This is a genomic window from Adhaeribacter swui (assembly GCF_014217805.1).
Classification (GTDB): Bacteria; Bacteroidota; Bacteroidia; order Cytophagales; family Hymenobacteraceae; genus Adhaeribacter; species Adhaeribacter swui.
This window is the reverse complement of the sequence record NZ_CP055156.1, coordinates 1,614,800-1,672,470: the sequence shown is the minus strand read 5'-3', so window position 1 is coordinate 1,672,470 and position 57,671 is coordinate 1,614,800. Positions and strand designations below refer to the sequence as shown.

45 protein-coding genes and 1 tRNA gene (2 of these 46 running past the window's edge) are annotated in these 57,671 nt (G+C 42.0%); 18 read left to right on the top strand and 28 right to left on the bottom strand.

The features are described 5' to 3' along the window. From HUW51_RS07695 to HUW51_RS07680, 4 genes are all read left to right on the top strand, one after another. Positions 1-1,263, top strand: partial view of an ABC transporter permease gene (locus HUW51_RS07695; RefSeq protein ID WP_185273392.1) — the 3' portion only. 1,110 nt of this gene lie to the left of the window's left edge; the window shows 1,263 of its 2,373 coding nt (coding positions 1,111-2,373); the start codon falls outside the window, past its left edge; the stop codon is at positions 1,261-1,263. A 149-nt stretch (positions 1,264-1,412) separates the two neighbouring features. After that, a complete protein-coding gene (locus HUW51_RS07690) occupies positions 1,413-2,147 on the top strand; it encodes a head GIN domain-containing protein (protein WP_185273391.1) in 735 nt (244 codons plus the stop codon). Between the two features lie 967 nt (positions 2,148-3,114). Continuing rightward, a complete protein-coding gene (locus tag HUW51_RS07685) occupies positions 3,115-3,630 on the top strand; it encodes a GAF domain-containing protein (RefSeq protein ID WP_185273390.1) in 516 nt (171 codons plus the stop codon). 167 nt (positions 3,631-3,797) lie between these two features. Continuing rightward, positions 3,798-4,052 carry a hypothetical protein gene (locus HUW51_RS07680; protein WP_185273389.1) on the top strand — a complete coding sequence of 85 codons (255 nt, stop codon included), beginning with the start codon at positions 3,798-3,800 and terminating at the stop codon, positions 4,050-4,052. A 179-nt stretch (positions 4,053-4,231) separates the two neighbouring features. Here HUW51_RS07680 and HUW51_RS07675 read toward each other — a convergent pair whose 3' ends face one another. The 6 genes from HUW51_RS07675 to rbfA all read right to left on the bottom strand — a co-directional run bounded on the left by HUW51_RS07675 (position 4,232) and on the right by rbfA (position 12,818). Beyond that, positions 4,232-5,077 (bottom strand): aminotransferase class IV, encoded by an 846-nt coding sequence (locus tag HUW51_RS07675; protein ID WP_185273388.1) that lies wholly within the window; start codon positions 5,075-5,077, stop codon positions 4,232-4,234. Further along, the gene (locus HUW51_RS07670; RefSeq protein ID WP_185273387.1) at positions 5,061-6,203 is read right to left on the bottom strand and encodes a DmpA family aminopeptidase; all 1,143 of its coding nucleotides are present in this window, start codon (positions 6,201-6,203) and stop codon (positions 5,061-5,063) included. The genes HUW51_RS07675 and HUW51_RS07670 overlap by 17 nt, the downstream gene beginning before the upstream one ends. Before the next feature lie 310 nt (positions 6,204-6,513). Beyond that, positions 6,514-9,474: a DEAD/DEAH box helicase gene (locus HUW51_RS07665; RefSeq protein WP_185273386.1), complete on the bottom strand. Its 2,961-nt coding sequence runs from the start codon at positions 9,472-9,474 to the stop codon at positions 6,514-6,516. 508 nt (positions 9,475-9,982) lie between these two features. Continuing rightward, on the bottom strand, positions 9,983-11,206 hold the full coding sequence (locus HUW51_RS07660; protein ID WP_185273385.1) for an ABC transporter permease: 1,224 nt from the start codon (positions 11,204-11,206) through the stop codon (positions 9,983-9,985). A 347-nt stretch (positions 11,207-11,553) separates the two neighbouring features. After that, positions 11,554-12,363 carry a class I SAM-dependent methyltransferase gene (locus HUW51_RS07655; protein ID WP_185273384.1) on the bottom strand — a complete coding sequence of 270 codons (810 nt, stop codon included), beginning with the start codon at positions 12,361-12,363 and terminating at the stop codon, positions 11,554-11,556. Between the two features lie 59 nt (positions 12,364-12,422). Then, positions 12,423-12,818 (bottom strand): 30S ribosome-binding factor RbfA, encoded by a 396-nt coding sequence (gene rbfA / locus HUW51_RS07650; RefSeq protein WP_185273383.1) that lies wholly within the window; start codon positions 12,816-12,818, stop codon positions 12,423-12,425. A gap of 246 nt (positions 12,819-13,064) precedes the next feature. Here rbfA and HUW51_RS07645 point away from each other — a divergent pair, with 246 nt between their 5' ends. After that, a complete protein-coding gene (locus tag HUW51_RS07645; RefSeq protein ID WP_185273382.1) occupies positions 13,065-14,474 on the top strand; it encodes a hypothetical protein in 1,410 nt (469 codons plus the stop codon). A gap of 129 nt (positions 14,475-14,603) precedes the next feature. Here the strand turns inward: HUW51_RS07645 and rpiB are convergent, their stop codons facing one another. The 10 genes from rpiB to HUW51_RS07595 form a co-directional block, all read right to left on the bottom strand. Beyond that, entirely contained in the window at positions 14,604-15,038 is a 435-nt protein-coding gene (gene rpiB / locus HUW51_RS07640; protein ID WP_185273381.1) for a ribose 5-phosphate isomerase B, read from the bottom strand. 105 nt (positions 15,039-15,143) lie between these two features. Then, positions 15,144-15,947 (bottom strand): twin-arginine translocase subunit TatC, encoded by an 804-nt coding sequence (gene tatC, locus HUW51_RS07635; protein ID WP_185274463.1) that lies wholly within the window; start codon positions 15,945-15,947, stop codon positions 15,144-15,146. Between the two features lie 61 nt (positions 15,948-16,008). Beyond that, positions 16,009-17,283, bottom strand: a complete 1,275-nt coding sequence (glyA, locus tag HUW51_RS07630; RefSeq protein WP_185273380.1) for a serine hydroxymethyltransferase — start codon at positions 17,281-17,283, stop codon at positions 16,009-16,011. 224 nt (positions 17,284-17,507) lie between these two features. Beyond that, positions 17,508-21,323, bottom strand: coding sequence for a beta strand repeat-containing protein (locus HUW51_RS07625; protein WP_185273379.1), 3,816 nt, complete (start codon positions 21,321-21,323; stop codon positions 17,508-17,510). A gap of 479 nt (positions 21,324-21,802) precedes the next feature. Next, the gene (locus HUW51_RS07620) at positions 21,803-25,348 is read right to left on the bottom strand and encodes a beta strand repeat-containing protein (RefSeq protein WP_185273378.1); all 3,546 of its coding nucleotides are present in this window, start codon (positions 25,346-25,348) and stop codon (positions 21,803-21,805) included. Between the two features lie 492 nt (positions 25,349-25,840). Then, positions 25,841-27,004: an AIR synthase related protein gene (locus HUW51_RS07615; RefSeq protein WP_185273377.1), complete on the bottom strand. Its 1,164-nt coding sequence runs from the start codon at positions 27,002-27,004 to the stop codon at positions 25,841-25,843. Between the two features lie 275 nt (positions 27,005-27,279). Beyond that, positions 27,280-29,193, bottom strand: coding sequence for an OmpA family protein (locus HUW51_RS07610; RefSeq protein WP_185273376.1), 1,914 nt, complete (start codon positions 29,191-29,193; stop codon positions 27,280-27,282). Positions 29,194-29,374: 181 nt separating this feature from the next. Next, a complete protein-coding gene (locus HUW51_RS07605; protein ID WP_185273375.1) occupies positions 29,375-29,860 on the bottom strand; it encodes a hypothetical protein in 486 nt (161 codons plus the stop codon). A 293-nt stretch (positions 29,861-30,153) separates the two neighbouring features. Then, positions 30,154-30,927, bottom strand: a complete 774-nt coding sequence (locus tag HUW51_RS07600) for a (Fe-S)-binding protein (protein ID WP_185274462.1) — start codon at positions 30,925-30,927, stop codon at positions 30,154-30,156. A gap of 263 nt (positions 30,928-31,190) precedes the next feature. Then, a complete protein-coding gene (locus HUW51_RS07595; protein ID WP_185273374.1) occupies positions 31,191-32,546 on the bottom strand; it encodes a (Fe-S)-binding protein in 1,356 nt (451 codons plus the stop codon). 140 nt (positions 32,547-32,686) lie between these two features. Between HUW51_RS07595 and HUW51_RS07590 the strand changes: the two genes are divergently transcribed. Both HUW51_RS07590 and HUW51_RS07585 read left to right on the top strand, forming a co-directional pair. Beyond that, positions 32,687-32,762, top strand: a tRNA-Phe gene (locus HUW51_RS07590). A 442-nt stretch (positions 32,763-33,204) separates the two neighbouring features. Next, positions 33,205-33,663 (top strand): DoxX family protein, encoded by a 459-nt coding sequence (locus HUW51_RS07585; RefSeq protein WP_185273373.1) that lies wholly within the window; start codon positions 33,205-33,207, stop codon positions 33,661-33,663. A gap of 33 nt (positions 33,664-33,696) precedes the next feature. Here HUW51_RS07585 and HUW51_RS07580 read toward each other — a convergent pair whose 3' ends face one another. Continuing rightward, positions 33,697-34,656 (bottom strand): bestrophin family protein, encoded by a 960-nt coding sequence (locus tag HUW51_RS07580; protein ID WP_228466963.1) that lies wholly within the window; start codon positions 34,654-34,656, stop codon positions 33,697-33,699. A gap of 73 nt (positions 34,657-34,729) precedes the next feature. On the opposite strand from HUW51_RS07580, the gene HUW51_RS07575 reads away from it, so the two are divergent. Then, on the top strand, positions 34,730-36,619 hold the full coding sequence (locus HUW51_RS07575) for a chloride channel protein (protein WP_185273372.1): 1,890 nt from the start codon (positions 34,730-34,732) through the stop codon (positions 36,617-36,619). Between the two features lie 60 nt (positions 36,620-36,679). Here HUW51_RS07575 and HUW51_RS07570 read toward each other — a convergent pair whose 3' ends face one another. From HUW51_RS07570 to HUW51_RS07560, 3 genes are all read right to left on the bottom strand, one after another. After that, complete coding sequence (locus tag HUW51_RS07570; RefSeq protein ID WP_185273371.1) at positions 36,680-37,261, bottom strand: HPP family protein; 582 nt, start codon at positions 37,259-37,261, stop codon at positions 36,680-36,682. 308 nt (positions 37,262-37,569) lie between these two features. Then, entirely contained in the window at positions 37,570-39,207 is a 1,638-nt protein-coding gene (locus HUW51_RS07565; RefSeq protein ID WP_185273370.1) for a catalase, read from the bottom strand. Between the two features lie 226 nt (positions 39,208-39,433). Then, positions 39,434-40,528, bottom strand: a complete 1,095-nt coding sequence (locus HUW51_RS07560; protein WP_185273369.1) for a J domain-containing protein — start codon at positions 40,526-40,528, stop codon at positions 39,434-39,436. 159 nt (positions 40,529-40,687) lie between these two features. Here HUW51_RS07560 and HUW51_RS07555 point away from each other — a divergent pair, with 159 nt between their 5' ends. Genes HUW51_RS07555 through HUW51_RS07545 form a run of 3 tightly spaced genes read left to right on the top strand, consistent with a single transcriptional unit; the run spans position 40,688 to position 42,397 of the window. Next, on the top strand, positions 40,688-41,062 hold the full coding sequence (locus HUW51_RS07555) for a phage holin family protein (RefSeq protein WP_185273368.1): 375 nt from the start codon (positions 40,688-40,690) through the stop codon (positions 41,060-41,062). Continuing rightward, positions 41,059-41,649, top strand: a complete 591-nt coding sequence (locus HUW51_RS07550) for a hypothetical protein (protein ID WP_185273367.1) — start codon at positions 41,059-41,061, stop codon at positions 41,647-41,649. Before HUW51_RS07555 ends, HUW51_RS07550 begins: the two co-directional genes overlap by 4 nt. Continuing rightward, entirely contained in the window at positions 41,639-42,397 is a 759-nt protein-coding gene (locus tag HUW51_RS07545; protein ID WP_185273366.1) for a geranylgeranylglyceryl/heptaprenylglyceryl phosphate synthase, read from the top strand. The genes HUW51_RS07550 and HUW51_RS07545 overlap by 11 nt, the downstream gene beginning before the upstream one ends. 78 nt (positions 42,398-42,475) lie before the next feature. On the opposite strand, the gene HUW51_RS07540 is transcribed toward HUW51_RS07545, so the two are convergent. The 7 genes from HUW51_RS07540 to panC form a co-directional block, all read right to left on the bottom strand. Further along, positions 42,476-43,399 (bottom strand): AraC family transcriptional regulator, encoded by a 924-nt coding sequence (locus HUW51_RS07540; RefSeq protein WP_185273365.1) that lies wholly within the window; start codon positions 43,397-43,399, stop codon positions 42,476-42,478. 157 nt (positions 43,400-43,556) lie between these two features. Continuing rightward, positions 43,557-44,696: an acyl-CoA dehydrogenase gene (locus HUW51_RS07535; protein ID WP_185273364.1), complete on the bottom strand. Its 1,140-nt coding sequence runs from the start codon at positions 44,694-44,696 to the stop codon at positions 43,557-43,559. A gap of 390 nt (positions 44,697-45,086) precedes the next feature. After that, positions 45,087-45,767: a zinc metallopeptidase gene (locus HUW51_RS07530; protein WP_185273363.1), complete on the bottom strand. Its 681-nt coding sequence runs from the start codon at positions 45,765-45,767 to the stop codon at positions 45,087-45,089. A 6-nt stretch (positions 45,768-45,773) separates the two neighbouring features. Continuing rightward, positions 45,774-46,268, bottom strand: a complete 495-nt coding sequence (gene rfaE2, locus HUW51_RS07525) for a D-glycero-beta-D-manno-heptose 1-phosphate adenylyltransferase (RefSeq protein WP_185273362.1) — start codon at positions 46,266-46,268, stop codon at positions 45,774-45,776. Beyond that, positions 46,249-47,304 carry a lysylphosphatidylglycerol synthase transmembrane domain-containing protein gene (locus tag HUW51_RS07520; RefSeq protein WP_185273361.1) on the bottom strand — a complete coding sequence of 352 codons (1,056 nt, stop codon included), beginning with the start codon at positions 47,302-47,304 and terminating at the stop codon, positions 46,249-46,251. Before HUW51_RS07520 ends, rfaE2 begins: the two co-directional genes overlap by 20 nt. A 16-nt stretch (positions 47,305-47,320) precedes the next feature. Further along, positions 47,321-47,668 (bottom strand): aspartate 1-decarboxylase, encoded by a 348-nt coding sequence (gene panD, locus HUW51_RS07515; protein ID WP_185273360.1) that lies wholly within the window; start codon positions 47,666-47,668, stop codon positions 47,321-47,323. A 109-nt stretch (positions 47,669-47,777) separates the two neighbouring features. Beyond that, positions 47,778-48,626, bottom strand: coding sequence for a pantoate--beta-alanine ligase (gene panC, locus HUW51_RS07510; protein WP_185273359.1), 849 nt, complete (start codon positions 48,624-48,626; stop codon positions 47,778-47,780). A gap of 141 nt (positions 48,627-48,767) precedes the next feature. Here panC and HUW51_RS07505 point away from each other — a divergent pair, with 141 nt between their 5' ends. The 4 genes from HUW51_RS07505 to HUW51_RS07490 all read left to right on the top strand — a co-directional run bounded on the left by HUW51_RS07505 (position 48,768) and on the right by HUW51_RS07490 (position 53,482). Next, positions 48,768-49,586 carry a glycogen/starch synthase gene (locus HUW51_RS07505; RefSeq protein WP_185273358.1) on the top strand — a complete coding sequence of 273 codons (819 nt, stop codon included), beginning with the start codon at positions 48,768-48,770 and terminating at the stop codon, positions 49,584-49,586. Beyond that, entirely contained in the window at positions 49,570-50,976 is a 1,407-nt protein-coding gene (locus tag HUW51_RS07500) for a DUF4270 family protein (protein ID WP_185273357.1), read from the top strand. Before HUW51_RS07505 ends, HUW51_RS07500 begins: the two co-directional genes overlap by 17 nt. 51 nt (positions 50,977-51,027) lie before the next feature. Continuing rightward, positions 51,028-52,863 (top strand): glutamine--fructose-6-phosphate transaminase (isomerizing), encoded by a 1,836-nt coding sequence (glmS, locus tag HUW51_RS07495; protein WP_185273356.1) that lies wholly within the window; start codon positions 51,028-51,030, stop codon positions 52,861-52,863. A 232-nt stretch (positions 52,864-53,095) separates the two neighbouring features. After that, positions 53,096-53,482, top strand: coding sequence for a RidA family protein (locus HUW51_RS07490; RefSeq protein ID WP_185273355.1), 387 nt, complete (start codon positions 53,096-53,098; stop codon positions 53,480-53,482). Between the two features lie 43 nt (positions 53,483-53,525). Here the strand turns inward: HUW51_RS07490 and HUW51_RS07485 are convergent, their stop codons facing one another. After that, positions 53,526-54,488, bottom strand: a complete 963-nt coding sequence (locus HUW51_RS07485) for a YihY/virulence factor BrkB family protein (RefSeq protein ID WP_185273354.1) — start codon at positions 54,486-54,488, stop codon at positions 53,526-53,528. 224 nt (positions 54,489-54,712) lie between these two features. Here HUW51_RS07485 and gltX point away from each other — a divergent pair, with 224 nt between their 5' ends. The 3 genes from gltX to HUW51_RS07470 form a co-directional block, all read left to right on the top strand. Further along, positions 54,713-56,251, top strand: coding sequence for a glutamate--tRNA ligase (gene gltX, locus HUW51_RS07480; RefSeq protein WP_185273353.1), 1,539 nt, complete (start codon positions 54,713-54,715; stop codon positions 56,249-56,251). A 267-nt stretch (positions 56,252-56,518) separates the two neighbouring features. Then, positions 56,519-56,833, top strand: a complete 315-nt coding sequence (locus HUW51_RS07475; RefSeq protein WP_185273352.1) for a hypothetical protein — start codon at positions 56,519-56,521, stop codon at positions 56,831-56,833. Positions 56,834-56,908: 75 nt separating this feature from the next. Then, positions 56,909-57,671 carry the 5' portion of a TIGR00266 family protein gene (locus tag HUW51_RS07470; RefSeq protein ID WP_185273351.1) on the top strand. It continues 2 nt past the right edge of the window, so 763 of the gene's 765 nt are visible here — the first part of the coding sequence; the start codon lies at positions 56,909-56,911; the stop codon is cut by the window's right edge — 1 of its three bases falls inside, at position 57,671.

The following is a 57,671-nucleotide window of genomic DNA, read 5'->3' as shown; positions in this document are numbered from 1 at the left end:
CTTCCGCTGCTAAATGTCAGCTTCTGGGGCATTACTCTTGGTGGGGTATTACTTACGGCCCTGCTGGCCGGTAGTCGGCCTGCTTTTTATTTCTCGTCTTTTAATCCGGTAAAAGTTTTAAAAGGTTCGCTGCACGCGGGTAAAGCCGCCGCCCTGCCTCGCAAAATACTGGTAGTTTTGCAGTTTAGTTGCTCCATTACTTTAATTATAAGTACCATTATCATTTACCGGCAAATTCAACATGCTAAAGACCGGCCTACCGGTTTTAGTTTAAACCGGTTAATGGTAACCGAAAGTAACAGCGACCTGAGTAAGAATTATCTGGTACTGAAAAACGAACTACAACAACAAGGCATCGTTTCCAATATAACGCAGGCTTCCAGTTCGGCTACCGGCATTTACTGGCACTCCGACGTGGACCAATGGCCCGGTAAACACGCCGGCGAAACCGTAGAAATGGGAGTAATTATGGTAGCAGATGATTATTTTAAAACCCTCGGCATTCAGGTGGTACAAGGCCGGGATTTTAGCGGCAAATCTGATACTATGAGTGTAATATTTAACGAGGCAGCTATTAAACGCTTGCGCCTAAACGATCCGATTAATCAAACCATAACCTTTAACGGTCAGCAAGTGCGCATTGTGGGCGTAACTAAAGATGCTTTAATGGAATCGCCGTTTGCCTCCGCAGAACCTACTATGTTTCGGTATAGCGCTTATCCGCAGCCTTTTATTACGTACCGATTGGCTCCGGGTATTTCTACGCAGGATGCTATTGTTAAACTAACGGCTTTGTTTAATAAATACAGCCCGGCTTTTCCGTTTGATTACCAATTTGCCGACCAGTCGTATGCCCGCAAGTTTAACCTGGAAATCCTGATTGGGAAGTTAGCCGGGGTGTTTGCCAGTTTAGCTATTTTTATTTCGTGCTTAGGGTTATTTGGCTTAGCGGCCTTTATTGCGGAGCAACGCACGAAAGAAATCGGCATCCGCAAAGTGTTGGGCGCTTCGGTTTGGCAAGTGTGGTTGTTGCTTTCCAAAGATTTTATGCTGCTGGTAGTAGTAAGCTGCGTAATTGCGTCGCCGTTGGCGCTGTACTTCTTGCAGAACTGGTTGCAAAAGTATACTTACCGCATTGATATCGGGGTTGGTGTATTTATTCTGGCAGGGGTGTTGGCCTTATTCATCACGCTGCTTACCATTAGCTTTCAAGCCATTAAAGCCGCTGTAGCTAACCCGGTTAAAAGCTTGCGCAGCGAGTAGTCCGGACCTTGATTCGGAGGATTTAAGGATTACCTGGATGAAGGATTAAATATGACGGCCTTTGAATAAACAAACTTTGGAATACAACTTCAAGGCAATCCTTTAATCCTATAAATCACGGTTCGAACAATTTTTAAAAAATAATCATTATGAAAAAAGCATTAATGCCTTTTGCCTGTTTTCTGTTGCTGTTCTCGCTCGGGCGTGTAGAAGCCGCGCCTTTAAAAGAATTAGCCACTAGCACTACTACCTTTCAGAACACGCAAACCCGGCCTGTAGACTCGTTTTCCGGGGTAGCTTCGGCAGTGCCGTTTAACGTGGTGGTAACCATTGGCCCCAAAGAAAGTTTGCGCTTAGAAGGCGATAGCGAGCTGCTCGACAAAATTGAAACGCCCGTGAAAGATGGGGTTTTACACATTAAAATGAAGAAAGGAAGTGAACAGTGGTTTGGGAGTTCTAAAAAAGTAAACATTTACATTACGGCTCCCAGCCTAAACAAATTAGCGGTGAGTGGCGCCGGCAATATGGAGGTAAAAGGCACCGTAAAAGGCGAACGGGTGACTACAGAAGTCAGCGGTTCCGGCCATTTAGCCGCGACGGTAGCTGCTGCTAGTTTATCATCTTCCATTAGCGGTTCCGGAGGAATGGAATTGGAAGGTAAATCGGACGACGTGCACCTGGATATTAGTGGATCCGGCAGGTTTGAAGGCAAAGATTTAAACACCCAAACGGCTAAAATTTCCGTGAGCGGCTCGGGTAAAGCTTCTATTCAAGCTGAGGAAACGTTAGATGCCACCTTAAGCGGCTCCGGAAAAGTTACTTATTCCGGTAACGCCAAGGTAAATGTGGTAAAAAGCGGTTCCGGCTCGGTTACGAAAATTTAAACTTGAACGTGCGTTTGAGCGCAGTGTATAAATTATTAATAAATGAGCTATCCTGATTTACTTCCGTCGTCCTAGCAAAACTTTAAAATTTTTAAAATGATGCGGTTTTGCACCTTTGTTAGGTAATCACCTTTGTTCCGTAATTTCAAAAACTACCAGCCATTCTGCCGGATGATAGTTCGTAGTTTTTACTTTATAAAGCTATATTTCTCCTTAAAGTATTTATTATTTTCAATCGTATTAAAAAGCTACAATAGGTTTTGCAAAACAGTAAGCGTATTTCTTTAAAGCCTTTGATATTTAACTAAAAAGAAGAACGTCCTCGCGAGCCGGTCGAGGAATCTAACGGATACTGCAAGTAACGGTATTATTTAGTTTCTTCGATAGGCTCAAAATAACCATTAGTATTTGTTTAATATAGAAAGCCTCTGGTTATCAAAAAATGGGAATCCTGCTATGCAGCAAGCAGTAGCTAAAAGCAAAGACACCAGTTTGGCTCTAGAGCGCCTTGTAGACTTCCGGTGCCGGAGGCATTCCGCAGCGGAGCGAGGAAAGGGGAAAAAGTAATTACCGCATCTCCTCCCCTGTTTTTAGGGGAGGAGATGCGGAGGGGTAAACGAGGCCAGCCGGCCAGGAGGCAAAACTTGAAGGTAACAAGTTGAATAGCACTGCAGCATGGAGACTGGAATCGGCTCTAAAGAAATACATTAAATTATGCTATAAAACTACTTTTCCTATTGGGGAATATTCCTGTTTACAAAGCTTTGTATTAAAACGATATAAATGAATTAGTTAATTAACCCCAATCATTCCGCTATCTCTAGCATTTCTAAATTAATGTCTATTCTAATTCTTCATTAATTTATAACAAAGCAGAAGTTTTGCTGTTGCTAACAACACACTACTTGAAAGCTGTTAGCAGATACCTGTTGCCGCTGATAGGCTTCACCAGGTATTTTATAAATTTATGAACCGTACTTTTGACCAACCTCTTATTCCGGCGAATGAGTCCGAGCGCCTACGGGCCTTACGCCGCATCACCAGCACCAACCAGTACCAGGAAAATGGCACTTTTAAACACGTGGCTGCCATGGCCGCACGTATGTTTGAGGTACCCATAGCCTTGGTAAACTTAGTAGAAGAACATCAGGTAATCACGATGGCGGGCGTTGGGCAAGCCGTGGGCACGGAGGTTCCGAGGGAAATTAGTTTATGCTCGCTTTCTATTCTGGATGATCAGGTTACTTTTTTTAAAGATGCTAAAAACGAGCCCTGTTTACTCGCTAACCCCATGGTACACGGCGAATTTGGGTTACAGTTTTATGCGGCGGCGCCGTTAAAAACCAAGCTCGGGATTAATATTGGCGCGCTTTGCATTGTAGATAAAACTCCCCGCACCTTTTCGGAAATAGACCAACGCATTCTGGAGAATCTGGCCACCATTGTGATGGATGAGTTAGAAAAAGTTGCAGGCACCGAATAAAATAATTAAACCAATTAGGCATCCGTATTCGTACGTAGGTATAAGCAATTAAATAATAGTAAAAGCACGGATAGTTGCGTATTACTACTATTAACCAAAAATAACTTTTTACTAAAACTTCAACGAAACACCATTGCATGTAATTGAATTAAATTCAGATTATACCCATGATTCTTCAACTTAAACCAACCATATTGGTCGAAACTCCGCTGGGAACCGGACAGGCCATTTTTATTATTGATTACGGCATGCATCAAAATACCTGCTGGGTAGTGGCTTTGCAAACTGACGGGGTAATTAAGCACTTTGATTGCAACGATGTAATTTTATCTACTAACTATACCTATGGCATGAACTTGCGGAAAAATACGTTTGCTCAAAAGCCCTCCAAAGAAATAAAATCAGTTGATACCGCAGCTTAAAGCAATTTTACAAGTCTACTTTGAAACAAACAGCGGCTCGCGGTATGAGATTTTAACAATAAAGCAAAGCGTTACGCCTGCAGTTGAGTAGCCGTAAATTGTTATGTAAAGGGTGACCTACTTACCTAAAAAAGATAAATTTTAAAAATTTGTATTTTAGCGGCCAGCACAACCTAAGACTAGCTGGCCGATTGATTTTCCAAATCTGCTAAATCCTGTAGTAGATCCATGGTTACCGGGCCGGGTTTGCCGGTGCCGATCATCTGGTCGTTTACCTGCACAATGGGGATAATGCGTTTGGTGGTGCTAGTTAAAAAGGCTTCTTTGGCTTGGACCAGGTCGGTGAGGGTTACAGTGCCGGCTTCGGTGGGGTATTTTTTGGTGGCTAGTTCCAATACATTTTTCCGGGTAATGCCTTTTAGTACGTCTTGCCCCGGGGTGCGTACCTGGTTATCTTGGGTTACAATAAAAAAATTACAGCGCGGAAACTCCGTGATTACCCCGTTGTGGTGGTATAAAACATCGGTGGCATTCTGCGCTTTTACCTCTTTCATCAGCCGGATGCCGGTGGTATAATTTATGGTTTTGGCTTGGGCCAGCTCCCGTACAAACTCATGGGTGATAATTTTAATGCCTTGCTGCACTACTTCCGCAGGTGGCAAGCTAACCGGTTGCTGCGTGATAATCAGGTTAGGAGCAGCCGGAGTGTAACCATCTTCAGAATAACCACCCGTCAAAACCATTTTAATGCCCGATTCCGGTATCTGGTTTTTATCCATTAACTCATACAGCACTTTTTTAAGCGCATCCGGCGCGAAAGGCACGGGCAAATCCATGAGCCGGGCCGACTCATAAAAGCGCGCCAGGTAATCTTCCAGAAACAAAGGCACGTTGTTTTGAATTTTAAAAAAATCGAAGATGCCGTAGCCGCGCTGCACCGCCAAATCGCTGATGTGCAAAAAAGCATCTTGCTGTAAAATTATTTCGTCGTGGTGGTAAACGTACAGGTTAGGGCTGGAGGGCATGATGTTTTTTTAAAATTTTTAAAGTTTGATCAATTGGTAAAGCCGGAATACGGTGTTGGTCGCGCCCGGTTAAGGTTTCGGCTTTAAAAAGGGAATTCAGGATAGCTTCTTCGGTGGCCTCGATGGTAGCCTGAAACAAGGGTGTTACCTCGTCGTTGCGCAGTAAAGTTACGGTTTGCGTTTTTTCCGGCGCATTGTGCGGCACGCGCAAATTAGGGTTAGTAGAAAATGCAATCACGTAATCGCCGCTGCCATTGGCGGCAATGCCGCCGGTTTTACCTAAGCCCAGCATAGCCCGTTTCGCAATGCGTTCCAGGTTGCGGGCATCTACGGGCGCATCGGTAGCTACTACCATCATGCATGAGCCATCGGCCTTGGCTTTCATTTGCTCGGTCAGGTAATTTTTTAATTCTTCGCCCACGGGTGCGCCGTTTATCTGCAGTACGCCACCAAAATTAGTTTGCACCAATATACCTACGGTATAGCCGCCTTGCTCCGGTTTAACCTGCCGCGAAGCCGTACCAATGCCGCCTTTAAAACCAAAACAAACCGTACCGGTACCGGCGCCCACGTTCCCTTCGGCCACTGGACCTGCTTTGGCTTGTTGAATCGCTTGCAAAGCGTGCGTCTCCGTTACGTGCCGACCGCGAATGTCGTTAAGGTAGCCATCGTTGGTTTCGCCTACCAGCCCGTTTACCGATTGTACCTTTTCGTTGCCAGGCAATTGCAAAGTATAACTAATTAAGGCGTTCATGGCGTTAGCCACGTTTAAGGTATTGGTGAGTAGGATTGGGGTTTCCAGGTTGCCTAGTTCCTGCACTTGCGTACTGCCGGCCAATTTGCCAAAACCATTGCCCACGTATACCGCCGCCGGCACTTTCTCTTGAAACAAATTACTCGCGTGCGGCACAATGGCCGTTACTCCCGTCCGGACGTTTTCGCCGGTAGTTAAAGTTACGTGCCCTACTTTTACGCCGGGCACGTCGGTAATAGCGTTGTTTTTACCGGTGGGCAAAATGCCAATCTTCAGGCCATACTCGCGGGCTCGTTTCCGTTCCTGCGCTTGTACCGTACCTACCAGCACCAGGAGTAGTAGCAGACAACATATTTTTGATACCGGTACCATAACCCGTTCTTGTAATAATATCTACTGCTAATTAGTAAAATTTAAATAAATATCAACTCTTAATGAATAAGTTTTAAAAATTAGTTCGTTCGGGTAAAAAGTTAAATTTGTTTTCTGTATTAATTAGGCGATTAAAGGGTGGCAAAAGTATATAAAGGATATTGCGGTGGTAAAAGGATCTTTAAGTTTAGGGTAGAAGCGCTTCATGTACATTCTAACCACCATGCGCTATAATAACAATAAAAAAAATATGCACGAAAAAGCCCGATAGATTTAAAAGTCCATCGGGCTTTCTGTTTTTTAAATTTTGTTAAGCCAGGAGATTCTCGATATCGTCTTTCGTTAGGCTTTTGATGATGGTTTCGTCCGTAGATATCAAGTCGGTTACCAGTTGGATTTTCTTGTTCTGGAGTGCTAATATTTTTTCTTCCACAGTGTTTTTGGTGATAAACTTATAGGTGAACACCTTGTTTTGCTGACCAATGCGATGGGCACGGTCTACGGCCTGAGCTTCAATAGCGGGGTTCCACCACGGGTCCAGGATAAACACGTAATCGGCGGCCGTTAAATTTAACCCGACGCCACCCGCTTTAAGCGAAATCAAAAATACCTTAATATTCTCGTCTGTCTGGAAGCGCTCTACTTGCTTGTGGCGGTCTTTAGTGTTGCCATCGAGGTACGTATAAGGAATTTGTTTATCGTTCAGGGCAGCCCTAACAATATCTAAATGCTTTACAAACTGACTAAAAATTAAAACTTTGTGCCCTTCGGCTACTACGCTGCGCGTCATCCGGATTACTTCTTTCATCTTGCCCGAGTCGCCTTCGTAGTTCGCGTCGGCCATGCGGGGGTGATTGGCAATCTGGCGCAGTTTCATTAAACCTTGCAAGAGCATAAACTGGGTGTTTACGCTGCCGGTTTCCTCAATATTTTTTAAAATTTTATTGCGGTAAAACGATTTGGTTTCTTCGTAAGCGTGTTCTTGCTCCTCGGTCATTTTGCAATAAGTAGTATGCTCAATTTTCTCGGGCAACTCCGTAGCCACCTGCGATTTGTGCCGACGCAGAATAAACGGTTTTATTAAAGCATGTAGCTTCTTGGTTTTTTCTTCGTTTTTTTCTTTTTCGATGGGCCGCAAAAACTCATTTTTAAAAAAGTTCTGATTTCCCAACAAGCCCGGATTAATAAACGACATCTGCGACCATAAATCCATGGTGCTGTTCTCGACGGGCGTACCCGTTAAAATAAGCCGGTGCTTTGATTTTAGATTGCGGACGGCCAACGAAGTATTGGAGCTTGGATTTTTAATCGCCTGCGATTCGTCCAGAATAATAAAATCAAAATAATAATTTTTGAGCAATTCAATATCCAGGCGCACAATGCCGTACGATGTTAAAATAACATCGTAGTGCTTAAACAAAGACGCCGTTTTTTCGCGATACGTGCCGGTATAATTTAATACGCGCAAGCCCGGCGTAAATTTCTGCGCTTCGTACAGCCAATTGTAAATAAGGGAAGTAGGCATCACCAGCAAAGAGGCACTCTGGGCACCTGCTTCTTTCTGGTATTGCAGCATGGCTAAGGTCTGGATGGTTTTGCCTAAGCCCATATCATCGGCAAGGCAGCCGCCAAACTTATAATCCCGGATAAAATGCAACCAGTTATAACCCGCTTTCTGGTAAGGCCGCAGTTCGCCTTTAAAACCGGCGGGCAAAGGCTTATCTTCAATGGTTTCGAATTCCCGGAGTTTTTCTAGTTTGCGGGTCATGGTTACTACGGCCAGGTTCCCGTTTTGCAGCTCGTTTACTAAAGTTAAGTGGTGCTTGCGCAGCTTTAACTCGCCTTCGCCTTCCGAAAAAGCAAACAACTCAATGTACTGGGTAAACCATTCTTCCGGAATAATCGCAATTTGCCCGTTGGGTAATTGATACTCGTTGTTTTTGGTAAGAATATGGTTTTTTAGCTTAATAAAGGGCACTTCAAACTCGCCAAACTTTACTACCCCGTAAATATCAAACCAATCGGCATTTTCGCGGATGCCTACACTCACGCTTACTTCGCCGATAAAATAATTTTTGGCGGCGGTATTGGCTTGTTTAATCGTGAACCCCATTTGCTCGAGTTCCTGCACGTGGCTGTTTAACCACGAAAAAGCATTGGCTTTTTCCAACACAGCCTTGCCATTTTTAACTTCCAATTCCCGTTTCGAGAGCTCCCGGATAAACTCTTTCTCGTGGTCGATGTCGCGGATGAGCCGGTGAAAAATATACGAATCCTGAGTTTTTTCTACGTTTACGCTTATTCTTTTGGCTTCCTGGTTGTTGTTTATCGTGTGCGAACCATATTGAAAACTCAGATTAAATAATATTTTGTTGGAGCGGTTTGGCGCACTACTAGTGGTTGTACCGTTGAATTTAGTGCCTAATCGGTTGGTAGGCGTACCAAATAGTTGCGGCGTAGTATCTACGTCGGTTAACTCGGTAAAAGTTAAAAAAGGGTTTGGGTTATACTTTTCCGATTTAATATCGAAGCCTTTGGCGTACACATCAAAAGATTCAACCAAGGGCGCGACAAATTTCTGGTAATAAGTTTCTTCTACTTTACGTGGAATAACAATAAACTTTTTGCTCAGGAAAGGCTGTAGTTTTTTGCCATCTACTTCTTTCTGGAAAGAATAAAGCACGTCGTCGAGCAAGAGCCAGGCCGGTTCGTTGCAGATTAACGTCGCATTCCGGTTCTGAAACTCCAGTTTTTCGTTCTGGTATTTTATAGTCGGGAAATAATGCGTATTGTCTTCGTTGCGCCGGAAATGAAACAAAATGCTGGCTTTTTGAGGCGCTACCGAAATCCTCTTCCAGGTAGGCTCGCCATCTTTGCCCATAATAAATACTTGTTTGCCCCCGAGCAATTCTAAAATTTTCGCCATCCGGTGTTGCACGTACGCATCAATGGCCTCTTGCGTAGCTTTGTCGCCTTTTTCCGGATCGTAGGTTTTTAAAAAAAAGTCAGCTACCGAAAGTTTTTTGGTAGAGAATTTTTTTAAAATCGCATCCTGCTGAATTTGATCCGTGAGGCCAATTAATTTAAAATCAGTAGCATCCAGCCGGGCGGCAAACTCATCGGCATTTTTAGTGGCTACGTTCTGGTGTTGCAACGTTAACTGCCCCTTAGAATTAACCTGCACCACAAACGACTCAAATAAATAGCCCAGGTACTCGTGCTCAAACAACGAGTAAACAATTTGAAACGGCTGCGTAGTGTATACTTTCATAACAAGGGGTAAAGATGCAATGTGAATATTGGTATTCTTGTCTAATAAAACAACAATTTTGTTAAATATTTTTTAAAAAATAAGAGAATTGCTTATGGTATTTTTTACAAAAAGTGGATTGTGTTGATAATTGATAATAGCTGCCAGTAAATAGCCTGTATATAAACTTATTGATTATTAATGGTTTATGTAAATGGCTAGTGTAGTAACCAGCAGCTGGTTTGAGCAGAAAAGCAAAATAAATATTGTTAAAACTTTTACTCTGTGATAAGTATTTTGTTTCTGCTTTTTTGAAGGCAGGTATGAATAAATAGGTGTTTTTTTAAATTTTATGTATTATGATTATCAGAAGATATAAAATCAGAGCATCTATTTTGTTTCATAGCTGCATTTCTGGGAATACCCATTAATTTTTAAAGCTAGCCATTATTTAATGTAATAAACCCAAAGGATAAAATATTCTGGGTGAAGAACCAGATGGAATAAACAGAATGGAAGCAGGAAGGTTTTAAATATTATCGCGCACATCGGTGGCGGCAGCGGTGCGGGCGGGCCGGATAGAAACCAGTAAAGTAATAATAAAGATAGCGATTCCCGTAAAGAGAAAATCCTGAATCTGCATTTTTACCGGATACGCTTCTACCAAGGCAGTAGCCATGTTCATAGGAACCAAGCCAAAAGTTTGCTGAATCCAGCAGACTAACAGGCCAACTGCTAAGCCAATAAAAGCTCCCACAAAAGCTACAATTGCCCCTTCGGCCAAAAATATATTCCGGATAATCTGGGGCGTTGCGCCCATAGAGGCCAGAATAGCAATATCTTTTTTCTTATCAATAACCAACATCGACAGCGAGAAGAAAATATTGAGTGAAGCAATGAGCAGGATAAAAGCAAACGTAATAAACACGAATAGTTTTTCTACTTTCACGGCGCGCAATAAACTTATATGCTGCTCGTCGCTGTTTTTTATGTCGAATTTTGGTCCGAGAACTTGTTGTAAGCGTTGTTTTACTTCGTTGATTTGGCGCCGGCTTTCTACGCGTATTTCCAGGGAGGTTCGTTTGCTGCCGTAATCCAGCAAGTCGCGGGCAAACTCTAAAGGCACAAAAATATAATTATCGTCGTACTGGCGTTCAATTACAAATACCCCGCCTACCATAATTGGCTTTTCACGAAAGGTATTTTCCGGATCCAGCGACAAGGTTGCTTTGGCTTTGGGGTACAGCAAAAACATGGGTACAATGGCATTGGTAGCCCGGATAGATAATTGATACTGCACACCCCGCCCGATTAAAGCATAATTATTACCCGCCCGTTGTAATTGATAATTGCCTTCGATAACCGCCGAATCAATTTTATTCTGGGCAAAAAAGTTAGGGCTTACGCCTTTCATTTTAATCACCATCTGGCGGTCTTCGTAGCGGAGCAAAGCGTTATCTTCAATTACTTCCGTAACTATCAAAACCCCCGGCGTTTTCCGGACTCTTTCGAGTAATTTATCATTCAGTTCAAAGCCTTTCCCTTCTACCGAAGTAATCTTTAAATCCGGATCAAAACTGCCGTAAATGCTCCGGATTAAATCTTCGAGACCATTAAATACCGATAACACAATAATTAAAGCTGCGGTACCCACCGCAACTCCTACCATCGAAATAATAGAAATAATGTTAATGATGTTTCTTTTCTTCTTAGAGATAAAGTAGCGTTTAGCAATCAGAAAAGGAACGTTCATGAGGCAATTGAATAATGATATTCTGGTAAAACTTTAATAAAGACAAATAAAGGTTATAATCTTTAAGCCTTACGGTTAATTTAATAATTAGGTATATGAATAAAGTTGCAGGTAAAAACAATAAACTTAAACTCTGCCGCTGTCAAGAGCATTTTCTCTGAAAAATAGGAAAGAAAAAGCGGTTTTTCTGTTACATTTAAAATTACTGCAAGTTAGTAAGGTAATAGAGGTGCTTGCGTTACCTATTTTTTAAAAATTTTTAATTTGGTAAAAGCCTTTGTTATAAAAGCTACACATTAACGCAAATCAACTTTTTAACTTTCCAACCTTCTAACTTTTCAACCCAACTACTTCCAGGCTTTTACAATCAGCCCGGTACCCGTGCGATGCTTGCTGTTGGCATCGAGCCAGTTTAACACTAAACAAAACGGAAAAGTTATTAGATAATAAAAAGGTAGTAACAAAAAGAACGCTTTTGATTTGCCCAACATCAAGATGGGGTATTTCATGGATAAGCGCCAGGATACTTGCCCGGGTTTGCCGTAGGAGTACCGCGCCTGCACTTGGCTGAAGCCCGCAATTTTTAATTTATTTTCAATTTCGTTGATGTTGTAGCCATCGCGTACGTGTTCTTCAATAAATGAGCTTTCTTCGTTGTCGTGCACATCGGAGCCCCCTTGGTCCGAAGGGGTAGAAATAAGCAACATACCGCCTTCTTTTAACGAAGTGTAAATATTTTTAAAAACTTCTACATCTTCCAGAATGTGCTCCATCACATCTACGGATAAAGCCAGATCGTACGTTTCGGGTTGCTGAAAGGTAACCAGATCGGCTACGGCAAAACGCACGTGCGACCGGCCAATTTGCGCAAAGAAGCGGTTACTATCGGCTATTTGTTCTTCTTTTACATCTACAGCAAAAATGCGCCAGCTAGGGCTCATGCCAGAAAGGTAATACGTATACTGGCCGTAGCCGGAACCAGCATCCAGAATATTTACATTTTGGCTTTTTTTACCGCTAGCCCAAGTGCGTAGCTCTTTGTGCACATGCCAGGTACGCAACAATAGTAAATCGAGTAAATTATAGAATAGGCGGCGGAGAAAAGGAGTTTTATTGAACGCTTCGCCCAGGATGCGTTTTATTGGGTCGTATTGCATGCTACATTAGCAAAACAGAAGCGTTTTGGTTATTAAAGCGCTTTTGCAGATTAAATAATTTATTTTTCCTCGTCGTTGGTTTCGGAAGTTTCTTCTTGATCGGCCGGCGGAATTTCCAGCCCCGAAAATAACTCTTCCATGCGGGCCGCGTATTCGGCGGTATCATCCAGGTAAAAGATAAGCTCCGGAATTACCCGTACTTGTTTTTTTATGCGCTGCGCCAGTAAATGCCGGATGGTTTTGGTATTGAGCTTTACTTGCTGCAGCAATTCTTTGGCATTGGCGCCTACCAGCATACTTAAATATACTTTGGCTACACCTAAATCCGGCGATACCCGTACTACACTCACTGACACAAATGCTCCCGTAAATAAATGGGAACATTCTCGCTGAAACACTTCTGCTAACTCTTTCTGAATCAGTTTCGCAAACTTTTGTTGTCTTTTACTTTCCATCTGCCTGCAAATATCACATTATTTTCGCACTTTTACTTGCTTGATACTTTACGTATAATTAAAAATTATGAATTAGAAAGTAGAATAAGAGTGCCCCTATAAATCTATTTCTTAACTCTTCTTTACGGTGGAGATGAACAATTTTAGTTAAGAAAACGGATTTGCCGCTCTTTGATTACAATATTAGTACCTGTTGGCAAAGGTTAATTTCTAATTTAAATTTTTAATTTCTAATTTTAAAAAGGCTTGGTTCGTTACTTCCGCAGTTTACTTTTATCGCGACTGCTTTCGTTGGTTTTGCTTTTTCTGGCTATCCGGATACCGCTGGTGTTCTGGGGCGTACCGCTTACCTTACCCGAACTAAAAGAAATGGTGCTGGGCGAGCGCATGGCCGGTGGCTATTTATTGTACCGCGATATTTTTGATAATGAAGCGCCGCTTGCCGCCAGTATTTACTGGTTGATTGATCTTTTATTTGGGCGTTCGTTGCTGGTTTATCGGGTACTTCCTATTTTTTTAATTTTTATTCAAGCTATTCGTCTTAACTCGGTTTTTAACCGGCATAACGTTCATCCGGATCGTACTTATTTGCCGGCTTTGCTATACCTGGTGGCCAGTAGTATATTTTTTGAACTTGATACCCTCACGCCGCTTTTGCTGGGAATGACTTTCGTTATTTTTTCGCTTAATTATTTAATTTCTTTTTCGAAGGAAGGCGAAAACAACCGCCAGTTGTTTAAAGCCGGTTTTATTCTGGGTTTGGGCGCTTTGTGCTACCTGCCCTTAGTGCTCTTTTTAATAATAGCGTTGTTTGCCATTATTTTGTTTGCCTCCAGCTCGTTTCGTAGTTCCTTGCTATTGTTTTGCGGGTTTATTTTTCCGTACAGCGTGGTGCTTACTTATTACCTGTATACCGGCAGTATTACTAATTTCCTGGATTTTCATTTACTACCCGACTGGAATTTTCAGGTTGATTTTTTACTAGCACCGAAAGATACTTTAAAAATTCTGGCTATACCCTTAGCTTTTCTGGCGCTTACGGTATTACACGCCATTACGCACGCGCCAGGATTAAACTACCAGGCCAAAATTTTGCAGCTCATGCTGGTTTGGTTACTGGTGGCGGTAGTTATTGCCATTATCGGGAAGAAAATCTCGACGCAGGCTTTGCTGTTGTTTTTACCCACGCTGGCTTATTTCGGCACGGCATTTTTTTTGCAGATCCGGAAAGCGGTTGTCCGCGAAACATTTTTTTTAGTGTTTTTTTCGGGCGTTATCTTGTTGCGTTTTCTTACTTTTCTGGGTTGGATTCCGCCTTTGGAAATTAAACTTAACGACTTACTGGTGAATCCGGACCCCAAATATGCCATTATTCAAGACAAAAATTTACTGGTACTTAATCGCGACCTGAATTATTACCAATATAACCGGCTTACTTCGCCGTATTTAAACTGGGATATAGCCAAAGCCGATTTTAATAAACTAGATACATACCAGGCCGTTTTTAAAATTTACCAGAACATAGCCACGCATTACCCGGATTATATTGTAGCCGATCCTAAATTAATGCAAGAGTTGCGGTATAAAATTCCGAATGCTTTTGGCGCTTACCAACCCTTAGCCAACAACCCGCAGGTTTTTCAACGAATAAGATAATTGTTGTTTGAACAAAACGTACAACAATTAATACACGATAACCGCAAAAAATAAAGCGGTTTGATGTACTACATCAAACCGCTTTATTTTTAAAAATTTTAAATTTTAAGAAAGTAAAAAAAGATTCTATTAACAAGTCATTTTGGAAACGCGGGTTTGGTGACGACCGCCTTCGAAAGGAGTAACCAGGAATTCCTGCACCATCTGGTGCGCAACTTCTTCCGAAATAAACCGGGCCGGAATGCAAAGTACATTGGCATTGTTGTGGCTGCGGGCTAGTTGTGCCAACTCGGGTAACCAGCATAACGCTGCTCTTATTTGCGCGTGTTTGTTTGCTGTTATAGCTACCCCGTTACCGCTCCCGCAAATTAAAATGCCAAAATCTGCTTCTTTGTTTTCGATGGCCTTTGCCAAGGGGTGCACATGATCCGGGTAATCAACGGAGGCATTGGAATGTGGCCCAAAATCTTGTACGGTGTGCCCTTGTTGCTTCAACAAGTTTATAATGTTTTGCTTGTACTCAAACCCGGCATGGTCGCCGCCAACAGCAATAGTGAAAGCCATAAAATTAGTTGCAAGTTGTAGGTTACTCGTTGGCGGTAATGCCACCGGTTACCTTATTTCAAAATTTTAAATTTTTTAAAATTACGTCCGATTTACGCTTTAATCTTAATTGTTCAGTTCTTCGTTTAACCGGTCGATGTCTTTCTTCCGCACCACTCTAGAAATATAAATACTTACTTCATAAAGTAAAAGTAAGGGTACCGCAATCAGCATCATACTCATTACATCGGGTGGCGAAATAAGGGCAGCAACAATAAGAATTACCACAATGGCATGCCGGCGATACAGCTTCATCATTTCCGGCGATACCAACCCCGCTTTGGCCAGGAAGAACACAATCATGGGCAGCTCAAACATGAGCGCACACGAAAAAGTCATGGTAGTAAGCGTGGAGATGTAAGAAGCTAAGTCGAACTCGTTTAAAATGCTCGGGTCTACCTGGTAAGAAGCTAAAAAGTTAATGGAGAGCGGTGCCGCAATAAAATAACCGAAAAGGGTACCGACAAAGAACAACAACGAAACAAAAAACACGGCTCCGCGCGAATTTTTTTGTTCGCGTTCGTACAAGCCCGGTTTAATAAACCGCCAGATTTCCCAAAAAGTGTACGGAAATGCCAGTACTAAACCAATAATGGCCGAAACCGTCATGTGGGTAGTAAATTGGCTGCTCATTTCGCGGCTTTGCAGCGTAAACGAAATTTTATCGATGCATAACTCCGGCCGGCCCAGATAAGCACCTAGCTCGCATAACTTGCGATAGGTAAAAAAATCAGCGCGTGAAGGTCCCAGGATAAGGTCGTGAAAAATAAAATCTTTCGAAACAAAGGCCGCTACGGCAAATACCAAAATAGATGCTACCGAACGGATTAAGTGCCATCTTAATTCTTCCAGATGGTCGATAAACGACATTTCGTGTTCACCACTGCTTACTACAACTTCTTCTTCCACCGCTGCTTTTCCGGGCTAGATATTAATAATTAAATAAAGGTACGTTCTGCATCCAGGCGTTAATTTCCTGCTTCACAGATGCAATTTTACTATCGTTGTCATGGTTGGTTAATACCTCGTCGATTAAGGCTACTACCCGCTCCATGTCGGCTTCTTTTAAGCCCCGGGTAGTTACGGCCGCCGAACCAATGCGCATACCGGAGGTAACAAACGGCGACTTATCGTCGAAAGGTACCATGTTTTTGTTAATGGTAATATCTGCTTTGATTAAGGTGTTTTCGGCCAGTTTACCCGATAAGCCTTTGGAGCGCAAGTCAATTAACATTAAATGGTTGTCGGTGCCGCCCGAGATAATCTGGTAACCCCGATCTGTTAACGCTTTAGCCAGAGCTTTCGCATTTTTCTGCACCTGAATAATGTAATTTAAATAATCGTCGGATAAAGCTTCGAAAAACGATACCGCTTTAGAAGCAATAACGTGTTCCAGAGGTCCGCCCTGCGTACCCGGGAAAACGGCCGCATCCAGCACCGACGACATCATGCGCAAATCACCTTTCGGCGTTTTTAAACCCCACGGATTTTCAAAATCCTGCGGCATCATAATCATGCCACCCCGCGGACCACGTAAGGTTTTGTGCGTGGTAGTGGTTACAATATGGCAATATTCAAAAGGATCATTCAATAATCCGCGGGCAATTAAACCAGCCGGGTGCGAAATATCAGCCATTAACAAGGCACCTACGGCGTCGGCCGCTTCGCGTAAACGCTCGTAATTCCAGTCGCGGGAATAAGCGGAGGCACCGCAGATAATTAATTTTGGTTTTTCCTTTACGGCAATGTCATACACTTTGTCCCAGTCGATAAGGCCGGTTTCCTGCTCTACGCCGTAGAATAAAGGCTGGTACAATTTACCCGAAAAGTTAACCGGCGAACCGTGCGTTAAGTGACCACCGTGCGATAAGTCAAATCCTAGAATTTTGTCGCCAGGGTTGATAACCCCCAACATAACGGCGGCATTAGCCTGCGCCCCTGAATGCGGTTGCACGTTTACCCAAGCGGCGTTAAATAATTCTTTGGCCCGGTCAATAGCTAATTGCTCGGCTTGGTCTACCACTTCGCAGCCGCCATAGTACCGTTTGCCAGGTAAGCCTTCCGCGTATTTGTTCGTTAATTCGCTGCCCATGGCTTGCATTACCTGCTCCGACACAAAGTTTTCGGAAGCAATTAATTCTAAGCCGTGCATTTGGCGTTGTTTTTCCTGCTGGATTAAATTAAAGATGGCGGTATCTTTCTGCATTTTAAATAAGTACGTGATGGTAAATGGAGTCCAAAATTACAGAGAGAAGTTTAATAAACCAATGCCATTTTTCAGGTAAATACAGATACCTATTTCCGGATATTTGCTAATTTTTTAAAATTTTGCTTTTTATAAACGATTTTATTGCCCGAGCAGATTGTCCTGCATAAAAAAAAGGAAGCAATTGCTTCCTTTTTAAATTTTAAAAAATACTGTTTAAAAGATTACTGCTTAACAATACGGGTTTGGTTAGTACCCGTAGAAGGAGAAATTACGCGAATGATATACACGCCAGCTGCCTGGTTACTTAAATCTACTTTTACTTCGTTGTGCGTTGGACCCACGAGAATGCTTTTGCTATAAACCACTTTGCCAAGTACATCCGTTATTGTAACAGCGGCACTTTCCGGCTCACTGCTGCCAATTAACACCGATAAAGCCGGTGTATTGCTGGTTACTGGATTGGGGTACACTGATAAGGCGGGTATTACCTGATCGAAGGTAAGGGCTTTGGGACCGAAGTATTTCGTCGTACCGTTCCAGTCCGTTTGCTTTAAGCGGTAGTAAAAAGTACCAGCTTGCCCTATCCGGTGAGTAAAGGTATAATTTTGCACTACACTAGAGTTAGAATGCGGTGATTCCACAAAGCCGACTTCTTTATAAAGCTGGGCATTGGTAGAAACTTCCACGGCAAAGCCTTGGTTATTTTTTTCCGTAGCGGTTTGCCAGGTTAGCAGGGCAGTACTGCCTTTCTTGGTTACCTCAAAAGCCAGCAGCTCCACGGGTAAAGGGTTATTCTGATCAGAAACCGTGAAAATAGAAAAAGAAGATACCGTAGCGGTAATACTATGGTTGCTGGCATCTTGGTCTGCTTTACTTACGTCGTAAAAAGTGGTTGCATCATTTCCTTCGGTTTTCCAGACCCGGGCCTTGGTTAAGTTCTTGCCATTATCATCATCAGCTACCCAGGATAAAGTAACGTTAATAGGTGCGGTGGGCTGATTGCTGGGTAATACTTCCCAATAACGATTAATTCCTTCATTACCAGTAGATTCTATAAGAATACTACTTCCGGAAACGCGATTTACGGTAACTAATCCCAGGTTTTGCGACCCTAATGGCCCCAAGCCTATGGAAATGCCCATCCCCCCAAAATTAGAACCTGCAGCAGCAGTAATATTACGAGTAGTGCTTAAATTACCTATTACATAACTATTCGCAGTTTCTCCGGTAATAGTGGCAGTCCCTTCTAAGATTAAGTTATAATCACTAGCGTCTAAATTTTTACCCGCCATTTTTAAATTTTTACTAACTCTAATATTGGCACCTAATACCTTATTACCAGTACCAGAAATAACTAAATTATTGTACGCGTAAGTGAGAATGGCAGGAATTGTTTGTTCCCCACCATTAAACTCAATAGTAGTATTTGCTATATTATCATAAACAGCATTGGTAGCCGAAGGAGAGAATGAACCAGAAATTCTTAAAGTAGTTGGTAAGGTAATAACCTTACCAGCTCTTGGCCCCGAGATAGTTAAATTGGCATAATCTATTGCAGAAATAGTTTGTGTTCCGGTACCGTTATAAACTACTGTTGAGCCCGGGTTTATGGTTAGAGATGTTAGGGTACTTAAAAGGGGAGTTAAACCGTTGGTATTGGCCGTTCTTACCGTACCATTTACTGTTAGGGTGCCTGCCCCGGTTATACTTTTAGATAAGGTTACAGAAGCATTAGATTCAATGCTCATATTTGCCCTTGAGCCCAGGAAGAAGGTACCTGTTCCGGAAATAGTTTTATTAGCACCAGTTAATCGGACTGTAGTTACCTCAGAAGAATTATCTAAATTTAATCTGCCAGTCCCATTAAGCGTGACGCTACCTCCTAAAGATACAGTTGTAGCGTAAGATGAATTAAAGTTTATAATACCGGAATTGTTAGTTACCACATTATTTGTTACTGTTAGGGTACTAGCCGCTACAGGATTGAAACTTAAAGTACCACTACTTACAGTTAAAATACCCGAAATAGTGATATTCCCTGCTAAATTTAAGTTAAAAATAGGCGATGGAGTTCCTGTTGGGGTAGGGGCTGTTAACGTTAAATTATTTAAAATTCTTAATGCTCCAGTACCTGTAATTGTTTGATTAAATGCATTTACATTTATAATAAAGGTCCCATACGTGCGGTCTATAATATCTGGTGCGCTGTTTACTTCGTGAATATAAGTGCTTCCTGAATTAAATATTACTACCGCATTAGGGCTGACGGCTCCGAATGGTAAAGAATTTAGTGATCGATTATTGTAAAATGAGCCATTAGCGAAAGTTACAGCACTTTTGGGAGCTGTACCAAAAGGGGAACCAGAAAGGTTTGACTCAGCAATAAATCTGCCACCAGCCGCAAATGTTAATCCACTTGTATTCGCTAATAATTGATGATTAGCGGTGCCTGTACCCTGAAAAGTAATAACGCCAGCTACGCTCCCAGTTTGACCTGATGTTGTAGTCATATTGATAGTTAAATCTGCCCCAGCAGTAGAGTTGGTAACGGTTAGGTTACAACCAGCTGCAACCACAAAGTCGGCGCCTGAAGCTACGTTGTTTGCAATATTTAAAGTTTTATCATCTGCCACTGTAAAGGTAACGTTTGCGGCATTGCTTAAACCTAAATATCCAATAGTTTCAGTAGAGGCAAAATTTAAAGTAACGATTGGGTTCTGAACAACGCTTCCATCAAACTGTAATATATCATTAGCCGAAGGGGAAGTCCGGCTAGGAGTCCAGTTGGTTGGTTCTGTCCAATCTCCTGTCGCACTATTCCAGGTGTAAGTAGTATTGGTAATGCTAAATACAGAACTGCTAACTGATCCGGCGATCGTTGTTACGGTGATAGGGCCAGTTATTGCACCGATTGGCACAATAACATTTAGGCGGGTACTTGTTTGAGTACCTGTTTTAGTGGCTGTTACTGTATTTACGCCATCTTTACCAGTAAATTTTATAATGGTAGTTGCCGTATTAGGAAAGTTAGTGCCATTAATGGCTACTTGGTTCCCTATTATCCCAAAAGTAGCACTAAGTGAAGTAATAGTTGGCGGAGGAGCGAAAGCTTGCGTACTTGTAGCAGTACCTCCTGGGGTAGTTACAGAAATAGGGCCTAGAGTAGTTCCGGCCGGAACTTTGGCAATAATTTGCGTACTGCTGTTTACTTTAAAATCTACAGCGGTTATGTTGTTATAAAATTTTACGGAAGTTGCCCCGATAAAGCCGGTTCCTGTAATAGTTACAGTTGTATTATCAACCGGGCCAAATGCTGGACTAAAACCAGTAATTGTTGGTAAGATTTTAATTGTTCCAGAGCTTGTAACTTCACCAACCGGGTTAATTAAACTAATTGGGCCATTAGTAGCTTCACTAGGTATCACGGCAGTAACTTGAACATCGCTTACAACTGCAAAACTACTAGCCGGAACACCATTAAAACTGACATTGGTTGTATTTATTAAATTAACGCCATTTATTGTAACAGTAGCTCCGACAGCGGCTGATGCAGGAGTAAAGGAGGTAATATTAGCATTAAGAATAACAGCCTTACCCGTTAGGTTAATAGTATAAGTACTCTCATCTTCATCGTCATTTACAATAGTGATAACTGCATTTTTTGCTGAGGGTACATTATTTTTAGGCGAAAAATTAATTGTAAATGTGGTATTCCCTCCTGCTGTAACTGCCGTTGGCGTTACATTTTTAACTAATGTAAACTGATCGGCATTATCTCCGGATAAGGTAATATCCAAAATAGTTAAGTTAGCGGTACCATTATTCTCAATAGTAAATGTTACGGCATTGCTAAAGGTATTTACATTCTGATCAGCAAAAGCATAACTAGAACCGTTCGCTTTATCAGCCGTTCCTTGTTTAATATTAATTTCAGGTACATTGGTTTGCGCATTTGCATAACCTGTTATAAACAACAATAGCAGGCATAAACACTTCAGTTTATTTATAAATTTTGAATTGTAGTAGAAATGCTTCATAAAAAAGTTTTAAATAAAAGCGTAATATTATTTAAGGAATTGCTTACTTCTAATTTGGGAAGGTGAGAATTTAAATTATTTTATATTAAGATAAGCTTAATTAAATATAAATAAGGTACGCTTACAAATATAAAACTTTGATTATTAATATTTATAAAAAAGTAGAGTTATAATAAGCTAATAATATAGTGTAAACGTAATAAATAATTATATATCTGTTGGGATACAGCAATAGATATGATGATAACTGTCTCTTGTATAAGATGATGCAAAAAAAAGTAAGAAGTGCTTGTAATTAGTTCAGGACAATTATTCTTCTAAAGCAGTTACTAGATATAGTTCTTGTATACTTCTTGATACGACTCCCTTATAAAAATTAAAATAATTAAATTTGCGGACAACAACCCTGCTGTTTTGTAGCTACTTGTAAGTATAATAAGTAGCTATATAAACCAAAAAGTATTAAAATTTTTAAAAGATTACTGCTTAACAATACGGATTTGGTTAGTTCCGGTAGAAGGAGAAATTACGCGAATGATATACACGCCAGTGGCTTGGTTCCTTAAATCTACTTTTACTTCGTTGTGCGTTGGACCCACGAGAATGTTTTTGCTATAAACCACTTTGCCAAGTACATCCGTTATTGTTATAGTGGCACTTTCCGGTTCACTGCTACCAATCAACACCGACAAAGCCGGTGTATTGCTGGTTACTGGATTGGGGTACACTGATAAGGCGGGTATTACCTGATCGAAGGTAAGGGCTTTGGGACCGAAGTATTTCGTCGTACCGTTCCAGTCCGTTTGCTTTAAACGGTAGTAAAACGTTCCAGCTTGCCCTATCCGGTGGGTAAATGTATAATTCTGCACTGCGCTAGAGTTAGAGTTCTGCGACTCTACAAAGCCGACTTCTTTATAAAGCCGGGCATCGGTAGATATTTCCACGGCAAAGCCTTGATTGTTTTGTTCGGTAGCGGTTTGCCAGGTTAGCAGGGCAGTACTGCCTTTCTTGGTTACCTCAAAAGCCATCAGCTCCACGGGTAAAGGGTTATTCTGGTCAGAAACTGTAAAAATAGAAAAAGAAGATACCGTAGCGGTAATCGTGCGGTCTTTGGCGACATTCTGGTTAGATGTACTTACATCGTAAAAGGTAGTTGCATCATCTCCTTTGGTTTTCCAGACCCGGGCTTTTGTTAAGTCCTTGCCATTGTCATCATCAGCTACCCAGGATAAAGTAACATTGATAGGTTCGGTGGGTTGATTGGTTGGTAATACCTCCCACCTACGGTTAATACCTCGTCTACCTTCAACTATAACGTTAGCTCCAGGGCCGGTAATCCGGTTTACGGTTGTGAGACCCAGGTTTTGTGAACCTAATGGGCCTAAGCCTATGGTAATGCCCATCCCACCAAAGTCAGAACCTAAAGCACTTGTTATGTTCCGGAGAGTACTTAAATTTCCTACTACATAACGGCCTGAAGCTTCGCCGGTAATAGTGGCAGTTTCCCCTAAAATTAAAAAATGGCCATTGGTATTTATATTATTAGCCACCATACTAAGATTACCAGTAATACTAACATTAGCTTCTAGTACCTTATCAGCAGTACCGGATATAACCAAATTTTTATAATTAAAAGCAGGTATTATCTGATTATTACCGTTGAACTCGATAGTATTGTTATTAGTGTTCATATCAAAGGTAGGAGCAATGCCAGTAGGAGCTATGGTAAAAGTGCCAGAAACTCTTAATGCATTTGGTAAAGTAATAATCGCCTCAGCAGTTCTTACACCACTTATAGTTAGGTTAGCATAATTTTCCCCAGAAATAGTTTGTGACCCAGTACCATTATACTCTACAGTGGAGCCGGGGTTAAAAGATAGAGGTTGTAATGTACTCGCAAAAGGCGTAGTAGCACTACCCGATATGCCAACCGTGTTTGCTGAACCGGATCGCAAGGTTCCATTAATAGTTACTCTACCAGTGCCGGCAACCGTTTTTGTAACGGTGATAATAGCATCCGTTTCAACTATCATATGGGCGTTTGGGCCTAAGTTTATAGAACCACCAGTTGCCCCACTACTTTGTTGTATTGCCCCATTTTTGCCAGTGGCACCGGTACCATCTAGTCGAATAGTTGTAGCAGAAGCTGGATTAAAATTGAGGCTGCCCTTGGTAATTGTTATGTTCCGACCTATGGTAATGTTGCCAATTAGGTTGAGGTTAAATGTTGTTGCATTTGTTAAAATTAAATCTTTTTGAATGGTTAGATTGCCGATGCCAATTACAGTTTGATTAAACGCAACATTATTGATCTCGATGGTCCCATATGTGCGATTTAATAAATCTAAAGGTTTATCTATATCGTGACGATACAAAGTATTAGGATCAAATACTACTACCGTACTAGAACTAGAATTGCCAAACGGAGATCCCGCAGCAGGTGATTGGTTGTAATATTTAGCATTAGAAGAAAATTGTACGGAATTATTGAATTCGCTACCGAATGGAGAACCAGTAAAATTGCCTTTAGCTGAAAAAGTACTGGATGATTGAAATATTAAGGTATTTCCATTGTTGGCTCTATTATTAGCTATTAAGCGGTGCTCCGCGGCTCCAGTGCCATTAAATTCTAACCCTCCTGCTATAATACCTGTTTCTCCGGGTAATAAGTTAATCATCAAGTCAGCGCCAGCCGTTGAATTAGTAAAGAATAACTTTGCTCCACTTTCGATAAATAAATCTTCTTTTTCTGAAACGTTATTATCAATATTTAAAATTTTATCAGTTGCCACCGAAAAAGTTACATTAGCATCATTAATCAAACCTAAATAGCCAATGGTTTCTGGCGAGGTAAAGTTTAAACTAACAGTTGCTGCACCAGTAGTAGTGCCTGTAATTTTACCATCAAACATAAGAATATCATTGGCCGTAGGATTCGTGCGGGCGGGAGTCCAGTTGTTAGCGTTGTTCCATTCTCCGTTTTTACTATTCCAAGTATAGGTGGTATTTATAATAGTGATATTGGCGCTAGCCGTTGCTGCGGAGGTAGTTACAGTAACCTGCCCCGAAACTGCACCAAAAGGCACAACAGCATTTATTTGCGTATTATTTATATAAGTTTTAGGAGCAGTAATGGTAGCCCCGTTTTTATCTACAAACTTAACAGTAGCGGCAGATGTAAAGCTGGTGCCATTAATTATTACGGTGTTGCCAATAACTGCTGAATTATCGCCTCCAGGCCCTACTATAGAGGTAATAACCGGTGATGGAGAGAAACTGCTGGTGCTGGTTCCTGTTCCACTAGGGGTTGTTACCGAGATAAAGCCAGTGGATGTATTAGCCGGTACTACCGCAGAAATTTGTGTGTCGCTGTTTACAATAAAAGAGGCAGCTTCAACACCATTAAAAGTGACTGCAGTTGCTCCGGTAAAACTGGTTCCGGTAATTACTACGGTGCTCCCAATTGCTGCTATGTTAGGATTAAAGCCAGTTATTTTCGGGATTATATTATAAGATTGAGCGCTTGTTATGGTGCCTACCGGGTTAGTGATGCTTAGCAAACCAGTAGTAGCACCCACAGGAACAGGTGCAGTAATTTTCGTATTACTATTTATAGTAAAAGAAGCAGGTACTCCGTTAAAAGTTACCTCAGTTGTATTAATCAAGTTGGTGCCGGTAATCGTCACTGTTGCTCCAATACCTGCCCCTGTATTTGGGTCAATAGAGGTAATAGTAGCAGGTAAAATAACGGCAGTTGCAGTTAAGTTGATAATGTAGGTTCCTTCATCTGAGTCATTATTCGTGATGATTATAGACGCACTTTTAATCGATGGTGTGTTATTTTTAGGATAGAAACTTACCGTAAAGGAAGTAGTGCCACCAGCAACTATCTGGGAGGTAGTTTTTGATTTATTAAGCGTAAACTGATTAGCATCTGCCCCGGATAAAGCAACATCCGAAATTGTTAAATTAGCATTGCCGTTATTTTCGATAGTAAAGGTTATCGCAGAACTAGCAACATTCACATTTTGGCTATTAGCAAATGTATATCCTGTGCCACTTAGCCTATTAGTAGAGCCCGTTTTAACATTTATTTCGGGCTGGGTAGTTTGCGCATAGGTTATTGAGGTAACGAATAAAAGTAGAAATAAAGAAAAGAATTTTAAGTTAGGTGTAATCTTCCGTTTTAAATTACCATTCTGCATCGCTTCTTCTTTAAATCCATCTATAACTAACTTTGCTTCATTTATTCAGTTTGTAAACCAAGTATAAAATTTATCCCTGTTCATCTGTTATGATGTTGCTATCATTACCCGATACTTTTATTGTGGTAAATTTTGATAAATAAAATCGGGGCTCTCTCTTACTAACGAACTAAGCTTATTGTTTGTGTTTTAATCTTATAATTAGAAAAACATTTAATTTTAAAAAATAAGAAAAGGTTCAATAAAGCTTATACTAACTTATTGAAGTAAAGTTAAATAGACAGTTAAAAAGAAATTAGCAGAATTTAAAGTCTAATAATTGAATTCGCCAAAAGGGCTTTTAATGGTAAGCTCATTCTTTTCACTTGCTTCTACCCGGCCAATGATTTTGGCCTCTATGTTAAAAGATTGGGCAATAGCTATTAAGTCTGCCGCATAAGCCTCGTTGAGGTAAATTTCTAAACGGTGCCCCATATTAAATACTTTGTACATTTCGGCCCAGTTGGTCTGGCTTTCTTCCTGAATGATTTGGAACAGCGGCGGTATATCAAATAAGTTGTCTTTGATAATGTGTACTTGGTCGGTGAAATGCAATACTTTGGTTTGGCCGCCACCACTGCAATGCACCATGCCGTGAATATTGGCGCGATGCTGATTTAAGATTTCTTTAACTAAAGGAGCGTAGGTGCGGGTAGGCGAAAGTACTAATTTACCCACATCTAAACCGGTGCCAGTTACTTCATCCGTGAGTTTGTATTTGCCAGAATAGACTAAGTCGGAGGGAACGCCCGGGTCGAAGCTTTCCGGATACTTCTCGGCTAAATACTTATGGAAAACATCATGACGCGCGGAAGTTAAGCCATTGCTGCCCATGCCGCCGTTGTACTCGGTTTCGTAGGTAGCTTGCCCGAACGAAGCAAAACCTACAATTACATCACCGGGCTGGATGGTATGGTTCGAGATAACTTCGTCGCGGCGCATGCGGGCCGTTACGGTGCTATCCACAATAATGGTTCTCACTAAATCGCCTACATCGGCGGTTTCGCCGCCAGTGCTGTAAATACCAATGCCATTGTCGCGAAGCATTTGTAAAATTTCTTCGGTGCCGTTAATAATGGCAGCAATTACTTCGCCGGGAACCAGGTTTTTGTTCCGGCCAATAGTTGACGACAGCAAAATAGTATCGGTAGCACCTACGCACAGCAAATCGTCGGTGTTCATGATAATGGCATCCTGGGCAATTCCTTTCCAAACCGAAAGATCACCGGTTTCGCGCCAGTACAGGTAGGCTAACGCCGATTTGGTGCCCGCACCGTCGGCGTGCATGAGGTTGCAGTAATCCGGGTCGTTGCCCAGGATATCCGGGATTATTTTGCAGAAAGCCTTCGGGAAAAGCCCTTTGTCAATATTTTTTATCGCTGCGTGTACGTCTTCTTTCGAGGCCGAAACACCCCGCCGCAAATACCTGTTTTCCATGGTTTAGTTGTTGATTGTTGGTTGTTGGTTATTCGATTTAGCGTGTAGAAAAAATCAATAACCAGATACAACATTACAAAAATAAGAAAGCCGCTTTAATAAGCGGCTTTCAGATAAAGAGTTTTCCAATCTTTGCTAAAATCAGCACTTTCGCTGAAACTCACTTAAAGTTGTTTGTGAAGACACAAACAACGGCACTGCCCATTTTTACGAAAGTGCTAAAAATTTAAAATTTTAATCAGCTAGCAACTAAAAACGAACAACTAATAACGAAACTACTGCGCAATGCGGGTTACTTTAAACTCCGTGCGGCGGTTACGCTGGTGTTCTTCTTCGGTTTTGGCGTTCTTTACAATCAGGCGCGTTTCGCCGTAACCTTTAGCAGTAATTCGGTTCGAGGCAATACCTTTTGAAATGATATAATCTACGGCCGACTGGGCCCGGCGCTGCGACAAATCTAAGTTATAAGCGTCTTTGCCGCGAACGTCGGTGTGGGAGCTCAACTCGATGGTAATTTTGGGATTGTCGTTTAACGTTTGTACAATCTTATCCAGTTCGATGGCGGCATCCGGACGGATATCAGCTTTATCTAAATCGTAGTAAATATTCTCCACTACGATTGGTTTGTCTTTCACAATTTTGCTTAAAATTAAATCAGCTGTTAGGCGAATGTCGGTTTCGGGTTGGGTGAGTTGGGCTTGCGGCGGGGTTTTACCAATGGTGGTTATGGCCCGGCGGGCCGCAAAATAACCGGGATTTTCGGCTAGTATCGAGTAAGCCGTAGCTGTATCCAGTTTAAAGCTGAGTTTACCATCTGGCGAGGTAAAAGCCTGATCGACGGCGGTACCTTTGGCATCTTGCAACTCTACCCGGATCCGGCTCATGGGTCGGTAATTGGTAGTATTGGGTAATAACTCCCGAACGGTAACGTCTACGTAGAAATTAACCAGTTTAGGCTTCGCTTTCTTAAAAAAGTAAATGTCGTCGCTGCCTTTACCACCGGCCCGGTTCGACGAAAAATAACCCGACTCGTTGTTGAGCATGTACGGAGCAAAATCGTCGGCATTGGAATTAACGGGTACGCCCAGGTTTACAGGTTTGCCGTTATCTATCCGGAAAATATCTAAATTACCTAAGCCCGGATGGCCATCGGAAGAAATATACAAAGTGCCGTCGGCGGCAACAAACGGGAAGTTTTCGTTGCCCGGCGTATTAATTTCCGGACCTAAGTTTTCGGGAGCGGAGAACCGGCCTTGCGCATCCAATGTAGAGCGGTAAATATCGTTGCCGCCCTGGCCGCCTTTGCGGTCGGAGGCAAAATACAAGGTTTTGCCATCCGGCGAAAGTACCGGCGATGAATCCCAGGCATCTTTACTGTTGATGCTGAGTAACCGCGGCTCCGACCAAGTGCCTTTAAACCGCGAAACGTATAAATCTACGTTTAAAGTACCTTTGCGCTTGCCGGTATTGCTGCGGGCAAAAATCATAGTGGTACCGTCTTTACTAAAAGTTACGGCTGCTTCGTGGGCATCGGGGGTGTTAATGGGCGCGCCGATTTTCCGGACAGAGCCACCGGTTAATTGAACCGAATCATCGAAACGAATTGCAAAAATATCGTTAAAACCCTCGCCGTTGCCGGCATATTTTTTACCATCGCGGGTAGAAGAGAAATACAATTCGCCGTTGAGCAGGGTAGGGGCAAACTCCGCCGCTTCGGTATTTAATTGATCTAATGGTTTTACTTCGTTGTAGGTTTTGGTGTTGATTATTTCCGGAATAGCTCCCAGATTGCCCGCTTCGCGTTGGGCGCGCGATACCAAAAGTTTATTACTGCCCGCTTCGGCGTAACGCGAAAACTGGGCGCCGGCTTCGTTGTATTTGGCGTTGGCTTTTAAGGCCAAGCCATAGTAAAAGATCGCTTCTTCTTTTTTTAAGCCGGTATTAAGGGCGGCCTGGTAAAAAGGCTCGGCTTGTGCAATGCGGTTTGATAGACGGTACGATTCGGCTAATTTAAAATTTACGGGGCCGGGTTCGTTCGTATTTTTAAGGGCCTGCTGGTATAAACGAATGGCTTCTTCGTATTCGCCCTGCGCAAATTTTTTATCGGCTTTTCCTACGCTGCTTAAGGTTTTGCAAGAAGTAAATCCCGCCAAGACGGCGAGCAAGGCAATCAGGTAAAATCTATTCATATTATGGTAGCGTGGCAAGTAGCTGGTAATTTTTAAAATTTTTACGTTTTACTATTCTTTTGAGTAATACTGGCATTACAAATAGCAAGTGGCTAATTACCATTAAATAAAACGGGTAATAACCGTAAATACTAAAGAAACCAATATTATTTAAAATCAAGGTAATATATAAACGTAAAACTTAAACAAAATATTTGGCTAGCCAGCTTTCTTTTGCGGGTTTAGGCCAGGCCGATTGCAATTGACCACTCGTGTTAAGCAAGGTGTCAAAGTAAAGCGAATCGGCCTGAATTAATCCTTCTTTAATTTTATTTTTTATTTCGGGCAAAGGCACCGTTTGAATGGTATCGTTGTGCAAAAAGGCCAACTGGGTACGGTCGAAGAAAGACACGTGGAGCATGGTTTCCAGCTGCTTCACAAAATGAACGGAAGCATCGATGGAGCAACCACTCGGCGAGTTTACGTCTTCGTTGTTCGCAATAACCAAGAAACGATTGTATAATATTTCCGCGGAAGCCTGCAACTTAGAGCCGTGGCTGGTCCATTGGGTAATAAAATCTACTAAAACCGGCTTTATTCGCTCTACTTCTTCATCGGTTAAAGGTCGGCTGGCCTGGTAAATCCATAGGCGGGAACGGGGTGGTAATTGATCAAAGGGGATGTACATATTTCTTAGTGGTTAGGCCAAAGCGCACATCAATTAATTTAAAGTAGTGGCTTTGGAAGGTTGTTGTATATACTTATAACCGAAATGGGCCGAAAAGTTTGGCACTCGCTTCTTTAAAAACGAAAAATTTTAAAAAAATTTATTTTCTGATAAATAAAGATAGTTCCACGAGGAGGTAATACTGGAGTGATAACCCCGGTCGGTACCTTATAACTTACTTATTTGATTAACTAAACCTGCTCTAGTCTAAAGGCGATGGATTGTTAACTTTGGATCATAGACCATCAACAAAATTAAGCGTTCAGGTTTTCGGCCGAGGCAATGAGTTCGGCAATGTCGAATACTTTTACCTGATCTTCCTGGTTTTTGTTTTTTACGCCATCGCTGAGCATGGTCATGCAAAAAGGACAACCCACCGCAATTACCGAGGCGCCGGTTGCGAGAGCCTCTTCGGTCCGTTCGATATTTATATCTTTTTTGCCGGGTTCGGGTTCTTTCCACATTTGGGCACCCCCGGCGCCGCAGCAAAGCCCATTGGCCCGACTTCGTTTCATTTCTACTAAATCAGCATCTAGCGCAGCTAAAACCTCGCGGGGCGCTTCGTATACGCCATTGGCCCGGCCTAGGTAACACGAATCGTGAAAGGTGATGCGCTTGCCTTTAAATGCTTCGCCACCCGCTACGCGCACTTTACCTTCGTTGATTAGCTGCTGCAAAAACGTAGAATGGTGAATAACCTCGTAATTGCCGCCTAAAGCAGGGTATTCGTTTTTGAGGGTGTTAAAGCAGTGCGGGCACGCCGTTACAATTTTATTAATATTATAGCCATTCAGCACTTCAATATTGGTCATGGCCTGCATCTGGAACAAGAATTCGTTGCCGGCCCGTTTTGCCGGGTCGCCGGTGCAGCTTTCTTCTAAACCTAAAACCGCGTATTTGATACCTACATGCTCCAGTATGCGCACAAAAGCACGCGTTACATTCTTGTACCGATCATCAAAAGCGCCGGTGCAACCCACCCAAAATAATATTTCCGGTTCTTCTCCGCGAGCCATTAAATTAGCCATAACGGGCACCGTAATTTGTTTCTTCTCACTCATGGATTTAGATATTAGACGCTAGATATTAGACTTGAAATATGTAAAGACGTATCTATATCTAGTTAACGGATGAATTCGGATGTTAATTTTAATTTTTAAAAATCACCCAATTGATATTTTTATTATCAGCAGCATTACCCGAAATAGAAAAATTTAAAAAACCTTTCAACCTTACAATCTTTCAACTTTAAAACTTTCTAACCTGCAACTTGTAACCTACAACTTGTAACCTACTTCACGTTCACAAACAGGTTGTCGGCCCAGTTCAGGCGGTCGGAGGGCGAAAAGGCCCAGGGAGCGCCGTTGTTTTCGATGTTGGTAAACATGGCGTTTAAAGCCGCCGGTGCCGCTGATTCTTCAAGTACCAGAAAGCGCCGCATTTCCATAATAGACGATAACTGATCGATGTTAACGGGGCAGGCTTCTACGCAGGCGTTGCAGGTAGTGCAGGCCCAAAGTTCTTCGGGCGTTACGTAGCCGCGCAGCAAAGTTTTTTCTTCGGTTACTTTTACCCGCTCTTCGCCTTGTTCGTGGTAATGGTTTGGTTTAAAAATAGCCGGATGTTCGCCTTTTTCTTCCATGCGGTCGCGGGTATCCATTACAATTTTACGCGGCGACAGTAGCTTGCCGGTAATGTTAGCGGGACACACATCCGTACAACGGCCGCACTCGGTACAGGTATACGCGTCCATTAACTGCTTCCACGACAAATCTTCTACATCCTTTGCTCCGAATTTTTGCGGCTCCACTACTTCGGATAAAGGCGGTACCTGGTAGCTGGGGTCCAACATAGCTTTAATTTCGTGGGTAATGCTCTCGTTGGTGGTAAATTGCCCTTTGGGCTCCAGCTTGGAGTAATACACGTTCGGGAAAGCCATAATAATGTGGAAGTGCTTGGAACTAGGCAAATAATTTAAAAAAGCGAAGATGCCCAGAATGTGAAACCACCACCCCACGCTGCGCACGGCTTCTAAAGCCGATACGTTGGTGGTGTTCAACCCATTTACCAGCAGATTACTAATCGGGAAGCTACCCGTTAATTCCTCGCCCGAAATAGCCGCTAATTTTAAATCGGCGGTATTAAAAGTAAACAAAGCCAGCATCAACACGATTTCAGTAATTAAAATAACGTTCGCATCCAGCTTAGACCAGGCCCGCATTTCTGGTCCGCGGGTTAAGCGGGGTACTTTTGTGATGTTTCTTCGAATTAGAAACAGAACGCAAGCAATTATTACCAGAAAGGCCAGAACCTCGTTTACGGCCATTAAGCCGCTGTAAACCAGACCCAGAAAACGCAATGCCCGATGGGTGCCAAAAATGCCATCAATAATAATTTCCAGCACTTCAATGTTTATCACCACAAAACCCACGTAAACAATGCCGTGCAGAATAGCCGGCCAAGGGCGTTTAAACATTTTCTGTTGGCCGAAAGCAACCAACAATAATTTATTTAAGCGTTCTGAGTTATTACCGTTTATTTTTTTATCCCGGCCCAGATTAATATTCCGACGAATTTTTTGGATTTGCCAGACAAATAAACCCACCGCTAAAACCGTGATTAGCAGAAATATGATGTTGCTTATCATAAGCGAAGAATTTGTTATGCATACCGAGTACGTAAGATACTAAACAATTATTACATATTTTAATCAAAATTATTTCGCCAATCTATTTGCAACATCCGTACAAAGTGTTACTTTTGCATCACTTTTTAACGAAAGGAGCTGGTGATGTAGCTCAGTCGGTAGAGCAAAGGACTGAAAATCCTTGTGTCGTTGGTTCGATTCCAATCATCACCACCAGCTTTAAAAGCCTCAGAGAAATCTGAGGCTTTTTTTATGCGTACTATTTAAGGTTTTGCCCTTCATCAGTCTAGTATGAGATCAGCATGAGACTAATTAACTATACGTAATCTCGCGCACAGGGCTTATTTTCTATCCTACTTTAATTATCTACTGACTCCCTCTTCTGCGGCAAAAAGCTTATTATAATCTACTGGGTACATGAAGTTAGCGGTTAAACTTAATACCCTCCATGGGTTTTCATTAGCTATTTAAGGTAGCTTCTTAAAAATATGATGAAGATTTTACTTAATAATAATTGGTTCTGAGTAGTCTTAAGCAATTATGTAAAATTTAAACATTAGCAAATGGCAGCCAACTTCAAGCTCTTTACCTAATCATCCTAATCTAAATATAAGTCGTATACTACTAATTAGAGGCATAATCATTTAATTGTAAGACCATGAACGTAGCACCAAAACCAAACCATTTGGAGCGCCTTAATAGCGCCAGTAATCCCAGGTGGATGGATGCCTTACGCTTCCTGCTGGGATTGTTTCTTTTTGTAAAAGGTATCTTGTTTTTAGAGCACAACAGTGATGTGTTTTATCTATTCAGTTCCAGTCAACGGCTGGTATCTATGGAAAAAGCCCTGCTATTCACCAGTATGTTTCATATTGTAGGCGGACTGATGATTGCCATTGGTTGTTTAACCCGTTTTGCCATACTTTGCCAGTTCCCGATTGTAATTACCGCCATGCTGGTGGTGAACCCGCAGCGGGGTGTCCGGTTAGAAAATACAGAACTCTGGCTCTCTATCCTTATAACGGGCTTGTTGGTATTTTTTATGATTGTTGGCCCGGGGCGCTATTCAGTAGATAATAAGATTTTTCGTCCGCAATTGCCTGCTTCGGAACATTAAAAAACTTTCCCCTGCCTGCTTCAGCAGGAATGTTTAATCGATGAAGAAAGAATTATGCGGGGGTGGTAAAAACGGAGCTTCTAAATCAATCATTTCCAGAAGGGTTGATTCAATCATTTTACTCATTCCATTTAAAGCCAGATCGTTAGGCTCCAAGCCAAAAGGTTCCTCAATTTCACTCACAACAGCATCTAAGCCCATAAAGGCGTATCCCGTTAGTACAACAAATAAGGGCGTCATCCAGCCGCTACTATCCACTAAGCCAAAAGGTAACAAATAGCAATAAGCATAAACAGTGCGGTGTAAAAGCAAAGTATAAGGGAAAGGAATAGGCGTGTTGGCAATTCTTTCACAGCCGCCAACAATTTCAGACAGTTTGTTCAAATTATAATCAAAAGCCGTTTCTGTCACAGAATCGATGTGTCCTTCCTGCTTTCTTTGTTGTATCCAAATTCCTAATTCCTTTAATATGCGTATGGGCTTATACTGACCTTTCTGGATAGAAGTAGCTAAGGATGTGGGTAATAACCGGGTCAGGTCAGAGTTGGCTTCTGTTTGCCGGAGCTGATGCTTAAGGGTGTAAGTAAAAGCAATTAGAAGATGCACAAACAAACTTACCTGGGGTGAATTTGCCGACAGGCCACTCATGGTTATTGCTTGCCGGGTTAAAGACCGAGTGGTATTTAAGAGTGAGCCCCAGAGTTTGCGCGCTTCCCAAAAGCGTTCATAACTGGCATTATTCCGGAACCCTAAGAAAATGGCTAAAGCAATACCAATAAAAGTTAAAGGAACCGGATTAAAAGAAAAATCATAATCCAATAACTTTCCCCGGAAGTAGACTACCAGTACAGAAAATAAAAATAAAAAGACTAACCGGGGCAGAATATCCTTTAAAATGGAGCCCCGCCAGACAAAAAGTAAACGAAGCCAATTTTGTTTTTCTCTTACAATCATAATCGTTCCATCCTGAATGATAGATAGTTTTGGGAACATCGTTAACCGGGAGCTACCTATCTTTGCCTAACTACGTATGAAAGTACTGGAAGAGCGACGATAAAAACACTAGATGGAAAGAAAGATCATTAATAAAGGAATTCCTATTTCGGTTTCTTTAACTCCCACCTTAGAGGCGGAGAACATTCGGCCCCAGATTTCACCCAATAAACAAAGGCTATTACTAATGGCAGCTTTGGCCGTTTTGGTAGGAGTGTGTATCAGTTTCATTGCTAAATTATTGGTTTACTTAATTGATCTGGTTACGAATATCTCTTTTTATGGGAGCTTTTCGGTAGAACCAAACAGCCCTGCGCATCATTCCTTGGGTGCGTTTGTGATAGTGGTGCCGGTTATTGGCGGAATAATTATTGGGTTAATGGCTTTGTACGGCTCCAAGGCCATTCGGGGGCATGGCATTCCTGAGGCTATGGAGCAGGTTTTAACCAATCAAAGTAAAATAAAACCTTCCATCACTTATTTAAAACCGGTTTCTTCGGCTATCTCTATTGGTACAGGCGGTCCGTTTGGGGCAGAAGGGCCAATTATTGCCACGGGCGGGGCACTTGGTTCCACGTTGGGGCAATTATTAAATATTACCCACATTGAGCGTAAAATACTACTCGCCGCCGGGGCTACTGCCGGTATGTCGGCCATATTCGGTAGCCCGATTGCCGCTATTTTCCTGGCTATTGAGTTGCTGTTATTTGAGTTTTCGCCCCGTTCTATTATTCCGGTAGCTTTGGCCTGTATTACCGGAGCCGCCGGGCACCATTATTTGTTTGAATCAGGGCCAGTTTTCCCTATCGAAAAATTTATTACGGTTCCTTCTAACACCGCTTTAGCTGCCTATAGTGCTATCGGAATTTTAGTAGGCATAGTATCGGTGCTGGTGACCAAAGCGGTTTATTGGATTGAAGATGCTTTCGAAAAGCTGCCGATCCACTGGATGTGGTGGCCCTCCTTGGGCGGATTAGTAGTGGGAGTGGTGGGGTATTTTGCGCCACGTACTCTGGGTGTGGGCTATGAGAATATTACCGATATTCTCTCGGGTACGATGCCCTTACAGATAGTATTATCGTTGTGCTTTTTTAAATTTATTTCTTGGGCCATTGCCTTAGGGAGTGGCACGTCCGGTGGTACCCTGGCGCCTTTGTTAACGATTGGTGCGGCTACGGGTGCTTTATTAGGAGGATTGATTAACTATTTGTTTCCAGGTGCGGGTATTACGCTTACCTTAGCGGCTCTGGTAGGCATGTCGGCTATGTTTGCGGGAGCTTCCCGGGCGCTGCTCACCTCTATTATTTTTGCCATTGAAACCACCGCGCAGTCGAATGCTTTACTGCCGCTTTTAGCTTCCTGTACTGCCTCGTATTTTATTTCCTTTTTTCTGATGGAGAATACCATTATGACCGAGAAAATTGCTCGCCGGGGAGTAAAAACACCGCATTCCTACGAGCCGGATATTTTGGAAAAAACAAGCATTGGCCAGGTGATTCAGGAGAATGGACTCGCTCTAAGTGCGGAAAATCAGATTGGCGAAGTCCGGGAATGGTTGAAAAAAGAGCAGGAAGATACCAATAACTATTTTGTTATAGTAAATCCGGACCAAAGCTTCAAGGGTATCATCAGTTCTTCCAACTTATTTAGTAATCATCATCAGCCGGATACTTTAGTCGGAACCCTCATAAAACGAAAACCCACTTCTATATCTATTGCCAGCAGCCTGCGTACGGCGGTAGAAATAATGGCGAAAGAAAATGTAGACGTTTTACCCGTAGTATCCAAAGAAAATACGTTGATTGGCGTGCTCACTTATAAAGATATAATTGCGGCCTATAAAAAGAACATAGAAGAGCACGAAAAACAAGTTCCTAATCTCTCCCTGAAAAAGTACCGGCTACGGATATTGCAACACGGACAAAAATTAATGACGACAGGAAAAAAGAATGCAAAAGAATAGCTCATAATCTGAACTGGTAGAAAATAACAAGCAGAAGCCGATTCTAAAATGGTGGAATGATTAGCGGTAACGGCGTTTCCATACTTTATACCAGTGCTTGTTTATCGGATAACGGCGGTGTGGCGTTAGGTTATTAAATACTAGGGCCACGAGCAAGAGTATTATTACGCCCGATAGTACCGGGCTTAACACGTAAAAGTAGCCTAAGCTTTGAATTTTAGGCGAACCGATAGTAGCGATTAAGGCGGTAGCTCCGCCCGGCGGGTGCAGGGTTTTTGTTATTTGCATCAACACAATGGAAAGCGATACCGAAAGCGCACTAGCCAGCCATAACTCATGAGGAATTAACTGATGGACGGTAACCCCTACCAGGGCCGAAAGAACATGTCCGCCGATTAAATTACGGGGTTGAGCCAAAGGGCTATTGATAATACCATAGGTTAACACGGAAGAAGCGCCAAAAGAGCCAATTAAAAAAAGATTATCGGATGCCGAGAAATAGCGGCTGTTTAATAAACCAATTAAGCTAATGCCTATAAAAGAGCCAATAAAAGTCCAGAAATGTTCTTGGAAATCCAGCAGCGTTTCTTTATAAAAAACATACCTGGCTCGACGGGCATGCTTTTTCAACTTTTTCTTCATGCAATAATTTCTAAATAGAATTTTAAACAAAGGTAGCGAGAGAAAGTTTCCCCGAAAGATTCTGTAGCAAATTTGCGGGATGGGCCTTTGTTTTAATTACAGGTATTAGCAGAAGATAATCCGCTTTTTTAAATTATGCCTTTTGGAGATTGTAGATCGGAGGAGCTGTGAACCTAAGCCCGCTTTTTTTAAGATTTGGTTTTAAGAAGTGCTAAAATTTTAAATAATGCGGCGTTAAAAACAATTCAAATAAAAAAGCCATCTCCTGCGTAAGAAGATGGCTTCCTGAAATTTGAAAATTTTTAAAATTAGTACGGCTTCGCTTCGTGCGAAACTTCCTGGGCTTCTTGTACGCCGGCTTGTGGCGAAGTTGCTCCGCTTGGTCCTTTATCTTCTTGCGATTTAGTAGTTTTGCTTAATCCTTCGGCTACCCGACGGCCATAATCTTCATCGGCTAAAGTAAAGTTCTCAATCATTTTATCCTGAATACGCTTGTCGCAAGTAGCCAAGGTATTTACCAGGTTGTTAATTAAATCGTCGCGTTCCCAATCTTCAAAGTTCCGGTACGTTTCGCCGGCCTGTTTAAAGTCGTTGGTACGGTCGATCTTCTGACGAACTAAATTTGCTTCGTAGCGCGGCATATAATCTTTACCGACTTTTGGAGCTTCTTTTACATTGTTTAAGGTAGAGGGCTCGTAGTTTATGTGCTTGTTCTGGCCTTGTGCAAAGTCTGTTTTGTAAGACATTTGTCCACCACGCTGGTTCGTTACCACCTGGTTCTTAGGAGCGTTAATTGGCAATTGCAAGTAGTTTGGTCCTACGCGGTAACGCTGGGTATCAGAATAGGAGAAAGTCCGGCCCTGTAACATTTTGTCATCAGAGAAATCCAAACCATCAACTAAAACGCCGGTACCAAAAGCAGACTGCTCTACTTCGTTAAAATAATCTTCCGGATTCCGGTTCAAAGTCATTTTACCTACTGGCAAGAACGGGAACTGATCGGTTGGCCACAGCTTGGTATCGTCCAACGGATCAAAGTCTAATTCTGGATGCTCATCATCGCTCATAATCTGCACGCACAATTCCCACTCCGGATAGTCGCCTTTATCAATAGCCTGGAACAAATCCTGGGTAGCGTGGTTAAAGTTTTTCGCCTGAATAGCTTCGGCTTCGGCTTGGGTTAAGTTACGAATGCCTTGTTTCAATGGCTCCCAGTGGTATTTAACCAACACGGCTTCGCCATCGGCATTTACCCACTTGTAGGTGTTTACGCCAGAGCCTTGCATTTGCCGGTAGTTAGCCGGAATACCCCACGGCGAAAACAGGAAAGTAGCCATATGGGTAGATTCCGGAGTATTGCAGATAAAATCAAATATCCGCTCGCCACTTTGAATGTTGGTTACCGGATCTGGTTTTTGCGAGTGAATTAAATCCGGAAATTTCATGGCATCCCGGATAAAGAAAATTTTAAGGTTATTACCTACTAAATCCCAGTTACCATCTTCGGTGTAAAATTTAACGGCAAAACCACGCGGGTCGCGCAAGGTTTCTGGAGAATGGCCCCCGTGACCTACCGTAGAAAACCGCACGAATACCGGGGTTTGTTTTCCTTTTTGCTGAAATAATTTAGCACGGGTGTATTTGGCAATTGGCTCGCCGCCTACTGTACCGTAAGCTTCAAAAATACCGTGAGCTCCGGCTCCGCGAGCGTGCACTACACGTTCCGGAATCCGTTCGCGGTCGAAGTGAGAGATTTTTTCTATAAAGTGGTAGTTCTCCATGGTAGCCGGTCCCCGGTTACCAACGGTGCGGATATTCTGGTTGTCAGTAACGGGGTGTCCTTGCCGGGTGGTGAGAATTTGTTTCTCGCCGCTGGTAGCTGCTCCGTTAGTAGCAGTACCGTTTTGCCCGGATGAGTTTTGTGTTCCGTTTTCTTCTGGTTGCATAAGTTTAGTATTAGATAAAATTATTATTTACCATTAAATCGAGCCCCAAGTTACGATTCACCGATTTAAATTCCATTAATAAACAATTAATTTCTTGATAAGGCTTTTAGAATCAACCATAATAAAAAAGCCGACGCGTATAAGGCTACTTTCTTGTTAGGGTCTATAACTTGTTAAACTAACAATTAAATTTAAACAGGTAGCTTTTTCGAAAGTTTATAACCTTTTACTCCACTTTTAATTTACAATATTGATATAAGTCGTAGGATGCCGAAGCATAGCCTTTTTTATAAGCTTGCGAAAAAAACTGACAAGCCTCGTCTTTCCGGTCTAAATCGTAATAAGCTTTGCCAATTAAGTAAAGCAAGCGGCCTTCCTGCGATTTATTAGTTAAGGCTTGCTGGTAATCCGGGATTGCTTTTTGAGGCTCGCCTATTAAATAATAACAATAACCCCGGTATAATAAAGCTTCGCTCCGTTTAAGGGCATCGGTGTGCGGAAATTTTAAAAAAGAGCTAAAATCCTGAATGGCTTGCGGATAGGTATTTAAAAAAGTAGCCCGGATCATGCCACGTTCAAAATAGGCGGGTGCATAAACCTGGTTTACCTGAATGGCCCGTGTCATTTGGTTTTCGGCTAAGGTGTCGCGGCGCAGCTTTTCGTAACACCGTCCTTTATCGTAAAATAACTCGGCAGCAGGTTGCTTGGTTCGTGTAATAGCTTCGTTTAAGTCCGAGATAGCGGCCGGATAATTCTCGTAAACATTCATCTCGATTCTGGCCCTACGCGAGTAAGCATCGACAAAGTTGGGTTTAAAATATATGGTTTTGGTGAGTAAGCTGTGGGCCCGGCTCCATTGTTCCGTTTTAATATATTGCAGCGCCGCCCGGTAGTTACTCATACCGGTAATATGGTCCATTAATAATTTTACCAGCAAGCTGGCTATTATAATGCCTACAAAAATGGCAATAACTATTTTTAAATCTTTGCGTTGAAATTGCCGCTGGGGAATGTTGCGGTAGTGCCGTTCAGCATAAGTAGCTGGTTCCCGGGTGCGCACCGGAACCTGGTACTGGGTTTGTTGCATGGCACGTAGCTGCGCAAGTAAGTATTGCAACTGCCAATCATACACAGCGCGCTTCTTCTCGTCGGATAAAACCTGATACGCCTCGTTCACCACCTTAAACTTTTCTTCAAACAAAGGGTTGCCCTGGTGTTTATCCGGGTGATACTGCCGGGCCAGCCTCTTGTAAGCAGCTTTTATTTCGGCGGCCGTAGCAGAAGGATTTACTTCTAATACGGTATAATAATTCTGATTCAAAGATACCTGCGGATTATATATAAGCGCTATTTTAAAAATAACGCTTTTTTTAGACAATTATGCTTTAAAATTCGTAATACAATTTTCAAATAATAGTGGTTCCTTAATATTTTTTACTTTAATAACGTACACGTAACTAGACTTAACTAAACCAACACTATGCTTAACGACGACAAAGGCTCTAAAACGGAAAGCCTGATCAGCAATTTAATGGGTTATATTGATACCCGCATCGATCTGATAAAGTTAGAAGTACAAACCAAACTGAAAGATGGGTTTGTAGGCTTAATGCGCGCCGTAGTACTAGGCTTTGCTGCTTTTATGGCCTTAATATTTTTTAATATATTTATTGGCCTACTCCTGAATGATTTACTCGATAGCCATTTTTGGGGTTTCGGAATTGTAACTTTATTCTACGTTATTTTGCTAGTAATAGTAATTATGGGCGTTGATAAAAAAATATTTAATAACCTGGCCGACAAAACTTTCGATAATACTGTATACAAAGACGATAAAAGAAATCAACCATTATGAACGAACTAAATAATCCGCTTTTCGAAGATAAAAGAGAGTTTTTGGAAAGACAGAAGCAAGAATATAAGAATGCTTTACTGGGCGATGTTGCAGAATTAAAAAATCAATCGCAGGAAATAGGCAAAAAGGTGCTTATTGGCGGCGGCGCTTTAGTGGGAGTGTGGTTATTAAGTAAAATGCTTCGGGGAGGAGGAGGCCGTAAAAAAAAAAGTAAAGCCTTAAAAACTGGTCTGCAAAAACAGCTAACAGCAACTACTACGCGAACAGCTGCTGCTGGTACGCACCGGGATGGTATTGCCCCCGATAACGATAATTACAACTACCAGGCGGGCCAGGTACCGCCGGTAAGTTCGTTTTACCAGCCCCAATCGCCGCAACCCTCGTTTATGGGCGAGTTAACCAAGGCTTTTATGGAGTCCGAAATGGCTAAAGCTTTATCTACCCAAATTACGGCGTTTTTATTGGTGTATGTTACCAAAAAATTAGAAGACTACCTGCAAGTGCCCAAAAATCCTGATATTGTGGTCACAAAAGAGCCTGAAACCAGGGATATTGATTTTTCATACCACGAAGAGGATGCCGTTTAGCCGGATTTACGAACAAATAGTCCAGAAAAAACAACAGAAACAAAAGTTATTTGCGGTACTGCTCGACCCTGATAATCTAACAGCAGCAGCTTGCGAGAGACTTATTCAAATGAGTGAGTCTTATTCTATCGATTATTTTTTGGTAGGCGGCAGCCTGGTTACTACCGCTAACCAGGGGCCGCTTATTTCTTTATTAAAGCAAAAAAGCAACATTCCGGTAATTCTTTTCCCCAGCAGTAGCTTACACATTGATGCGCAAGCTGATGCTATATTATTGCTTTCGTTGATATCGGGCCGTAATCCGGAATTTTTAATTGGGCAGCACGTACTGGCTGCCCCTCTTTTAAAAGCCAGCAAATTAGAAGTTTTACCTACGGGTTATATGCTTATTGATGCCGGGCAACCCACCACGGCGTCGTATATGAGCGGCAGTATGCCCATACCCCGTAATAAGCCCACTATCGCCGCCAGCACGGCTTTAGCGGGTGAGTTGTTAGGATTGCGCCTTATTTTTTTAGATGCGGGCAGCGGCGCACAAAACCCTATACCGGCAGCTATGATTCAGGCGGTAAGGCAAGCTACGGAGGTACCTTTGATTGTGGGTGGTGGCATTAATTCGGCGCAAAAAATAGAAGATGCTTTGCAGGCCGGCGCAGATATGATTGTGGTGGGCAGTGAGGTTGAAAGTAACCCGGAGTTTATGCAAACCATTGCCTCCGTCCGGAGCCGGGTGAATGCTTTTGAATAATTCCTAAATCATAAAAATTTAAAAAACAGAAAAGCCGCTAAAGATCATTTAGCGGCTTTTCTGTTTTTAAATTTTTAATTAAATATTCATGGCTGATTCCCGGCGACGCATTTTACCGGCCGGAATACCAAACATCATTTTAAAACGACGGCAGAAATAAGCGGTATCTTTGTAGCCTACTTCTTTACCAATTTCGCGGATGCTTTTCTTGGTAGTGCGCAGCAAGAATACAGCGCGCTCCATGCGCTGGTACTCAATGTAATCCTGCGGGTTAATACCGGTAAGCATTTTAAAATATTGGCCTACGTAGTCCTCCGATACGTTTGCTACGTTAGAAAGTACCTTGTTCGATAAATCGCCACCAATATTTTCTTTAATGTAGTTGAACAGGTCAATCAAACGAGGATCTTTAAAGTAGGTGCTGTTGGTAGCCAATTGCTCCACGAACATCTTGTTTTTAAGAATGTACCGGATTATCTCTACCATAATGTTTTCGGTATAGATATTTATCAGGCGTTCTTTACCCGGTAAATCCTGCATGCTTTCCTCAATTACTTTAATAATTAAGTTAGCCAGCTTAGAATTGTTAGAGATTAAGAAGGCCGGCACATCCAACGACGAAAAGAAATTAACCGAATCAAACACCTTGGCTTCAAAACTTACGAAGCTGTGGCTTTCCTCGGCATCCCCGATTAAATCCAAATCGTTGTTGCTCCGGAAGAACTTTTCTTTATTGCTGATTAAGTCATCATTAGATATCATGCGGCTATCAGGATCGCCGTAATAAATCTTTGTGCTCCGGCCACCGGGCACAAATAACATCTCGCCTTCTTCTACAACTTGCTTCTCATCGCCAAAGGCAATTACCCCTCTGTGGAGCAATATAAGGTTATTGCCTACGTCATAATAGTTCCGGACACCAAATGGTTGCTGCAATACATAATTCTTAGATTTAATATATCGCACCGCCAGGGATTCAATAACCTTATTGTAATCTTCCATGATTGGTATTTTATCGTTATTTTATTGATAGTTAGATTATAGTGTTTAAAATTACTATATATCTTTTAAAAAGTCAAAATTAATTGAAAAATTATTATACGCCAATTAATCGATATATTATTTTTGAACAGTACTATTTCAACATAGCAGTATTCTGTTATTTAAGTAGCTCTCTTGATATTACTATTTTCTGGATCTCTGAAGTGCCTTCGTAGATTTGGGTAATTTTGGCATCGCGCATGAGCCGTTCTACGTGATATTCTTTCACAAAACCATAGCCGCCATGTACCTGCACGGCTTCAACAGTGGTGTCCATGGCTACCTTAGAAGAAAACAATTTTGCCATAGCGCCAGATTTGGCGTAATCTCGTCCGGCATCTTTGTCGCTGGCCGCTTGCAGGCAAAGTAGCCGGGCTGCTTCTATGTTGGTAGCCATATCGGCTAACTTAAACTGAATGGCCTGGTGTTTAGCAATTTCAACTCCAAAGGCTTTGCGTTCTTTCGCGTATTTAACGGATAACTCGTAAGCTCCGGAAGCAATTCCTAAAGCTTGGGCAGCTATTCCAATGCGGCCCCCATTTAATACGCTCATGGCAAACTTAAATCCAAATCCGTCTTCGCCGATGTGGTTCTCTTTGGGCACTTTTACATCGGTAAACATTAAAGAATGCGTATCCGAACCACGTATGCCCAATTTGTTTTCTTTTTTGCCAACCACAAAACCCGGTGTGTCCCGCTCCACTATAAACGCATTAATGCCTTTGTGCCGCTTTTCGGGGTAAGTTTGGGCAATTACCAGGTAAACCGTAGCAGTGCTGCCGTTCGTAATCCAGTTTTTGGTACCATTAAGAAGATAATAATCCCCATAATCAACGGCAGTGGTACGTTGCATGGTAGCATCAGAACCAGCTTCGGGTTCTGATAAGCAGAAGGCACCAATAATTTCGCCGGTAGCTAGCTTGTGCAGGTATTTTTGCTTTTGTTCTTCGGTGCCGTATTTTTCCAGGCCCCAGCATACCAGCGAGTTGTTCACCGACATTACCACCGATGCCGAGGCATCTACCTTCGAGATTTCTTCCATGGCCAGTACGTATGAAACGGTATCCATGCCACCACCGCTGTATTTGGGGTCTACCATCATGCCCAGGAAGCCAAGCTCGCCCATTTTTTTTATTTGCTCCGCCGGAAATTTTTGCTCCTCGTCGCGTTCAATAACTCCCGGTAATAATTCGGTTTGGGCAAAATCACGAGCCGCTTCTTGCACAGCTAATTGTTCTTCGGTTAATCTGAAATCCATTTTGCTTTATGAGGTTATATGAAGTTATATGAAGTTATATGAAGTTATATGAAGTAATGCCCCTATATGGCTAAACTACGGGCTTTTAGTAAAACAATTGACTTAACGCACCCACTAATTACTATTACGTTTTATTTAGCATATAGCCGAGGTTAAGTATTTAAATATACTATACGTAAAACGCAAAACTAATATGCATGCATACCTTTTATTTAAAATTTATAAACTATTTGTAACGGAAGTTCTCAACAAAACTATAGGTTAATTATATAAAAGCGGTATAGCGTTAGAAACAGGGTGGATTGATAAGTTGCTAAAACAAAAATGCCCCTGCTTTGCAAAGCAGAGGCATTAAAATTAAAATATTTTAAAAATTTAGAGGGTAGGTGCTTAATCGCGACGGCCCATTAAAAGCGAAACATAATACAGTAAGGTAGCTAAAGAACCCAGGGCAGCTACTACGTAAGTTAAAGCAGCCCATTTTAAAGAATCTTTGGCCATGGCGTGTTCCTGGGTGGTTACTACTCCCCGGCGGTCCATCCAGGCTAAGGCCCGTCTGCTGGCATCAAACTCCACCGGCAAGGTAATAAAGCTAAATAAGGTGGTTAAGGCAAACAGCGCTACCCCAATGGCTAATGGTATAATAGTCGTCTGGATCATGAAAATACCAATCAAGATAATCCATTGCATGTACCGCGAAGCAACACTTAAAGCCGGCACCATGGCAGAACGGAATTTAAGCATGCTATAAGCAGTAGCGTGTTGTACGGCGTGTCCGCATTCGTGCGCAGCCACTGCTGCAGCTGCGGCACTCCGCGAAGCGTAAACACCTTCGCTTAAGTTCACGGTTTTATCAGCCGGGTTATAATGGTCCGTTAATTGGCCTTCAGTAGAAATTACCCGTACATCCCGGATGTTATAATCAGCCAACATCATCTCGGCAATCTCACGGCCACTTAAGCCCGAGTGTAATCCAATCTGAGAATATTGCGCAAATTTACTTTTAAGTCGCCAGCTTACAAATAAGCTAACCAACATTACCAATATGGCTATTAAATATATTCCACCCATTTTCTATTAACTTTTAATTTGTTGTTTTATTTTCTCGACAATTCGTGTGGTCGAATACCCTTTTACGAGTTCAATCGTTTTTACGGTTCCTCCGTTTTTCATAACGATATCATGCCCCACAATATTTTCGATGGCATAATCATCGCCTTTCACCAGAATATCTGGTTGTATTGCTGCGATTAGCTCATAAGGGGTATCTTCCGCAAACAAGATTACCATATCAACAAACAACAAGGATGCCATAATACGCGCCCGTGACATTTCGTCTTGAAGTGGACGCTCCGGGCCTTTTAAACGACAAATAGAACTATCTGTATTTAAACCTAATACTAATTTATTGCCTAATTGGCGGGCTTTTTCGAGGTAGTCTACGTGGCCTAAATGAAGGATATCAAAGCACCCATTGGTAAAAACAATTTTATCGCCGGCGGCGCGCCATTGGTTAATTACGGCTAAAGCATCAGGTAAATTTTTAAAAATTTTATTTTGGGAGTTTGTCATACGCTACTGATTTTAGTTCTGGTTCCAGTGCCGGTTCTGGTTTAATGCGTGTCCGCTGAAACATACTTACTACAAAACTAATACCGCCCAATAACACCACGAATAATGTTTGTGAAGTATGCGTTACCAAGGCATACGCCATGCCGGTTTCTTTAGGCAAGCTATATAGTAATAAGGTAGAACGAACCATGATATGAAATACGCCTATCCCGCCCTGCACCGGAGCGCTCATGCCTAAACTACCCACTACCAACACCGACAAAGCAGCGCCCAAACTTAAATCAGTGGTACCCGGAAGAGCCAAAAAGCCTACGTAACCCGTTAAAAAGTAAGTAAGCCAAACAAAGAGCGTGTGCGCAATAAAAACAGCTTTATTCCTTAATTTTAAAATGCTAAAAATACCTGCAGCAACTCCTTGTATAAAACCTTTAATTTTAAGGTATAAGGCATTTTTTTTTAATTTTTCCCGGAAGATGTAAAATAAAATTGTTCCCAGTAAAATAACTAATAGAAAAGCCCCTCCCAGTCGTAATATCCAATCGCTTTTAGTACCATAACCAGCTACTTTACTCGAAAACATATTCCAAAAGAAAGCATGAATACGATCAAATTCAATCAGGAAGGCGGCTCCGGTTAAAAGCAGCAGCATGAGCATATCCAGTAGCCGTTCGGTAATAACGGTGCCAAAAGAAGCTTTAACGGTTACATTGCTGGTTTTACGTAAAATGCTGCAACGGATAACTTCGCCGGCCCGGGGTAATACTAAATTGGCCAGGTACCCCACCATCATGGCGTGGTAAGTTTCGATGGCTTTCAGGTGATAACCTAAAGGTTCCAGCTGCATTTTCCAGCGATAAGCCCGGCTCCAATAACCGGCCAAGGCCAACAATAGCGAAACGCCAATCCAGAAATAATTAACGTGTTGTAACTGTTTCCATACTAAAGTAAAATCAATACCCTTTAAGGCATACCACATAAGTAACACAGATAGGCCAACTAACAAAATATATTTACCAAGGGTAACCAGAGTTTTCATGCAAGAATTACTACTGTTAAACTAACCGGTTATTTTGATCCGGGAAAATAAGGGTAGGTTGGTGCGTTTTTGCTTCCAAGAAATCAATCTGGCAATAAGAAATTACAATTACAATGTCGCCTACCTGTACTTTTCGGGCTGCCGGGCCATTCAGGCAAACTACGCCGGTACCGCGTTCACCTTTAATTATATAGGTTTCGAAACGCTCGCCGTTGTTAATATTTACTATTTGTACTTTTTCATTTTCCACTAAATTAGCGGCATCAATCAAATCTTCATCAATGGTAATGCTGCCCACGTAATGGAGTTCGGCTTGGGTGACTTTTACACGATGAATTTTTGATTTTAAAACTTCTATTAACATTTTTAAAATTTTTTAAAATTGGAGGGCAAAGGTAGGTAATTTTGTACTATCTTATAACAAAGAGCTAAGCCAAGGGTTTAAAGAGTCTGTTGTTAGGGGTGTTACTACCTTATTGCGGGTCCAGCACAATATTATCAATCAAACGTACATCGCCCAGGTAAGCGGCCAGGCATAAAGCCAAGGGCTTCACAAAATCTACAATGGGCTGTAATGTCTCCGCATCTACTATCTCAAAATACTCCAGTTTTATGGCCGGGTATTTTTGTAAGAACGTGTTTACTTGCGATTTAATTTCCTGCAGGGGCATTTGTTTGCCTTTAATCAAACCGGCGGCTTGCTGAAGCGCTTCGTAAAGCTGCGGAGCCAATTGACGCGAGGCAGGCGATAAGCGCTGATTGCGGGAAGACATGGCCAAACCATCGGGTTCGCGTACTATACTGTGGCATACTAGTTCTAAATCAAAGCTTAAGTCCCGGACTAATTGCCTGATAATGGCAAATTGCTGCAAATCTTTCTGGCCAAAATAAGCCCGGTGAGGCTTAATCAGGTGAAATAATTTACTAACTACTGTAGCTACCCCGTTAAAATGGCCCGGCCGGTAAAAGCCTTCCATTACCTGCTCCAAAGCACCAAAATTAAACTTTAACACTGCGGGGTGCTCGTACATTTCCGATGCCAGGGGCATAAACACAATGTCGCAATTATTTTCCTGCAACAAAGCTAAATCCAGATCCACAGTTTTAGGATATAAGCGGTAATCTTCGGGGTTGTTAAACTGAATGGGGTTTACAAAAATGCTGCAAATAGTAACGGTATTATGCTGAACAGCAGCGCGCAATAGTGCCAGATGGCCAGCGTGTAAGGCTCCCATTGTAGGCACCAAACCAATAATTTTTCCGGATGCCCGCAGGTTATCTGTAATATTTTTAATTTCTGAGAGATGCGTAATTACTTGCATTAATTCTTGAGAATGTTTAGCTGAAAAACTGGTAAGCTTAAGTTTTAAGTAAATAAATTGAAAATATGATAAAATTTTTGTAATTTTGTGCTGCCGAATAGTGTTGCCAATTATTCACATTAATTAAACTAGCCAAAACCCATGTCAAAACTACGCATTTTGTACGCTGCCACAGAAATTAATCCGTTTTTGCAAACAACCCAGGTTTCTGAGTTTTTAAGGATGTTGCCCCAGGGTATGCAGGAACGCGGAATGGAGATTCGGATTTTCGTTCCGAGGTTTGGATTAATTAACGAGCGTAAAAATCGGTTGCACGAAGTGGTACGATTGTCTGGTATTAACATTGCCGTAGGGGAAGAAGAAAAGCCGCTTATTATCAAAGTTGCTTCTATTCCGAATGCAAAGTTACAGGTATATTTTATAGATAACGAAGACTATTTTCACCGGAAATCAGTTTTAGTTGATAAAGACAATAAATTCCATACAGATAATGACGAGCGTGCGATCTTCTTCTGTAAAGGGGTGCTGGAAACCGTTAAAAAATTAGGCTGGTCGCCGGATATTGTGCATTGCAACGATTGGATGACCGGTTTGATACCTATGTATTTAAAAACCACTTACAAAAAGGACCCTATCTTTAAAGATGCTAAATCTATTTTTACGGTTTATAACAACGAATTTGATTACAAATTTGAAGGCGATTTGTTAGAAAAAGTAAAAATGCTGGATATCGAGGACGACATGCTAACGCATTTGAAAACCGCTGATTTTGGCGGATTTGTTAAAGTTGGTATGGAATATGCAGACTTGGTTTCTAAATCGCACGAAGAAAACTTTAGCGAAAACATTAATGCGTTGTTCAAAGAGTTTTGCAGCACTAAACCCATTAACCAGATAGACTCATCTGACGAAAATTTCTTAGATTCTTACTACAATCTCTATAATGAATTGGCTAATTAAGCGACCTACTCTTCTGGTATTATCCCTTATTTCTTTGTTTTCCTGCGATGATTCAAATGATTTAGGTACTACTTATGATGGTAAACCCATTGAGGCCGCATTTACCGATTCGGTAAGTATTACGGCTTCAACGGTGTTAGCCAATGATTCTATAATTGGTTATCAAAGAGGGAATTTTTTGGCGGGATCAATTAGTACCGAAAAGTTTGGTACTACTGTCGCCCAGTCGTATTTAACTATCCGGCCTACTGCCGGTAGCATAACAGCTAACAGCAGCCTGGACTCTGTGGTATTGATGCTGGATTATAATGATTATTACGGAGATACAACCCAGAATTATACACTGGAGGTACGGGAACTGGCTACTCTTTTCCGGGCGGATGCTACTTATTATACAAACAACAATAATAATATTGAAGCATTACCTAACCTATTAGGGTCGGCTACTTTTGTTCCTAAACCCAAAAGTACTAACTCTAAAACTGCTTCGTCTGGTACGGTAACTAAAACTTCCATACCAGTCCGGGTTACATTAGATAATGAATTAGGTCAACGCATTATGAGTTTGCCTACGGCTACTTTAAGTAATGCTGCGGAGTTTGCCAAAACCTTTAAAGGAATTGTCCTTAGTCCGGGAGCCAATACTAAATTGGCTTTAGGCTTTGCACCCGATGCCGATAGTACGTATCTCCGTATTTATTATACTTCTCCTGATAATAAAAAACAGAAATACGATCTGGATATTAATGGTACTTACGATCGGTTAAATCAAATTAATCATGATTTAACCGGTAGTGCCCTGGCTTCGTTAACAAAATCCGGCGATGCGCTACCTGCCACCGCAACAGGTGGGGAAGCTTATCTGCAGGAAAGTACTGGTATTGTTACAAAAATTACTTTCCCTTATCTCGCCCAATTTAGAGAAAAATTAAATGAGATTGATGTAGCAGTAAACCGGGCCGAGTTGATTATTCCGGTAAAAGAAGTGCCTTTTTATTTACCTTCTCCGGCGGCTTACCTAGTAGAAACTAATGCAACGAACCGGATTTTAAAATCAAACAGGTTACCCCGGGTTATAGTGGAAGACCCGCTGGAAACTATCTCGCGTGGGGATAATGCTGTACAAGCTGCGGCTATCCGTTACAACAAAGATAAAAAAGCGTACATTATTAACATTACAAAGTACGTTCAGGATGTTATTTATAATAAACCGTCGGTTTATGGGGGCAATATGAGCACGAGCTTATTGTTAGTGCCAACCTCCCGCACCGGAACTTTAAATGTTAACGGTAGTACGGTGCAGGAAGCAACCGGTCTTTATTCTTCCATTTTGCAAACCAGTGGAGCTAACGGCATGAAGCTGCGCCTTTACTTTTCTAAAACAAACTAATAGATTCCTTTCCTTAAATGATTAATTTCTAATATTTTAATATATACTTTTATGTGCGGCATTGTAGCATATGTTGGGCACCGGGAAGCCTGTCCCATTATCATTAAAGGTTTAAAGCGCCTGGAGTATCGTGGTTATGATAGTGCCGGCATCGCTTTACTAAACGGGAACCTGAACGTTTACAAGAAGAAAGGAAAAGTTAGCGAACTCGAAAGCTACATCTCGGATAAGGATACGCATAGCCACATTGGTATGGGGCATACGCGTTGGGCTACCCACGGTGAACCAAATGATGTAAATGCGCACCCGCATTATTCCAGTTCTAAAAAGATTGCGATAATCCACAATGGTATTATTGAAAATTATAGCTCGCTTAAACAACATTTAAAAAATAAGGGCTACGAATTTCATAGCGATACCGACTCGGAAGTATTTATTAATCTTATTGAAGATATTCGCGAAAACAATAATATCTCTTTAGCGGAAGCCGTGCGTTTAGCCTTGCACGAAGTAGTAGGTGCCTACGCTATTGTGGTTATCTCCCACGATTCACCCAATCAATTAATAGCTGCCCGTAAAGGTAGCCCGCTGGTAATTGGCGTAGGGAAGGATGAGTTTTTCTTAGCCTCCGATGCTACCCCCATTATTGAATATACCAATGAAGTAGTTTACCTGAACGATTACGAATTAGCCGTAATCCGCGATGGAAAGCTAGAAATTCGTACCCGGGAAGATGTGGCCCAAACTCCTTACATTCAAAAGCTGGAATTAGAGCTGGAGTCTATTGAAAAAGGAGGATACCCGCACTTTATGCTGAAAGAAATTTTTGAACAGCCTCGTTCTATTCTGGATAGCATGCGCGGCCGGTTAGTAGCCGAAACCAGCCATTTAGTAATGGCCAGCGTAATCGAGTTCGAAAATAAATTTAAAAATGCCGATCGGATAATAATTGTTGCCTGTGGTACTTCGTGGCACGCGGGTTTAGTAGCCGAATATTTGATTGAGGAATTTGCCCGGGTACCCGTAGAAGTAGAGTATGCTTCGGAGTTCCGGTACCGTAACCCGATTATTAAAGAAGGGGATATTGTAATTGCTATTTCCCAATCCGGGGAAACCGCCGACACTTTAGCCGCCATTGAGTTAGCTAAATCCAAAGGCGCTATGATTTTTGGGGTATGTAACGTAGTAGGTTCTTCTATTGCCCGTGCAACCGATGCCGGGGCTTACACCCACGCCGGACCAGAGATTGGTGTTGCCAGTACCAAAGCCTTTACTGCCCAGGTAACTGTATTAACGCTGTTATCCATGATGATTGCTGAGAAGCGAGGTACCGTTGAAACTTCAATGCTGCGCCAGTTAATGATGGAGATGGAGCAAATACCGGCCAAAGTAGAACGAGCCTTGCAACTGGATACTGAAATTAAAGTTATTTCTGAAATTTTTAAAGATGCGGCCAACTTCCTGTACTTAGGCCGGGGCTTTAATTTCCCGGTTGCTTTAGAAGGAGCTTTAAAATTAAAAGAGATTTCCTACATCCACGCTGAAGGCTATCCAGCGGCCGAAATGAAGCACGGCCCTATTGCCTTAATTGATGCTAACATGCCGGTGGTAGTAATTGCGACAAAGGATTCTTCGTACGAGAAAATTGTATCGAATATTCAGGAAGTTAAAGCGCGCAAAGGCCGGATTATTGCTATTGTAACCGAAGGAGATACCGTAATTCCGGAAATGGCCGAATTTGTAATTGAAGTGCCAGATACCCACGAAGCTTTAACACCACTACTTTCGGTAATTCCGTTGCAGTTACTTTCTTACCATATTGCGGTAATGCGCGGCTGTAACGTTGATCAACCGCGTAACTTAGCCAAATCAGTAACGGTAGAGTAAAAAATTAAAAAAATTTACATAAATAAAAAAGAGCCGCTTCAGGCTCTTTTTTATTTATACCCAGGTGGTTTAAACAAAGCAGTTGAAAAATTCTTAGCGGAGTAATATAGGTTTAAGGTTTATTAAGTAGCATAAATGGCAACTTAGTTACACTGGGTATTAAAAGAACCCAAATATTTATGCGCATATTTGCAGATAATTCGGTTTATATAAAAAATACTAACTTTGCTTTATGGCTAACTTAATAATAAATTCTACTCATGCTCCAGCGCCAATCGGGCCTTATAGCCAGGCTATTATGGCGGATAATGTGTTGTATGTATCCGGGCAAATAGCGCTGGAGTCAACAACCGGTAACTTAATTTCGGATGATATTGAGGCTGAAACTCACCAGGTAATGAAGAATTTACTAGCCATTTTGCAGGAAGCCGGGTTAGAGTTTAAAGACGTGGTAAAGTGCTCCATCTTTGTAAAAGACCTGAATAACTTTGCCCGGATTAATGCCGTTTATGGGAGCTATTTTCCCCATATGCCACCGGCCCGCGAAACAGTGGAAGTTAGCCGTTTACCGAAAGATGTAAACGTTGAGATTTCGTGTATAGCCGTAAAATCTGCTTAAGTTTTAAAAATAACGGTTTACCACTTAAACTTACAGCTAAGCATTACTCGGGTGTCTCAAATTTGCCCGGTTCAACGTTAACGGCTGTTTTGCCCGCTTCTACTTCCTGCCGGATTACCCGAACAGCATAAGGCGACGGATAGATATTAGAACCGTACTTTCGCGAAAATACCAGGGTAAAAACGGCTCCGAAGAAAAGTATCTGGGAAGAGTAAAACACCCAAACCAATATTATTACAACGGTACCCGCTGCTCCGTACACATTGGCGTAATTGCTGTTACCCAAATAAAACCCGATTACAAACCTACCTAAAGCAAATAAAATAGAAGTAACAATGGCGCCAACCCAAACGTCGCGCCATTGAATCTTTACGTCAGGTAAAAATTTAAAAATCATAGCGAAAATAAACGCTACTACGGCTAACGAGAATGTTTCATTAAACATCTGCAAAAGAATTACTGCCGTTTGGTCCAGCAGTTGCATTAAATAATTACCGACTTTGGAAAGTACCGCTTGCGCCACTAAAGAAACCAACAATATGAAGGTAAAGCTGAGGATCATGGCAAACGACATTACCCGGTCGAGTAATAATTTAAAATATTGATTGCGGGGTTTAGGCTTAACGCCCCAGATAACATTCAGGGCATCTTGCATGGAAATAAACAAACCGGTAGCAGCCAGCAAAAGCGCAATTACACCCACAATGGTAGTGAAAGTAATTTCGCCGGACTTACTAATATTCTCTACTATTTTTTGTACTTCGTAAGCGCCCTGCGAACCAATTAGCTCTTTTACCTCAAAGTATATTTCCCCGCTTACGGCATCTTTACCAAACAAGGCTCCCACCGAATTAATCATGATAATGAGTATTGGTGGCAGAGCAAATACCGTATAATAGGCTAAAGCAGCGCCCCGGTCAAAAGAATTGTTATCCAGAAACTCCAGAAATGTTTCGCGCAGCAAATGCCAGATACTTATAAATACATTCTGGTAAGGAAGTTTCACGGCTAGGCTTTTAATTTAGAGGAAGTTAAGATAAGGTTTATAGATAATAATACGCATATAACGCGTTAGGTTTAATCCGGAAGGCGAAAAGTAAATCCAATAAATTTTACTAAGCATATTTCCGGAGATTAAAATTGGAAAAGCTAAAAATCAAGTAAATCCAAGAACTGTTTAGTAAATTGCGGCCGATTTTAAACGCTTGGTAAAAAGCGTAGTTGTAAATTATGGAAAGAGAAGTAAGAGTACGATTTGCTCCCAGTCCAACTGGGCCACTGCACATAGGGGGTGTCCGGACAGCATTATATAATTATTTATTTGCCAGAAAAATGGGCGGTAAAATGCTGTTACGCATTGAAGATACCGACCAGAACCGGTTTGTGCCCGGCGCTGAAAATTATATTTTTGAATCGTTAGCCTGGTGTGGCATTCAGTTAGACGAGAGCCCGTTAGTAGGTGGCCCACACGCGCCGTATCGCCAATCTGAGCGGAAACCCATGTACATGCAATATGCCTTGCAATTAGTAGAGGCCGGGCACGCGTATTATGCCTTTGATACCGCCGAAGAGTTAGATGCTATGCGGGAGCGCTTAAAAGCCGCCAAAGTAGCTACTCCCCAGTATAATGCCATTACCCGCACTACCATGAAGAATTCGCTTACTTTACCCGAAGATGAGGTAAAGCAGCGTTTAGCCAGCGGCGAGCCTTACGTAATCCGGTTAAAAGTGCCGCGGAAAGAAGAAATTCGATTAAAAGATTTAATCCGGGGTTGGGTAGTGGTGCACTCATCAGCAATTGATGATAAAGTTTTAATGAAATCAGATGGCATGCCAACGTACCATTTGGCTAACATTGTGGATGACCATTTAATGGAAATTACCCACGTAATCCGGGGCGAAGAATGGTTGCCTTCGGCGCCTTTGCACGTATTGCTGTACCGGTACTTGGGCTGGGAAAGCACCATGCCGGAGTTTGCGCATTTGCCTTTATTATTAAAGCCCGATGGCAATGGCAAATTAAGTAAACGCGACGGCGATAAATTAGGCTTTCCGGTATTTCCATTGCAGTGGATGGATCCTTTTACTAACGAAAAATCGAGCGGGTACCGCGAAAGCGGTTACTTACCCGAAGCTTTTGTTAACTTTTTAGCATTCTTAGGCTGGAACCCGGGCACGCAGCAAGAGCTATTTACCATGGATGAACTCATTGATGCTTTTTCGATTGAACGCATTGGTAAATCGGGCACCCGCTTTGATATTAACAAGGCTCGTTGGTTTAACGAACAGTATTTACGCGCTAAACCCGATGAAGAATTGGCGCAATACTTAATTGCTGCTTTAGAAGAACACCAGATTGCATGTTCCTTGCAAAAAGCTACCAAAATATCCAGCGTAATGAAGGAGCGCGTAACTTTTCCGCAGGATTTCTGGCGCGAAGCTTCTTACTTTTTTGTAGCTCCTCAGCAGTACAACGAACAGGTAGCCAGCAAAAAGTGGAACAGCTCTGTGGTAGCGGTATTCGAAGATTTTAAAAATCAATTAGGTTCTATTGCTGATTTTACCGCCGATAACGTGAAAGATTTGTTAACGCAAGTACTGGAGCTGCACGGTAAAAAAATCGGGCAGGTAATGCAAGCGCTTCGGTTGGCTATTACGGGCTTAGAAGCAGGCCCCGATTTAATGGCGATTATTGAAGTAATTGGCCCCGATGAAACAGCCGCCCGGATAAATGCCGCTATTACGAAACTACAGCCCTATGCTGTTTAGATAAGCTTTTTACAGCGAAGAATAAATTTTTAAATTTTAAAATTTCCTGAGAACGCCCTTTGAGTTACATAAACTTAAAGGGCGTTTTTTTGTTTGTCCGGCAGTTATTAAGCTGGCAACTAGAAGAAATTTAAAAAATTTTTAGTTGCATGAGCTATTTGTAGGATAATCTAAAGAGCGTAAGTAAACTTAAAACATCCCTGTTGGCATTTTTTGCGTTCTAGGATAAGCAAGTTTTATGAAACAGAAGGTTTTTAAGTTACAACTATGTCGAAAAAGAAAAATAATACCGAGAAAAAAGCCCGGGTACATAAAGATCTGGAAGGCTTTGAAATAAAAATAAATCCGCTGGGCGAAATCAGTTCCAACTACGATATCGATCGGATAAATGATTTTCTGGATAAAAATGTGCGGGACAAAAAGTTAGTGCACACCCAAGGCAAAGACGAAGACGATCTGTACCCCATCGAGCAATCAGATGAGGAGGGAGAAGAAAACGACGATGATTTTCTGCCAAACGCTTCGGCTGATTTAGACAACCCGGATGAGGAAGATGTTCCCAAAAAATCGAAAAGAAAATAATCCTTCCTGTTTCGGGCTTTGTGAAATCGAAATTAAAGTAGTTACTTTCCGGCGTTAATTTTAAAAAATGTAACGATGAGATCGCACGAAATAGATTACCGTATTTATGGCAACGATATCCAGGTTTTAGAAGTAGAGCTCGACCAAAACGAAACCGTAATTGCGGAAGCCGGAGCAATGGTGTTTATGGAAGACGGAATAACCTTTGAAACCAAAATGGGAGATGGCTCGGAGCCGGAACAAGGTTTTTTTGGCAAATTATTATCGGCCGGTTCTCGGTTTATTACCGGCGAATCGCTCTTTATGACGCATTTTACGCATCGGGGCCGTAATCCGAAAACCCGCGTAGGATTTTCGGCACCTTACCCAGGTACCATTATTCCTATTGATTTAAGCCGTTCTTATAATGGTATTATCGTGCAAAAAGATGGTTTTCTGGCCGCTGCATTAGGTACCAAAATTCAGATTCATTTTAATCAGAAGTTAGGATCCGGCTTTTTCGGGGGCGAAGGTTTTATTTTGCAACGCCTGACCGGCGATGGCTTAGCTTTTATTCATGCGGGTGGTACCGTCATCGAAAAACAATTAAATAACGAAACCCTACGGGTTGACACTGGCTGCGTAGTGGCTTTTGAAAACGGCATTGATTTTAGCGTGGAACGTTCCGGTGGTTTAAAATCCATGGTATTTGGGGGTGAAGGCATATTTTTGGCCACACTGCGGGGTACCGGCCGGGTTTGGCTACAGTCTATGCCAATTAAAAAATTAATCGAAGCCTTAATGCCACATGGGCAAAATACAAACAAAGAAGGCGGTTTGCTAAGTAGCTTTCTAGAGT

Bases quoted from the DNA above. Each gene is read 5' to 3' on its own strand.
- HUW51_RS07690 (WP_185273391.1), top strand. From the start codon at position 1,413: ATGAAAAAAGCATTAATGCCTTTTGCCTGTTTTCTGTTGCTGTTCTCG.
- HUW51_RS07685 (WP_185273390.1), top strand. From the start codon at position 3,115: ATGAACCGTACTTTTGACCAACCTCTTATTCCGGCGAATGAGTCCGAG.
- HUW51_RS07680 (WP_185273389.1), top strand. From the start codon at position 3,798: ATGATTCTTCAACTTAAACCAACCATATTGGTCGAAACTCCGCTGGGA.
- HUW51_RS07675 (WP_185273388.1), bottom strand. From the start codon at position 5,077: ATGCCCTCCAGCCCTAACCTGTACGTTTACCACCACGACGAAATAATT.
- HUW51_RS07670 (WP_185273387.1), bottom strand. From the start codon at position 6,203: ATGGTACCGGTATCAAAAATATGTTGTCTGCTACTACTCCTGGTGCTG.
- HUW51_RS07665 (WP_185273386.1), bottom strand. From the start codon at position 9,474: ATGAAAGTATACACTACGCAGCCGTTTCAAATTGTTTACTCGTTGTTT.
- HUW51_RS07660 (WP_185273385.1), bottom strand. From the start codon at position 11,206: ATGAACGTTCCTTTTCTGATTGCTAAACGCTACTTTATCTCTAAGAAG.
- HUW51_RS07655 (WP_185273384.1), bottom strand. From the start codon at position 12,363: ATGCAATACGACCCAATAAAACGCATCCTGGGCGAAGCGTTCAATAAA.
- rbfA (WP_185273383.1), bottom strand. From the start codon at position 12,818: ATGGAAAGTAAAAGACAACAAAAGTTTGCGAAACTGATTCAGAAAGAG.
- rpiB (WP_185273381.1), bottom strand. From the start codon at position 15,038: ATGGCTTTCACTATTGCTGTTGGCGGCGACCATGCCGGGTTTGAGTAC.
- tatC (WP_185274463.1), bottom strand. From the start codon at position 15,947: ATGTCGTTTATCGACCATCTGGAAGAATTAAGATGGCACTTAATCCGT.
- glyA (WP_185273380.1), bottom strand. From the start codon at position 17,283: ATGCAGAAAGATACCGCCATCTTTAATTTAATCCAGCAGGAAAAACAA.
- HUW51_RS07625 (WP_185273379.1), bottom strand. From the start codon at position 21,323: ATGAAGCATTTCTACTACAATTCAAAATTTATAAATAAACTGAAGTGT.
- HUW51_RS07615 (WP_185273377.1), bottom strand. From the start codon at position 27,004: ATGGAAAACAGGTATTTGCGGCGGGGTGTTTCGGCCTCGAAAGAAGAC.
- HUW51_RS07610 (WP_185273376.1), bottom strand. From the start codon at position 29,193: ATGAATAGATTTTACCTGATTGCCTTGCTCGCCGTCTTGGCGGGATTT.
- HUW51_RS07605 (WP_185273375.1), bottom strand. From the start codon at position 29,860: ATGTACATCCCCTTTGATCAATTACCACCCCGTTCCCGCCTATGGATT.
- HUW51_RS07600 (WP_185274462.1), bottom strand. From the start codon at position 30,927: ATGGCTAATTTAATGGCTCGCGGAGAAGAACCGGAAATATTATTTTGG.
- HUW51_RS07595 (WP_185273374.1), bottom strand. From the start codon at position 32,546: ATGATAAGCAACATCATATTTCTGCTAATCACGGTTTTAGCGGTGGGT.
- HUW51_RS07585 (WP_185273373.1), top strand. From the start codon at position 33,205: ATGAACGTAGCACCAAAACCAAACCATTTGGAGCGCCTTAATAGCGCC.
- HUW51_RS07580 (WP_228466963.1), bottom strand. From the start codon at position 34,656: ATGTTCCCAAAACTATCTATCATTCAGGATGGAACGATTATGATTGTA.
- HUW51_RS07575 (WP_185273372.1), top strand. From the start codon at position 34,730: ATGGAAAGAAAGATCATTAATAAAGGAATTCCTATTTCGGTTTCTTTA.
- HUW51_RS07570 (WP_185273371.1), bottom strand. From the start codon at position 37,261: ATGAAGAAAAAGTTGAAAAAGCATGCCCGTCGAGCCAGGTATGTTTTT.
- HUW51_RS07565 (WP_185273370.1), bottom strand. From the start codon at position 39,207: ATGCAACCAGAAGAAAACGGAACACAAAACTCATCCGGGCAAAACGGT.
- HUW51_RS07555 (WP_185273368.1), top strand. From the start codon at position 40,688: ATGCTTAACGACGACAAAGGCTCTAAAACGGAAAGCCTGATCAGCAAT.
- HUW51_RS07550 (WP_185273367.1), top strand. From the start codon at position 41,059: ATGAACGAACTAAATAATCCGCTTTTCGAAGATAAAAGAGAGTTTTTG.
- HUW51_RS07545 (WP_185273366.1), top strand. From the start codon at position 41,639: ATGCCGTTTAGCCGGATTTACGAACAAATAGTCCAGAAAAAACAACAG.
- HUW51_RS07540 (WP_185273365.1), bottom strand. From the start codon at position 43,399: ATGGAAGATTACAATAAGGTTATTGAATCCCTGGCGGTGCGATATATT.
- HUW51_RS07535 (WP_185273364.1), bottom strand. From the start codon at position 44,696: ATGGATTTCAGATTAACCGAAGAACAATTAGCTGTGCAAGAAGCGGCT.
- HUW51_RS07530 (WP_185273363.1), bottom strand. From the start codon at position 45,767: ATGGGTGGAATATATTTAATAGCCATATTGGTAATGTTGGTTAGCTTA.
- rfaE2 (WP_185273362.1), bottom strand. From the start codon at position 46,268: ATGACAAACTCCCAAAATAAAATTTTTAAAAATTTACCTGATGCTTTA.
- HUW51_RS07520 (WP_185273361.1), bottom strand. From the start codon at position 47,304: ATGAAAACTCTGGTTACCCTTGGTAAATATATTTTGTTAGTTGGCCTA.
- panD (WP_185273360.1), bottom strand. From the start codon at position 47,668: ATGTTAATAGAAGTTTTAAAATCAAAAATTCATCGTGTAAAAGTCACC.
- panC (WP_185273359.1), bottom strand. From the start codon at position 48,626: ATGCAAGTAATTACGCATCTCTCAGAAATTAAAAATATTACAGATAAC.
- HUW51_RS07505 (WP_185273358.1), top strand. From the start codon at position 48,768: ATGTCAAAACTACGCATTTTGTACGCTGCCACAGAAATTAATCCGTTT.
- HUW51_RS07500 (WP_185273357.1), top strand. From the start codon at position 49,570: ATGAATTGGCTAATTAAGCGACCTACTCTTCTGGTATTATCCCTTATT.
- glmS (WP_185273356.1), top strand. From the start codon at position 51,028: ATGTGCGGCATTGTAGCATATGTTGGGCACCGGGAAGCCTGTCCCATT.
- HUW51_RS07490 (WP_185273355.1), top strand. From the start codon at position 53,096: ATGGCTAACTTAATAATAAATTCTACTCATGCTCCAGCGCCAATCGGG.
- gltX (WP_185273353.1), top strand. From the start codon at position 54,713: ATGGAAAGAGAAGTAAGAGTACGATTTGCTCCCAGTCCAACTGGGCCA.
- HUW51_RS07475 (WP_185273352.1), top strand. From the start codon at position 56,519: ATGTCGAAAAAGAAAAATAATACCGAGAAAAAAGCCCGGGTACATAAA.